55 protein-coding genes, 1 pseudogene and 1 riboswitch (1 of these 57 cut by a window edge) are annotated in these 55727 nt (G+C 68.5%); of the genes and pseudogenes, 28 read left to right on the forward strand and 28 right to left on the reverse strand.

Annotated features, from left to right (window positions below):
* On the reverse strand, positions 1-1483 hold the 5' portion of the coding sequence (locus tag ACIBL3_RS06435) for a PLP-dependent aminotransferase family protein (RefSeq protein WP_396352157.1). 23 nt of this gene lie to the left of the window's left edge; only the first 1483 of its 1506 coding nucleotides appear in the window; it begins with the start codon at positions 1481-1483; its stop codon lies beyond the left edge, outside the window.
* Between the two features lie 28 nt (positions 1484-1511).
* On the opposite strand from ACIBL3_RS06435, the gene ACIBL3_RS06440 reads away from it, so the two are divergent.
* From ACIBL3_RS06440 to ACIBL3_RS06450, 3 genes are read left to right on the forward strand one after another with little or no spacing between them, the layout of a single operon-like run.
* Positions 1512-2312, forward strand: a complete 801-nt coding sequence (locus tag ACIBL3_RS06440; RefSeq protein WP_396352158.1) for a class I SAM-dependent methyltransferase — start codon at positions 1512-1514, stop codon at positions 2310-2312.
* Positions 2306-2461: a hypothetical protein gene (locus tag ACIBL3_RS06445; RefSeq protein ID WP_396352159.1), complete on the forward strand. Its 156-nt coding sequence runs from the start codon at positions 2306-2308 to the stop codon at positions 2459-2461. Before ACIBL3_RS06440 ends, ACIBL3_RS06445 begins: the two co-directional genes overlap by 7 nt.
* Before the next feature lie 31 nt (positions 2462-2492).
* On the forward strand, positions 2493-3983 hold the full coding sequence (locus ACIBL3_RS06450) for a CHAD domain-containing protein (RefSeq protein ID WP_396352160.1): 1491 nt from the start codon (positions 2493-2495) through the stop codon (positions 3981-3983).
* 165 nt (positions 3984-4148) lie between these two features.
* Here ACIBL3_RS06450 and ACIBL3_RS06455 read toward each other — a convergent pair whose 3' ends face one another.
* The 6 genes from ACIBL3_RS06455 to ACIBL3_RS06480 all read right to left on the reverse strand — a co-directional run bounded on the left by ACIBL3_RS06455 (position 4149) and on the right by ACIBL3_RS06480 (position 10210).
* Positions 4149-4955: an aminoglycoside phosphotransferase family protein gene (locus ACIBL3_RS06455; RefSeq protein WP_396352161.1), complete on the reverse strand. Its 807-nt coding sequence runs from the start codon at positions 4953-4955 to the stop codon at positions 4149-4151.
* Positions 4956-5195: 240 nt separating this feature from the next.
* Positions 5196-6818: a cation acetate symporter gene (locus tag ACIBL3_RS06460; protein WP_396352313.1), complete on the reverse strand. Its 1623-nt coding sequence runs from the start codon at positions 6816-6818 to the stop codon at positions 5196-5198.
* A 20-nt stretch (positions 6819-6838) separates the two neighbouring features.
* Positions 6839-7180: a DUF485 domain-containing protein gene (locus tag ACIBL3_RS06465; RefSeq protein WP_396352162.1), complete on the reverse strand. Its 342-nt coding sequence runs from the start codon at positions 7178-7180 to the stop codon at positions 6839-6841.
* 171 nt (positions 7181-7351) lie between these two features.
* Positions 7352-8914 (reverse strand): cation acetate symporter, encoded by a 1563-nt coding sequence (locus ACIBL3_RS06470; protein WP_396352163.1) that lies wholly within the window; start codon positions 8912-8914, stop codon positions 7352-7354.
* Between the two features lie 164 nt (positions 8915-9078).
* Positions 9079-9468 carry a hypothetical protein gene (locus tag ACIBL3_RS06475; RefSeq protein ID WP_396352165.1) on the reverse strand — a complete coding sequence of 130 codons (390 nt, stop codon included), beginning with the start codon at positions 9466-9468 and terminating at the stop codon, positions 9079-9081.
* Entirely contained in the window at positions 9461-10210 is a 750-nt protein-coding gene (locus tag ACIBL3_RS06480; RefSeq protein ID WP_396352166.1) for a LytR/AlgR family response regulator transcription factor, read from the reverse strand. Before ACIBL3_RS06480 ends, ACIBL3_RS06475 begins: the two co-directional genes overlap by 8 nt.
* 63 nt (positions 10211-10273) lie before the next feature.
* Here ACIBL3_RS06480 and ACIBL3_RS06485 point away from each other — a divergent pair, with 63 nt between their 5' ends.
* Positions 10274-11209 carry an aldo/keto reductase gene (locus ACIBL3_RS06485; RefSeq protein WP_396352167.1) on the forward strand — a complete coding sequence of 312 codons (936 nt, stop codon included), beginning with the start codon at positions 10274-10276 and terminating at the stop codon, positions 11207-11209.
* On the opposite strand, the gene ACIBL3_RS06490 is transcribed toward ACIBL3_RS06485, so the two are convergent.
* From ACIBL3_RS06490 to ACIBL3_RS06510, 5 genes are all read right to left on the reverse strand, one after another.
* A complete protein-coding gene (locus ACIBL3_RS06490) occupies positions 11201-11392 on the reverse strand; it encodes a hypothetical protein (protein ID WP_396352169.1) in 192 nt (63 codons plus the stop codon). The two genes, ACIBL3_RS06485 and ACIBL3_RS06490, sit on opposite strands and share 9 nt — an antisense overlap.
* 143 nt (positions 11393-11535) lie before the next feature.
* Complete coding sequence (fdhA, locus tag ACIBL3_RS06495) at positions 11536-12750, reverse strand: formaldehyde dehydrogenase, glutathione-independent (protein ID WP_396352171.1); 1215 nt, start codon at positions 12748-12750, stop codon at positions 11536-11538.
* A 193-nt stretch (positions 12751-12943) separates the two neighbouring features.
* Positions 12944-14077: a histidine kinase gene (locus tag ACIBL3_RS06500; protein ID WP_396352172.1), complete on the reverse strand. Its 1134-nt coding sequence runs from the start codon at positions 14075-14077 to the stop codon at positions 12944-12946.
* Between the two features lie 17 nt (positions 14078-14094).
* Entirely contained in the window at positions 14095-14832 is a 738-nt protein-coding gene (locus ACIBL3_RS06505; protein WP_396352174.1) for a metallophosphoesterase family protein, read from the reverse strand.
* A 55-nt stretch (positions 14833-14887) separates the two neighbouring features.
* Positions 14888-16078 (reverse strand): hypothetical protein, encoded by a 1191-nt coding sequence (locus ACIBL3_RS06510; protein ID WP_396352175.1) that lies wholly within the window; start codon positions 16076-16078, stop codon positions 14888-14890.
* Positions 16079-16209: 131 nt separating this feature from the next.
* On the opposite strand from ACIBL3_RS06510, the gene ACIBL3_RS06515 reads away from it, so the two are divergent.
* The 5 genes from ACIBL3_RS06515 to ACIBL3_RS06535 are packed head-to-tail and all read left to right on the forward strand — an operon-like array spanning position 16210 to position 21861.
* Positions 16210-17634, forward strand: a complete 1425-nt coding sequence (locus ACIBL3_RS06515; protein WP_396352177.1) for a serine/threonine-protein kinase — start codon at positions 16210-16212, stop codon at positions 17632-17634.
* Positions 17635-17689: 55 nt separating this feature from the next.
* Entirely contained in the window at positions 17690-19024 is a 1335-nt protein-coding gene (locus ACIBL3_RS06520; protein WP_396352178.1) for a dipeptidase, read from the forward strand.
* Between the two features lie 43 nt (positions 19025-19067).
* Positions 19068-20192: an NAD(P) transhydrogenase subunit alpha gene (locus ACIBL3_RS06525; RefSeq protein WP_396352180.1), complete on the forward strand. Its 1125-nt coding sequence runs from the start codon at positions 19068-19070 to the stop codon at positions 20190-20192.
* On the forward strand, positions 20189-20494 hold the full coding sequence (locus tag ACIBL3_RS06530; RefSeq protein ID WP_396352181.1) for an NAD(P) transhydrogenase subunit alpha: 306 nt from the start codon (positions 20189-20191) through the stop codon (positions 20492-20494). Before ACIBL3_RS06525 ends, ACIBL3_RS06530 begins: the two co-directional genes overlap by 4 nt.
* Complete coding sequence (locus ACIBL3_RS06535; RefSeq protein WP_396352183.1) at positions 20491-21861, forward strand: NAD(P)(+) transhydrogenase (Re/Si-specific) subunit beta; 1371 nt, start codon at positions 20491-20493, stop codon at positions 21859-21861. Before ACIBL3_RS06530 ends, ACIBL3_RS06535 begins: the two co-directional genes overlap by 4 nt.
* A gap of 194 nt (positions 21862-22055) precedes the next feature.
* On the opposite strand, the gene ACIBL3_RS06540 is transcribed toward ACIBL3_RS06535, so the two are convergent.
* Positions 22056-23039, reverse strand: coding sequence for a LuxR C-terminal-related transcriptional regulator (locus ACIBL3_RS06540; RefSeq protein ID WP_396352185.1), 984 nt, complete (start codon positions 23037-23039; stop codon positions 22056-22058).
* 281 nt (positions 23040-23320) lie between these two features.
* Between ACIBL3_RS06540 and purF the strand changes: the two genes are divergently transcribed.
* Together purF and purM are read left to right on the forward strand one after the other, a co-directional pair.
* A complete protein-coding gene (purF, locus tag ACIBL3_RS06545) occupies positions 23321-24883 on the forward strand; it encodes an amidophosphoribosyltransferase (protein ID WP_396352187.1) in 1563 nt (520 codons plus the stop codon).
* Between the two features lie 44 nt (positions 24884-24927).
* Complete coding sequence (gene purM / locus ACIBL3_RS06550; protein ID WP_396352188.1) at positions 24928-26010, forward strand: phosphoribosylformylglycinamidine cyclo-ligase; 1083 nt, start codon at positions 24928-24930, stop codon at positions 26008-26010.
* A 160-nt stretch (positions 26011-26170) separates the two neighbouring features.
* Here purM and ACIBL3_RS06555 read toward each other — a convergent pair whose 3' ends face one another.
* The 4 genes and pseudogenes from ACIBL3_RS06555 to ACIBL3_RS06570 form a co-directional block, all read right to left on the reverse strand.
* Entirely contained in the window at positions 26171-26356 is a 186-nt protein-coding gene (locus ACIBL3_RS06555; RefSeq protein WP_396352189.1) for a DUF3073 domain-containing protein, read from the reverse strand.
* 205 nt (positions 26357-26561) lie between these two features.
* Positions 26562-27368 (reverse strand): ABC transporter permease, encoded by an 807-nt coding sequence (locus ACIBL3_RS06560; RefSeq protein ID WP_396352314.1) that lies wholly within the window; start codon positions 27366-27368, stop codon positions 26562-26564.
* A 62-nt stretch (positions 27369-27430) separates the two neighbouring features.
* A complete protein-coding gene (locus ACIBL3_RS06565) occupies positions 27431-27847 on the reverse strand; it encodes a hypothetical protein (RefSeq protein ID WP_396352320.1) in 417 nt (138 codons plus the stop codon).
* 67 nt (positions 27848-27914) lie between these two features.
* Positions 27915-28319, reverse strand: a pseudogene (locus ACIBL3_RS06570) (ABC transporter ATP-binding protein); the annotation flags it as partial.
* 143 nt (positions 28320-28462) lie between these two features.
* On the opposite strand from ACIBL3_RS06570, the gene ACIBL3_RS06575 reads away from it, so the two are divergent.
* Positions 28463-29650 (forward strand): sensor histidine kinase, encoded by a 1188-nt coding sequence (locus ACIBL3_RS06575; RefSeq protein WP_396352190.1) that lies wholly within the window; start codon positions 28463-28465, stop codon positions 29648-29650.
* Complete coding sequence (locus ACIBL3_RS06580; protein WP_396352191.1) at positions 29647-30303, forward strand: response regulator; 657 nt, start codon at positions 29647-29649, stop codon at positions 30301-30303. Before ACIBL3_RS06575 ends, ACIBL3_RS06580 begins: the two co-directional genes overlap by 4 nt.
* Positions 30304-30423: 120 nt before the next feature.
* Here the strand turns inward: ACIBL3_RS06580 and ACIBL3_RS06585 are convergent, their stop codons facing one another.
* Positions 30424-31281: a C40 family peptidase gene (locus ACIBL3_RS06585; protein WP_396352193.1), complete on the reverse strand. Its 858-nt coding sequence runs from the start codon at positions 31279-31281 to the stop codon at positions 30424-30426.
* Positions 31281-31473, reverse strand: a riboswitch (cyclic di-AMP (ydaO/yuaA leader). It overlaps the preceding gene by 1 nt.
* Positions 31474-31747: 274 nt before the next feature.
* Positions 31748-32707: a threo-3-hydroxy-L-aspartate ammonia-lyase gene (locus ACIBL3_RS06590; RefSeq protein WP_396352194.1), complete on the reverse strand. Its 960-nt coding sequence runs from the start codon at positions 32705-32707 to the stop codon at positions 31748-31750.
* A 112-nt stretch (positions 32708-32819) separates the two neighbouring features.
* Here ACIBL3_RS06590 and ACIBL3_RS06595 point away from each other — a divergent pair, with 112 nt between their 5' ends.
* Entirely contained in the window at positions 32820-33182 is a 363-nt protein-coding gene (locus ACIBL3_RS06595) for a YciI family protein (RefSeq protein WP_396352195.1), read from the forward strand.
* Positions 33183-33230: 48 nt separating this feature from the next.
* Here the strand turns inward: ACIBL3_RS06595 and ACIBL3_RS06600 are convergent, their stop codons facing one another.
* Both ACIBL3_RS06600 and ACIBL3_RS06605 read right to left on the reverse strand, forming a co-directional pair.
* Positions 33231-33824 carry a GNAT family N-acetyltransferase gene (locus ACIBL3_RS06600; protein WP_396352197.1) on the reverse strand — a complete coding sequence of 198 codons (594 nt, stop codon included), beginning with the start codon at positions 33822-33824 and terminating at the stop codon, positions 33231-33233.
* Position 33825: 1 nt separating this feature from the next.
* Complete coding sequence (locus ACIBL3_RS06605; protein WP_396352199.1) at positions 33826-34497, reverse strand: TetR/AcrR family transcriptional regulator; 672 nt, start codon at positions 34495-34497, stop codon at positions 33826-33828.
* Between the two features lie 90 nt (positions 34498-34587).
* On the opposite strand from ACIBL3_RS06605, the gene ACIBL3_RS06610 reads away from it, so the two are divergent.
* From ACIBL3_RS06610 to ACIBL3_RS06640, 7 genes are all read left to right on the forward strand, one after another.
* Positions 34588-36012 (forward strand): MFS transporter, encoded by a 1425-nt coding sequence (locus tag ACIBL3_RS06610; protein WP_396352200.1) that lies wholly within the window; start codon positions 34588-34590, stop codon positions 36010-36012.
* 176 nt (positions 36013-36188) lie between these two features.
* A complete protein-coding gene (locus ACIBL3_RS06615; protein ID WP_396352202.1) occupies positions 36189-37259 on the forward strand; it encodes a serine hydrolase domain-containing protein in 1071 nt (356 codons plus the stop codon).
* Positions 37260-37308: 49 nt separating this feature from the next.
* Positions 37309-37809 carry an HAD domain-containing protein gene (locus ACIBL3_RS06620; protein ID WP_396352203.1) on the forward strand — a complete coding sequence of 167 codons (501 nt, stop codon included), beginning with the start codon at positions 37309-37311 and terminating at the stop codon, positions 37807-37809.
* Positions 37810-37878: 69 nt separating this feature from the next.
* Entirely contained in the window at positions 37879-38346 is a 468-nt protein-coding gene (locus ACIBL3_RS06625; RefSeq protein WP_396352204.1) for a hypothetical protein, read from the forward strand.
* A gap of 40 nt (positions 38347-38386) precedes the next feature.
* Positions 38387-38680, forward strand: coding sequence for a hypothetical protein (locus ACIBL3_RS06630; protein ID WP_396352206.1), 294 nt, complete (start codon positions 38387-38389; stop codon positions 38678-38680).
* A complete protein-coding gene (locus ACIBL3_RS06635; protein ID WP_396352207.1) occupies positions 38680-39261 on the forward strand; it encodes a carboxymuconolactone decarboxylase family protein in 582 nt (193 codons plus the stop codon). The genes ACIBL3_RS06630 and ACIBL3_RS06635 overlap by 1 nt, the downstream gene beginning before the upstream one ends.
* 15 nt (positions 39262-39276) lie before the next feature.
* Positions 39277-39633 (forward strand): hypothetical protein, encoded by a 357-nt coding sequence (locus ACIBL3_RS06640; protein WP_396352209.1) that lies wholly within the window; start codon positions 39277-39279, stop codon positions 39631-39633.
* 45 nt (positions 39634-39678) lie between these two features.
* On the opposite strand, the gene ACIBL3_RS06645 is transcribed toward ACIBL3_RS06640, so the two are convergent.
* Positions 39679-40254, reverse strand: a complete 576-nt coding sequence (locus ACIBL3_RS06645; RefSeq protein WP_396352210.1) for a hypothetical protein — start codon at positions 40252-40254, stop codon at positions 39679-39681.
* A 197-nt stretch (positions 40255-40451) separates the two neighbouring features.
* Between ACIBL3_RS06645 and ACIBL3_RS06650 the strand changes: the two genes are divergently transcribed.
* From ACIBL3_RS06650 to ACIBL3_RS06665, 4 genes are all read left to right on the forward strand, one after another.
* Positions 40452-40712, forward strand: coding sequence for a hypothetical protein (locus ACIBL3_RS06650; RefSeq protein WP_396352212.1), 261 nt, complete (start codon positions 40452-40454; stop codon positions 40710-40712).
* A gap of 109 nt (positions 40713-40821) precedes the next feature.
* Complete coding sequence (locus ACIBL3_RS06655) at positions 40822-41085, forward strand: hypothetical protein (RefSeq protein ID WP_396352214.1); 264 nt, start codon at positions 40822-40824, stop codon at positions 41083-41085.
* A 491-nt stretch (positions 41086-41576) separates the two neighbouring features.
* On the forward strand, positions 41577-42389 hold the full coding sequence (locus ACIBL3_RS06660; RefSeq protein ID WP_396352215.1) for an SAM-dependent methyltransferase: 813 nt from the start codon (positions 41577-41579) through the stop codon (positions 42387-42389).
* Positions 42390-42735: 346 nt separating this feature from the next.
* A complete protein-coding gene (locus tag ACIBL3_RS06665; RefSeq protein WP_396352216.1) occupies positions 42736-43164 on the forward strand; it encodes a hypothetical protein in 429 nt (142 codons plus the stop codon).
* A gap of 349 nt (positions 43165-43513) precedes the next feature.
* On the opposite strand, the gene ACIBL3_RS06670 is transcribed toward ACIBL3_RS06665, so the two are convergent.
* Entirely contained in the window at positions 43514-43825 is a 312-nt protein-coding gene (locus tag ACIBL3_RS06670; RefSeq protein ID WP_396352217.1) for a CARDB domain-containing protein, read from the reverse strand.
* 387 nt (positions 43826-44212) lie between these two features.
* On the opposite strand from ACIBL3_RS06670, the gene ACIBL3_RS06675 reads away from it, so the two are divergent.
* Positions 44213-44953, forward strand: a complete 741-nt coding sequence (locus tag ACIBL3_RS06675) for a PP2C family protein-serine/threonine phosphatase (protein WP_396352219.1) — start codon at positions 44213-44215, stop codon at positions 44951-44953.
* A gap of 134 nt (positions 44954-45087) precedes the next feature.
* Here the strand turns inward: ACIBL3_RS06675 and ACIBL3_RS06680 are convergent, their stop codons facing one another.
* The 4 genes from ACIBL3_RS06680 to ACIBL3_RS06695 all read right to left on the reverse strand — a co-directional run bounded on the left by ACIBL3_RS06680 (position 45088) and on the right by ACIBL3_RS06695 (position 52547).
* On the reverse strand, positions 45088-47403 hold the full coding sequence (locus ACIBL3_RS06680; RefSeq protein ID WP_396352221.1) for a LuxR C-terminal-related transcriptional regulator: 2316 nt from the start codon (positions 47401-47403) through the stop codon (positions 45088-45090).
* Positions 47404-47654: 251 nt separating this feature from the next.
* Positions 47655-48485 carry a S1 family peptidase gene (locus ACIBL3_RS06685; protein ID WP_396352222.1) on the reverse strand — a complete coding sequence of 277 codons (831 nt, stop codon included), beginning with the start codon at positions 48483-48485 and terminating at the stop codon, positions 47655-47657.
* A 777-nt stretch (positions 48486-49262) separates the two neighbouring features.
* Complete coding sequence (locus ACIBL3_RS06690; protein WP_396352224.1) at positions 49263-49805, reverse strand: thioredoxin family protein; 543 nt, start codon at positions 49803-49805, stop codon at positions 49263-49265.
* A 582-nt stretch (positions 49806-50387) separates the two neighbouring features.
* A complete protein-coding gene (locus ACIBL3_RS06695; protein ID WP_396352226.1) occupies positions 50388-52547 on the reverse strand; it encodes an MMPL family transporter in 2160 nt (719 codons plus the stop codon).
* Positions 52548-52702: 155 nt separating this feature from the next.
* Here ACIBL3_RS06695 and ACIBL3_RS06700 point away from each other — a divergent pair, with 155 nt between their 5' ends.
* Together ACIBL3_RS06700 and ACIBL3_RS06705 are read left to right on the forward strand one after the other, a co-directional pair.
* Entirely contained in the window at positions 52703-53842 is a 1140-nt protein-coding gene (locus ACIBL3_RS06700) for a sensor histidine kinase (RefSeq protein ID WP_396352227.1), read from the forward strand.
* The gene (locus ACIBL3_RS06705) at positions 53839-54495 is read left to right on the forward strand and encodes a response regulator (protein WP_396352228.1); all 657 of its coding nucleotides are present in this window, start codon (positions 53839-53841) and stop codon (positions 54493-54495) included. The genes ACIBL3_RS06700 and ACIBL3_RS06705 overlap by 4 nt, the downstream gene beginning before the upstream one ends.
* A gap of 376 nt (positions 54496-54871) precedes the next feature.
* Here the strand turns inward: ACIBL3_RS06705 and ACIBL3_RS06710 are convergent, their stop codons facing one another.
* A complete protein-coding gene (locus tag ACIBL3_RS06710; RefSeq protein WP_396352230.1) occupies positions 54872-55648 on the reverse strand; it encodes a hypothetical protein in 777 nt (258 codons plus the stop codon).
* Between the last annotated feature and the right edge of the window lie 79 nt (positions 55649-55727).

The raw sequence follows: 55727 nt of genomic DNA on the forward strand, positions 1-55727 counted from the left end.
CGATGGCCTCGGTGATCTCAGTCGGTGTGCGGGCGGCGTACCCGAGGACGAGACCGGGAGCGTGCGGGAGTTGGCAGTGCCAGGACAGCGGGTGCGTCTTCACGCCCTTCTGCAAGGCGGCTGCGGCGAGCTCGACGTCGTTCACCGGGGACTCGAAGGTGATGGTCAGGTGCAGGCCGGCCGCGGCGCCGTGGACGGTTGCGGTAGGCAAGTATTTTGCGACGGCCCGCACCATGGCGTCCCGGCGGGTGCGATGGCGGCGACGGAGGAAACGGAGCTGGCGCTCTAGCTCGCCGGACTCCATCAGGTGCGCGAGGGTGAGCTGGGGCAGCGCGGCGTTGCCGAGGTCGGCCAGGCGCTTCATTCCGATCAGGTCGTCCTTGTACGGCGCCGGCGGCAGCATCCACCCGATCCGCAGGGACGGCGCGAGCAGCTTGGACACGCTGCCTGCGTAGATGACCTGGTCGGCCAGCATTGCGCGGAGAGCCGGAACGGGCGGCCGGTCGTACCGGTGTTCGGCGTCGTAGTCGTCCTCCATGATCAGCCCGCCGTCCGCTGCCCACTGGATCAGCTCACGCCGCCGTTCACCATCCAGTACGACGCCAGTCGGAAAATGGTGCGCCGGTGTCGCCATCACCACGCGGGCGCCGGACTCGCGCAGGACGTCGACCCGGAGGCCGCCGTCGTCGACCGGAATGGGTGGGGTGTCGAGACCCCAGTTCTGCAGGTGCTGGCGGGAGCCGAGTGAGCCGGGATCCTCGACCGCCATCTCCGTGATGCCGCGGGTCTTGAGGACCTGGGCGACCAGGCCGATCGCCTGGGAGACGCCGGCCACGATGATCAGGTCGTCGGGATGCGCCGTCACGCCTCGGTTGCGGGCCAGCCAGTTGGCCACCGCCCGTCGAAGCGCCGGCGTGCCCGCGGGGTCGCCGTACCCGAACTCAGCCGACTCCAGGTCGCCGAGCACAGCCCGCTCCGCCCGAAGCCAAGCCGTCCGCGGGAAAGCCGCCAGATCCGGCACCCCAGGAGTCAGGTCGATCCGAGCCGGCGCCGCCCGCAGGCTGTCGAAGACGTCGAGCCCAGGCTGGCTCATCGCCGGCTTCGCCGGGCCAGTGCTGCTGCCTCGCGGCGTGCTGCCGCGGGAGGTGGTGGCAGCCGGCGGTGTGGCGGCGGGGTCGGGAGTGGTGACAGGGGCGGCGACTACGACTGTGCCGGAGCGGCCTTGGCCTTGGACGTGGCCGTCTTCGGTCAGGCGTTGGTAGGCCTCGGTGACGACGCCGCGGGAGACCTGGAGTTCGGTGGCGAGGACTCGGGTAGCGGGGAGGCGGCTGCCGATCGGGAGGCGGCCGTCGGAGATGGCGGCTCGGAGGCGCTCGGTGAGCCAGTCCGACAGGCCGCCCGGCGGTGCGTCCGCCGGGTCCAGCTGGAGGAAGTCGGCACCGGGTTTGGACCGGCCAATTTCGCCCTGATTGGACCTGTTCACTGGACCATTGTGACGGCACTTTGGAGGTATGGGAACTGACTACGTGCACGGCTACACCCCCGCTGAGACCCGCCGGCTGACCGACCAGGCGCAGACTCTCGCCGACCTCCTGCACGCCGGGACCAACTACCCGGCCGGCAGCCGGGTGCTCGAAGCGGGCTGCGGAGTCGGCGCCCAGACAGTCCAACTGGTGACCCGCAGCCCAGGCATCGACCTGGTCTCGGTCGACATCTCCGAGGAGTCACTCGCCCAGGCCAAGGCGCGGGTCAGCGCCGTCGCGCCCCACGCCCGCGTCGACTGGCGGCTCGCGGATCTGCACGAGCTCACCGGCGAGTTCGACCACGTCTTCCTGTGCTTCGTCCTCGAGCACCTGGCCGAACCGCACGCCGCGCTGATCCGGCTAGGGCGCCTCCTCAAGCCGGGCGGCACGATCACCGTGATCGAAGGCGACCACGAGTCCGCGTTCTTCCACCCACGGAGTACGGCGGCGCAAGCGGTCATCGACTGTCTCGTCGACCTCCAGGCCGAAGCCGGCGGCGACTCACTGATCGGTCGCCGGATTCAGCCCCTGCTCAAGGACGCCGGGTACGACGACGTACGGGCCTGGCCGTGCACTGTCTACGCCGACGAGACGCTGCCCCACCTCGTCGACGGCTTCACCCGCAAGACGTTCATCGCGATGGTCGAGTCGGTCCGGGACCGCGCGATCGCCGCCGGGATGCGCACGCCCGCCGAATGGGCCCAAGGCATCCATGACCTGTCGAAAGCCGCCGAGTCCGGCGGCACCTTCCACTACACCTTCTTCAAATCGGTAGGCCGAAAATGCTGATCCTGCTGCTGTTCCTCGTCCTGATCGCCTGGGCTCTGCAACTCAACCACGACCGCCAGGACTGGCCGTCCACCCCCGGTACGGCGCGCAACGCCGTACCCGATCGTGATCTGGAACGGTTGGTGGCAGACCTGCGGGCGCTTCGCTGACCAGTTCATGAACACCTGGTAAACAAGAAGGATGGCGACCCAAGAGCAGCTCGAGATCGAGACCAAGTACGACGTCGACGAAAGCGCGAGCCTGCCCGCGCTGCACGAGTTGCCAGGGGTCGCGAGTGTCGCGCAACCGGTCGAGCTGGAGCTGGCGGCCGTGTACTACGACACCGACGAGCTGGACCTGGCCGCCAACAAGGTGACGTTGCGGCGGCGTACCGGGGGCGACGACGACGGCTGGCACGTGAAGTTCCCGGTCTCGTCAGGGGAGCGGCTGGAGGTCCGGCACCCACTCGGCCGGTCGACCCGCGTCGTGCCGATCGCGGTGCTGCGTACGGTCCGGGTGCACGTCCGCGACCGCAAGGTCGTCCCGGTGGTCACGCTGAACACCAAGCGCGTCGTACACCGGCTGCTCGATGCGAACGGCAAGGTGCTGGCCGAGCTCGCCGACGACCGGGTCACCGCGACGGTCGCAGACGCCGAACCGGACTGCTGGCGGGAGTGGGAGGTCGAGCTCGTCGGCGGTGACCGCTCACTGCTCGAGGACGCCGGCAAGCTGCTGCAGTCCGCGGGTGCCCAGCCGGCGTCTGGGCCGAGCAAGCTGGCCCGGGCGCTAGGCGATCGGGTGCCGGCCCCCACCACCTGGGAGCTGCCGTCGAAACCGCGCACCTCGGACCTGTTCCGTGCGTACGCCGGCGCGCAGGTGCAGGCGATCCGCGAGCGGGACCCGGAGGTACGGCGTGACATCCCGGACTCGGTCCACAAGTTCCGGGTCGCGACACGGCGGCTCCGGTCGGCGCTGGCGACGTACCGGCCGGTGCTGGACCGCGAGGCGGGGGACCAGATCCGGACCGAGCTGAAGTGGCTGGCCGGTGAGTTGGGGGTCGCGCGGGACACCGAGGTGCAGCGCGAGCACTTCGCCGCGACGGTCGCGGAGCAGCCCGCCGAGCTCGTGATGGGGCGGGTCGCCGGGCGGATCGACGACTACCTTCGGGGTGTGTACAAGGAGGGCCGGGCGGGGGCGCTGGCCGCGCTGGAGAGCGAGCGGTACTTCCGGCTGCTGGACGCGCTCGACGAGCTGATCGCGAACCCGCCGCTGGCCGGTGACGACCGGAAGGCGAAGAAGCAGATCGGCGACCTGCTCGACCACGACTGGAAGCGGATGCGGAAGTCCGTGCGCCGGTCCAAGGCCGCCGAGACGTCCGCCGAGCGGGACCACGAGTTGCATGAGGTCCGCAAGGCCGCCAAGCGACTCCGGTACGCCGCGGAGTCCGCCGTACCTGTCCTCGGCGACGACGCCACCGACCTCGCTGGCCGCGCCGAGGACGTCCAGGAGGTCCTCGGCGCGTTCCAGGACTCGGTCGTCTCCCGCGACCTCCTCCGCCAACTCGCCGTCCAGGTCCACCTCGAAGGCGGCAACGCCTTCACCTTCGGCCGCCTCCACGCCGCCGAAGAACTCCGCGGCGCCCAATCCCGAGACGCCTTCTACACCCTCTGGCCCAACCTCAAACTCAACTGACTCCTCCCCACGCAGCCCTCCGCGTGCGTCGACCGAACCGTGGCGGCGCCGCCCCCGCAGCCGCCGAGCCAACCGCGGCGGTGGATCAGTCGGGTGAACAGGAGCAGCCATCATCCAAGGTCAATCACGGGACCGAAGGTTGCGGACTGCTGCGCGATTCGGTGGCTATGCCGTGAGGCGGTCTGCCTCGGCCAGTAGGAGGTCGCCGAAGGGCTGGAAGCCGATGCTGCAGGCGTAGACGCCGCTGACGACTCGGTGGATGGTTCCCCATTCCCAGATGGCGGTGGCATCCACGCCCGTGCGAGAAGCCAGCTGCTCAGTCCGCGCCCAGAGGTCATCGCCGAGGTCGGGGTTGCAACGCACGATGGTGCCGAGATCGCACGCCGGCTCGGCCCGCAGCCCGGCTGGATCGATGAGCTTGTAGCTGCCGTCAGTCGCCTGCAGGGCGTTCAGCTCGTGGATATCACCGTGGACCAGAACCGCGGACCGATCGTCGTGGGCAAGGCGACGACGATCCATGCAGTTCAGCGCGTCCGCCACAGTGGCCGGCGAACACGGTCGCCCCGCCTGCTCCCAGAGTTTCGGCAGCCGATCGGCGTACTGCTCAGCCAGTTTCGCGCCGGTTGGAAGGTCAATGTCGGGACCGATCGGACGCCACAGACGGACCGCCACTTCGCACAGCAAGTTGTGGCGGCTTGCAGGGTCAGCCACGACGTCGTACATCGGAGCCCCAAGGCGCTCCAGCAGAAGGGCTTGTCGACCCACGTCCTCGCTCAACAGCTTGGCGCATCCGCTTCCGTTCGCCAGGCGCAGCACCATGGCCTCCTGCCCGACGTCCCGACCTGGCACACCGATCTTGAGGACCGCCGGAGTTCCGTCAACCTGCGTCACCTCGACGACCAAGGCGGCGTGACCGCCCGCGAAGCTGGGCCCGATCATCAGCGACCACTCCTGGGCCAGCGAGTCGACCACGCCTGGCAGCTCGTCCAGCCAGGATTCGTTCCCGTCGGCCATGACCGTCTTGCGGACCTGGTCAGGAATGTCGAGGCTCACTCCGCCAACCTAATACTCGAGCCGTAGTTCGTTCATTGTTGTTTCTTCGGGTAACAGAAGACGGACCCGGCGGGAGGGTGCCGGGTCCGTCTTTTGGGGCGGGGGTGGGGCTGTCAGGCAGGTTCGCGTGTGGTCAGCAGGGCCTGCCTGACAGGTCTTTCAGTGTTGTACGGCCTTTTCGGCGCCTGCTCCGGTGAGCGAGCGGACCTCCATCTCGGCGTACTTGTCGACGTCCGTCTGCTCCTTGCTGGTGACCGTGCCGAGCCAGCCGAGCAGGAACGCCAGCGGGATCGAGACGATGCCGGGATTGTCCAGCGGGAACCAGTGGAAGTCGATCGCGGGGTCGGTGATCATCGACAGGCTGGCGCCGGTCTTGGCGTCCACCTTGCCGGAGACGACCGGGCTGAACGCGATCAGGATGATCGCCGAGCCCAGGCCGCCGTAGATGCTCCAGAGCGCGCCGCGGGTGTTGAACCGCCGCCAGAACAGCGAGTACAGGATGGTCGGCAGGTTCGCGCTGGCCGCGACCGCGAACGCCAGCGCCACCAGGAAGGCGATGTTCTGCCCGTTGGCGAAGATGCCGCCGATGATCGCGACCGCACCGATCACCAGCGCGGTGATCCGGGCGACCCGGACCTCGCCGTCCGCGTTGACCTGGCCCTTCTTGATCACCTGGCCGTAGACGTCGTGGGCGAACGACGTACTCGCGGTGATCGTCAGGCCGGCCACCACCGCCAGGATGGTGGCGAAGGCGACCGCGGAGATGACGCCCAGCAGCAGCTCACCGCCGAGCTCGAACGCCAGCAGGGGTGCGGCCGAGTTCGCCTTGCCCGGGGCGGCCCGGATCGCGTCCGGGCCGACGAGTGCGGCGGCGCCGTACCCGAGGACCAGGGTGAACAGGTAGAAGATGCCGATGATCCAGATCGCCCAGCTGACGCTGCGGCGGGCTTCCTTCGAGTTCGGCACCGTGTAGAAGCGCATCAGGACGTGCGGCAGACCCGCCGTACCGAGGACCAGGGCGAGGGCCAGCGAGATGAAGTCCAGCTTGCTGATGCCGGTCGCGCCGTACTGCAGGCCCGGGTTGAGCAGCTTCTCACCGGCGGTCGGGCTGCGGTCCACCGCGGCGCCGAGCAGGCCGGACAGGTTGAACGCGTACTTCGCCAGCACCCACAGCGTCATCAGGCCGGCGCCGAGCACCAGCAGGACGGCCTTGATGATCTGCACCCAGGTGGTGCCCTTCATGCCGCCGACCAGGACGTAGGTGATCATGATGATGCCGACCACGGCGATCACCAGGCTCTGCCCGGTCCGGCCGTCGATACCGAGCAGCAGGGCGACCAGACCCCCGGCGCCTGCCATCTGCGCCAGCAGGTAGAAGAAGCAGACGCCGAGGGTCGAGATCGCGGCCGCCATCCGGACCGGCCGCTGCTTGAGCCGGAACGACAGTACGTCGGCCATCGTGAAGCGGCCGGTGTTCCGGAGCAGCTCGGCGACCAGCAGCAGGGCCACCAGCCATGCCACCAGGAAGCCGATCGAGTAGAGGAAGCCGTCGTACCCGTTCAGGGCGATCGCGCCGGCGATGCCGAGGAAGGACGCGGCGGACAGGTAGTCACCGGCGATCGCGATGCCGTTCTGCGGGCCGGTGAAGGACCGGCCGCCGGCGTAGAAGTCGGCCGCGGTCCGGTTGTTCCGGGACGCCTTGATCACGATCGCCAGGGTCGCGATCACGAACAGCGCGAAGATCGCGATGTTGACGGTCGGGTTGCCGATGTCGGTTGCCATCGGCAACAGCAGGGGTGCGCTCACTGGTCGGCTCCCTCGATCTGGTGGCGGAGCTTCTCGGCGTCCGGGTCGACCCGCTTGTCGGCCCAGCGGACGTAGGCCATCGTGATCGCGAACGTGGAGACGAACTGCCCGAGGCCGAACAGCAGCGCGACGTTGATGTTGCCGCCGATCTTGCTGGACATGAAGCCGGGGGCGTAGGCGGCGAGCAGCACGTAGAGGAAGTACCAGACCAGGAACAGGCCGGTCATCGGGAACACGAAGCGCCGGAACCGGCGACGCAAATCGGAGAAGTCAGGCGACACCTGAACCTCTCGGTACGTCGTCAGTCCAGGGTCACCCGTGGGTCGCGTATCACTCATGCGCGGACCTCCAGACGATGTCAGGCCGGGCGGAGTGACCGGCAGAGGGGTTGCTGGTCCGTACTGTGTCCCCGGTCACGCGCCCCGAGACAGCATCCACACGCATCGAGCGCTCAGCGGACCACACCAGTCGTTCGGTGGATCACTGTCCTGCGACGAGCGGTCGAATCCTCACGACGAGCGGTACGGCGACAGCGGTAGACCCCGGTCCACGTCGACGGCTTCGGGGGTGTGGAGGCGGACCATGCTGCGGGCGGTGCCAGCCGGGATCTTGTCGGGGGTCAGCTTGGACACCACGATCACGGTGAGGAAGGCGAGCGGCATCGTCCAGGCGGCGGGCTGCCCGACGAGGGCCTGCGGCCAGCCGCTCTCCGGGCCACCGATCACGTTGACGAGCGCGGCGGCACTCGCCGCGACCCCACCGACGACGAGGCCGGCGGCGGCCCCGGTCGTGGACATCCGCCGCCACCAGATCCCCAACACCAGCAGGGGACAGAAGGTCGACGCGGCCACCGCGAACGCAAGCCCGACCGTGTCCGCAAGGCTCAGCGCCCCGGTGAACTGGAACGCGAGATACGGCACGCACATCGACAGCAGCGCCGCGATCCGGAAGCTGTTCACCGCGACGTAGTCACCGCCGGTCCATCGGTGCAACCGGCTCCGCAACAGGTCCTGGTCGATCACTCCGGCGATCGCGACGGTCAGCCCCGACGACGTCGACAGGAACGCCGCGAAGGCCCCGGCCGCGACCAGCGCCCCGAGCAGATCCCCTGCTGTACCAGGGAAAACCCGCCCAGGCAGCTCCAGTACGACGGTATCCGCGCCACTCCCGACCAGGTCCGGCGCGAACGTCCGCCCGAGCACGGCGTACATCGGCGGGAACAGGTAGAAGGTCCCCAGCAGCGCCAGTACGACGACCGTCGTACGACGGGCCGCCCGTCCGTCCGGGTTCGTGTAGAACCGGACCAGCACGTGCGGCAGCCCCATCGTCCCGAAACAAAGGGCCAAGAGCAACGAATACGTCGCGTACAGCGGATGGTCGCGGCCACCCGCGGTCGACAGCGGCTCGGCCCACTCCGCACCCGCACCCTGCAGCGATGACAGGACGCCGACCGAATGGTCGAGGGACCGCCAGCCGATCAGGATGACGAAGATCGGCGCGGCGAGCGCGGTGAGTTTCAGCCAGTACTGGAACGCCTGGACGAAGGTGATCGAGCGCATGCCGCCGGCGGCGACGTTGATCACGACGATCACCGCGACGACCGCGGCGCCGACGCCGGGCGGCGCACCGGTGACCGTCTGCAGGGTGAGGCCGGCGCCGTGGAGTTGGGGCAGCAGATACAACGTGCCGATGCCGACCACGAGACCCGAACAGATCCGCCGTACGACGGCCGACTCGAAACGGGTCTCGGCGAAGTCGGGCAAGGTGTACGCACCGGATCGGCGCAGCGGTGCGGCGACGAGCACGAGCAGCATCAGATAGCCGACCGTGTAGCCGACGGAGAACCAGAGCATGTCGGCACCGTTGACCAGCACCAGCCCGGCGACGCCGAGGAACGACGCCGCCGAGAGGTACTCGCCGCTGATCGCGGATGCGTTCCACCGCGGCGTCACCATCCGGCTGGCGACGTAGAAGTCGCTGGTCGTCCGCGAGATCCGCAACCCGAACAGGCCGATCCCGATCGTCGCCACGATCACCAGCGCGATCCCGGTGAGGCTTGTTGCCGGTGACATTTAGTGCCTCCCGGTGGGGATGGTTCGGCGCTTGCGGCGCCCAGGCACGCACCTCGCGGCACTTGAGGACCATCCACGATGCTCCGCATCGAGGACGCCCCTCAAGCACCCCGATGCACGCACCTGGACACCGCAATCACTCGAACCCTCCCCACCGGCAGGCACTACTGCCGCCCGACGAACTCGGTGAACTCGGCCTCGATCCGCTCGGCGTGGCGGACGTAGATCCGGGCGGCGACGTACACGACCGGGTAGACCACGATGCCGAGGATCAGCCAGGGCAGCGGCAGGCCGAAGACGTCGAAGGTGCGGGTGGCGGGGACCAGCGCGAACAGCAGCGGGATGCCGCCGAGGACGATGGCCGCACCGCCGATGACGGCGAGCGCGAGGCGGAGCTGGGACTGGATCAGCGAGGACATGTACACCTCGCCGAGCCGGGTCTGCTCGTCGATCTCGCGGGTGCCGGTCGGGATGATCGGGCGCCGGGCCGCGCTGGTCCGGGGGCTGGTGACCCGGACGCGTCGCGGTCCTTCCGGCGTACTCACGTCAGCCACGCAGTGACGTCGAGCGAACCAGCAGGTCGCGGAGCTCGCGGGTGTGACGACGGCTGACCGGCAGCCAGTCGCCGCCGACGCGGACCGCGCACCGGCCGCCGTCGACGCGCATCTCGTCCACGTGCGCGAGGGCGACCAGGGTACTGCGGTGGATCCGCGTGAAGCCCGCCTCGCGCCAGCGTTCCTCCAGTGTGCTGAGCGGGATCCGGACCAGGTGCGAGTTCTGCCCGGTGTGCAGGCGGGCGTAGTCGCCCTGGGCCTCGACGTACCGGACCGTCGAGCGCTGGACGAACCTGGTGACGCCGGCCAGCTCGACCGGGATCACCTCGTCCTCGGTCTCCTCCGGCGACTGCAGGGCGGCCGGCGCGCCGGCGGTCAGGACCCGGCGGACCGCCTCCGCCAGCCGCTCGGCCCGGACCGGCTTCATCACGTAGTCGGTCGCCTGTAGCTCGAACGCGGCCACCGCGTGCTCGTCGTACGCGGTCACGAACACGATCTGCGGGCGTGGCTGGCGGAACTTGGACAGCACACTGGCCAGGTCGATCCCGTCCAGCCCGGGCATCTTGATGTCGCAGAACACCACGTCCAGGTCGGCCGCCTGCAGGATCTTCAGGGCGTCCGGACCGTTCGACGCGGTCCGGATCTCGCCGATCCGGTCGTCCCGCGACAGCAGGTACACCAGCTCGGCCAGGGCGGGCTCCTCGTCGTCCGCGACCAGCGCGCGCAGGGGAGTGTCGGCCATGCCCACACACTAATGCCAGCCAATCGCGATTTGGAGCTAGTGTTGAACCGCTGAGGTGACCGGATGAACACGCTGTCGACCACACTGGGGCAGACGGACATTCGCGTGTCCCGGCTCGGCGTCGGCGCGATGGTGTGGGGTGACATGTCGACCGCGCCCCGGTTCAACCCGGCCCGCAACGCCTACGGGCCGACCAGCACGGCTGAGGAGCAGGCAGCGGCGCTGGACGTGAGCCTGAAGGCGGGACTGAACTTCATCGACACCGCCGCGATGTACGGAAAGGGTGCGTCCGAGCGCCGGGTCGGGGAGCTGACTGACGGCCGCGACGTGGTCCTGGCGACCAAGTTTCCGTTCGGCTTCTTCTCCCGGGCGAGCAGCCTGCCGGTCACGCTGGACGGGAGCCTCAGTCGGCTTCGGCGTACGACGATCGACCTGTACCAGGTGCACTTCCCGAGCCGGTGGATGTCGATCCCGACCTTGATGGACCTGATGGCCGACGCCGTCGAGGCCGGGAAGATCCGGGCAGTGGGCGTGAGCAACTACAGCGCTGAACAGATGCGCACCGCGCACTCGCAGCTCGCCCGCCACGGACTGGCGCTGGCCTCCAACCAGGTGCAGTACTCGCTGCTGCACCGCAACCCGGAGACCGACGGCGTGCTCGAGACCTGCCGGGAGCTGGGCGCCACGCTGATCGCCTACATGCCATTGGCGTCAGGGGCGCTGACTGGCAAGTACTCGGCTACCAACCGACCAGCAGGCTGGCGGCGCTACAACAGGACCTTCCGCAGCGACCAGTTGGCCCGTCTGGTCGAGCTGCTGCGGGAGATCGGGGACAGCCACGATCGGAGTCCCAGTCAGGTCGCTCTGCGGTGGCTGATCCAGCAGGACGCCGTACTGCCGATTGCAGGGGCCAAGAATGCGAGCCAAGCCTCGCAGAACGCCGGAGCGCTCACGTTCAGCTTGGACGACGCGGAGGTCGAGGCGCTCAGGTCAGGTTGAGGAACCCGGAGCGTGGTCGGGCTGCGGCTCCCAGCGGAGGCGGTTCGAGCCGAAGCCCGCGGCGTGGGCGCCGTCGTGGCCGAGCGGGCGCCGACAGTAGTAGTACGGCGAGTACAGGTCCCGACAGGAGTCCTGGTACGTCGTGTACGCGAACTCGAGGTCGAGCCGGTTGTCATTGCTCATGCTGCACTGCTCCGGGGAGGGGGTTGCTCTTCCATGCAGTATGGGCAGGGAGTTGTTACCGGCACGTTTCGCCGCGGTCACGACTGTGAGAGCACAGCACGACGGGAGCCGGGCGGTGGCCCAGCTCCCGTCGGTCTGCGCGGCTACTTGATCAGTCCGTGTGGGTCGAGCACGTACTTGCGCGCCGCGCCCTGGTCGAACTGGCTGTAGCCCTGCGGTGCCTCATCCAGCGGGATTACCGTCGCGTTCACGTTCTTCGCGATCTGCGTCCGGTCGTGCAGGATCGCCTGCATCAACTGGCGGTTGTACCGCATCACCGGGCACTGCCCGGTCGTGAACGACAGCGACTTGGCCCAGCCGAGGCCCAGCCGGATCGACAGCGAGCCGGTCTTCGCGGCCTCGTCGCTCGCACCGGGATCACCGGTGACGTAGAGGCCGGGGATGCCGACCGCGCCGCCGGCGCTGGTGACGTCCATGACCGTGTTCAGCACGGTCGCGGGACGCTCGGTCTGGGCGTCGGTGCCGTGGCCGTGCGCCTCGAACCCGACCGCGTCGATCGCGCTGTCGACCTCCGGAACCCCGAGGATCCGTTCGATCTGGTCCTTCGGATCACCCTCGGACACGTCGATCGTCTCGCAGCCGAAACTGCGTGCCTGCTCCAGCCGGTCCTTCTGCAGGTCGGCCACGATGACCACGGCCGCGCCGAGCAGGAACGCCGAGGTGGCCGCGGCCAGGCCGACCGGTCCCGCACCCGCGACGTACACGGTCGAACCGGTGCCGACACCGGCCGTGACGGCGCCGTGGTACCCGGTCGGGAAGATGTCCGACAACATCGCCAGGTCGCGGATCTTCGCCAGCGCCTGGTCCTTGTCGGGGAACTTCAGCAGGTTCCAGTCGGCGTACGGCACCAGCGCGTACTCCGCCTGGCCGCCGACCCAGCCGCCCATGTCGACGTACCCGTACGCCGACCCCGGCCGGTCCGGGTTCACGTTCAGGCAGACGCCGGTCTTGCCCTCCTTGCAGTTGACGCACCGCCCGCAGGCGATGTTGAACGGGACCGACACCAGGTCGCCGACCTTGATGAACTCGACGTCCCGGCCGACCTCGGCCACCTCACCGGTGATCTCGTGACCGAGCGCGAGCCCCGACGGCGCCGTCGTCCGGCCGCGGACCATGTGCTGGTCGCTGCCGCAGATGTTGCTGGCCACCACCTTGAGGATCGCCCCGTGCGGAATCTGCCGGCCCACGTTCGCCGGGTTGACCCCCGGTCCGTCCTTGAGCTCCAGGCTCGGGTAGTCGATCGTCTCGACCGCCACGTCGCCTGGACCCTTGTAGATCACTGCCTTGTTGCCTGGCACGCGCAATGCTCCTCTCCAGGAGGCTCCACCGCAGAACGCAGTGGAGCGTGCGAAACCGCTGTCACCGGCCGCGATCGCCCCGAGAAGGCGATGCAGTCATCGCCTGCCCCGCCCAGGTGGATCCCGTCCCGACGGCGATGTCGTGACGCCATCGAGGGATCGCTGTCGACGCTAGTTCGCGCCGCCAGCACGGTCAACGCGAGACAGCGTGTACACCGGAGGAGTACTTGGGGATCCGGAAGGTCACCTTGGTGCCGGCGTCGACGGCGGTCTCGACGACCAGGCCGTACGCGTCGCCGTACACCTGCCGGAGCCGGGCGTCCACGTTGCCGAGGCCGACCGAGTCGCTGCCGGATTCACCCGCCAGCGCGGCCCGGATCACCTCGGGGTCGCTGCCGGCGCCGTCGTCCTCGACGCTGATCTCGGCCTCGTTGATCCGGTCCCGAGCCCGGATGGTGATCCGTCCGACTCCGGTGGTGCCTTCCAGGCCGTGCCGTACGGCGTTCTCCACCAGCGGCTGCACGACCAGGAACGGGATTACCACCGGCAGCACCTCGGGCGCGATCAGCAACGACACCTTCAGCCGATCGCCGAACCGGGCCTGCTCGAGCACCAGGTACCGCTCGACGTTGCGCAGCTCGTCGGCCAGCGTGGTGAACTCGCCACCGCGCCGGAGCGCGTACCGGGAGAAGTCGGCGAACTCCAGCACCAGCTCACGCGCCCGCTCCGGATCGGTCCGCACGAACGAGGCGATCGCGGCCAGCGCGTTGTAGATGAAGTGCGGGCTGATCTGCGCCCGCAGCGCCCGCAGCTCCGCCTCCATCGCGCGGGTGCGCTCCTTGTTCAGCTCCGCCAGCTCCACCTGACCGGACACCCAGCGGGCGACCTCCTCCGTCGCTCGGACCAGTGCGGCCGACGAGCGGATGCTGTATGCGACCAGTACGGCGACCACTCGCTCCTCGGTGACGATCGGAGCGACGACCGCCGTACGGATCGGACACTGCGGATCGCCACAGGCCACGTCGTGGGCGCCGAGCACCGCCGTACGCCCGGTACGGAGCGTAGGCGCGGCGAGCGCCTTGGCATCACCGCGGTGGTTGCTCTCGTAGGGTCCGCCGACCCCGTCCCACGCCAGTACGCCGGACGAGTCGCAGATGGCGATGGCCGCCGTACCCAGGAGGTCCCGGAGATGACGGCTCGCCTTGCCCGCCGCGGCGGGGGTCAGGCCCTCGCGCAGGTGGGGAGTGGCCAGCGAGGCGGTATGCAGAGTCGCATACGTCGCCTTGTCAGCCGGAGTCCCAAAATGCTTCCGCCGTCGCGCGAACACGAGACGACGGTAACCGCTCAGCCCTCCGCGCGGGGTCTGAAGGCGTCGAGGGCCTCTGTGTCGGAGTAGTTCGACAGGAGGTACTCGGCTACCCAGGCCTCTCGATCGGGGTACGACGACTCGGCGACGATCCGGTCGGCGGCCTTCCTCCTGTCCATCGGTGCCCTTCGCAGTTGTACGCCGTCCGGAGTGAGCAGGGCCCAGCTCGGGCCGGGAGCGCCGTACGGCATGCCGACGCTGCCGGCGTTGACCACCAGGCGCCGGTCGACCTGCCGCGCGAACGGCATGTGCGTGTGCCCGCACACCACCGTGCGGACCTCGTCAGGCAGCCCGCTGAAGACCTGCGCCCAGCGTGCGATCGGGCTGTCCACCAACACCATCTCTTCGTCGTCCCGCGGCGTCGCATGGCAGAACAGCGCGTCGCCGATCGTCACGGTGGTAGGCAGTCCCGCCAGCAGCTCAACCTGGTCGGCTCGAAGCTCCCCGGCTGCCCAAGGACTCACGCCGTCCGGCGCCTCGCCCTCGAACGTCCCGCGGGCCATCGCCACCAGCTCCCGGTCCGCGTTCCCGCGTACCCAGACCACCCGCTCGCCGAGAGACACCAGCAAGTCCAACGTCTCCACCGGCTGCGGCCCGCTGGCGATGTCTCCCGCCAGCACGATGACGTCGGCGTCCCGCACGTCCGCCTCGGCTAGCACCGCCTCGAGAGCAGGCAACACCCCGTGCACGTCCGCGAGCACCGCAACAGTCGTCATGTCGCCAGTCTGCTGCGAAACCCCAACGACAGCGGGGATATCTGCTACCGGCAGATCAGGTGCCGATCTCCAGCGTCTGGTCGTTGACGATCTTGGTCGCGCGCTCGCAGGCGGCGGTCGTGAGGTTGCAGCGGACGATCGCCCGGTCGACGTTCTCGGTCTCGCCCTGACCGTCGCCCACCGCGACGATCAGGACGTGCTCGTCGTCCTCGGCGGCGATCCGCAGGAAGCAGCCGTTCCACTCGCGGACCAGCTTGCCGGTCCGGGTGTCCAGCGCGGCTTGGACCAGGTTGCAGTAGCCGTCGCCGTACGCCGGTCCGCCGACGGCCGTCCTGGCGTCCGGGGTGAAGCCGGTGATCCAGTAGTCGCAGGTACGCGAGAACTGCTTGCCGGAGCTGACCTCGACCATCGAGGAGCAGCTGCCGCCGTCGTTGATCAGGTTCACCGAGGAGGCCACGCTGCCGTCCCTGGACACGGCCGACGCCGACGTGACCGTCTTGACCTCGACGGGCTTCGCCGCACCGGGCACCCAGCTGTACAGCTTCCACGCGCCGGTGTCGTCGCTGTCCGCGCGGTAGTAGACCTTGTCGCCCACGTACGCGAGCACCTGCAGGTTCCAGGCGTCGGGCAGCTTGAGCGACTTCAGGAACCCGTCCTCGCCCGGGTCCTCGGCGTAGACGATGCCGCCCTTCTCCTGCGCCCCGAGCCAGCCGGGCCGGGCCGCCGCGTACGCCGCCGCGGACTGGTCGGCCTTCGTGACGAGGGAGGACACGTCCGGGGTACGGCGTACCTCGCCGGTCCCGCTCACCTTGATCAGCTCGCTCCCCGAGTCGCCGTTCGTGACGGCAGCCAGCGCGTCGGTCTCCAGCCGGCCGATCGCGATGATGCCGCCGGTGCCGGGGATCTTCAGCGCGCTGCCGGCGCCGCCGCGGACCTCGCGGCCGACCAGGTACGGGATCGCCGGCTCGCGGCCCTGGGAGAGCTTGTTGATGTCCACTTTGACCTTGGTCGGCCCCGTGGACGTCGGCGGCGCACTGGTCGGAGTCACGGTCGGCGTCGGCTTGGCGGTCGACGGCGTCGGCTTCGGCGTCGGGCTCGGGGCCGGCGAAGGGGAGCCGGTCAGCGGGGCTGCGTCGGCTTGGGCTGACTCGGGACCTTGGCGGTACGCGATGGCCGCGCCGATCGCCACGGCGGCTACGGCTACTGATGCGACCAGGATGACCAAGCGCCTGTTGTTGCTCCGCATCACCGGACTCCTCCCCTTGATGCCCGTTTGGACGCTCCGGAACACGGTTTTGTTGGCCCTTGGCCGGCTCCGAAACGCCGTACCCACTGCTCGGCGATCGGGTCGCAGGAGGCATCGAGCATAATTGCGCCATGGACCAGCCACCCCGGATCGGCCGGTACTCCCTGGTCCGCCGGGTGGGTGCCGGAGGTTTCGCGACCGTTTGGCTGGCCCGGGACGAGCAACTCGACGCCGAGGTCGCGGTCAAGATCCTCTCCGACAACTGGATCGAGGACGAGGACGTCCGGCGCCGGTTCCTGGCCGAGGGCCGGTTCCTGCGCAAGGTCGACTCGCTGTACGTCGTCGGCGTCCACGACATCGGTGAGGCCGAGGACGGCCGCCCGTTCATGGTGCTCACCTACGCCGACGGCGGCACGCTCGCGGAACGGATCAAGGCCGGCCCGCTGGAGATCGCCGAGGTGGTCCGGGTGATCAACCAGGTCGGCCGTGGCCTGAAGCACCTGCACAGCCGTGGCGTCCTGCACCGCGACGTGAAACCGGCGAACGTGCTGTTCCGCACCGACCCGGCCGGCGACCGCGCGATGCTGTCCGACCTCGGGCTCGGCAAGTCGCTGGCCGAGGTCTCGCGGATCACGATGCCCGGCGGCACCCCGGCGTACGTGGCGCCCGAGCAGGTCCGCGGCGAGCGCCTGGACCACCGGGCCGACCTCTACTCCCTGGGCGCGGTCGCGTACGCCGCCTTCACCGGACAGGCGCCGTACGGCGTGGCGAGCCTGAGCGCCGTGATGCAGATCGACACCCCGCCGCCGTCGATGGCGACCCTGCGCGAGGACATCCCGGACGCGATCGACGTCGTCGTACGGCGTGCCCTCGAGCCGGACCGCGACAAGCGCTGGCCCGACCTGGACAGTTTCCTCACCGCACTCCGCGACGCGCACACCACCGGTGAGGTCCCGCCCGGCCTGGTGCCGGCCGCGGAGATGCCGACCCCGACGGCACCGCCCGCCGACGTCGACCAGGCAACCGCCCTGGCCACCGCCAACCGCTCGACGGTCGCGACCAAACCCAAGCGCTCGGTCCGCGGCCGAGTGATCGCCGGTCTGGTAGCAGTGGTGCTGGCCGCCGCCGGCGCGTACGGCGGCTACGAGTTGGTGCTGACCCGTCCCGTGAAGGTCGAGTATCAGAACCTGTCGGTGGAGGTCCCGCGGGACTGGTCGCAGAAGTCGGAGAACGCCGACGGCCCGTCCCTGCTGGTGAGCAAGAACACCTCCGAGTGGCAGAACAACAACGCAACCGAGGGCGTGTTCCTGGGCATCAGCAACGGAACGACGTTGCCGAGGACCACCACGCCCCCGGCCGGCTGCCAGCCCGCCACCCCCGACCCGCCGAACCTCGAGGGCCAGAGCCTGGTCACCTTCCGGTACAGCTGCAGCGAAGCATCCGTGGACGAGCAGTTCCGGCTGCTGGACGGGAACAAGGTGCTCCGGGTCCAGGTCCGGGACGACAACCCGGAGCGCCGGGCGGCGGTGCTGGCTTCAGCTGAGTACACGCCCTAACGCGCGAGGGTGTAGCGGGCGTCGCCTTCTCGAACGGACGCCGTACGGTAGGCGCATGACCGATCTGTCCGCGGCGATCGACCGCGTTCTGCCCAGCGTCCGTGCCGACCTCGAGGACCTCATCCGGATCCCGTCGGTCAGCTACGAACCGGCCCGCGCGGCCGATGTCCAGCGCTCCGCCGAGGCGACCGCCTCGCTGTTCGAGGCCGAAGGGTTCGCGACGAAGATCGTCCGCGCCGGCGAGGGTGCGCCGGCGGTGATCGCGAAGAAGCCGGCGCCCGCTGGGAAGCCGACGGTCCTGCTGTACGCGCACCACGACGTCCAGCCGACCGGACCGGCCGACCAGTGGACCTCCGACCCGTTCGAGCCGGTCGAGCGCGGTGACCGGCTCTACGGACGGGGCGCGGCCGATGACAAGGCCGGGATCGCCGCGCACCTGGCCGCCGTACGGGCCTTCGGCAACGACCTGCCGGTGGGCGTGACGGTGTTCGTCGAGGGTGAGGAGGAGATCGGCTCGCCGACCCTGCTGCAGCTGCTGGACGAGTACTCCGCGGAGCTGGCCGCCGACGCGATCGTGATCGCCGACTCCGGCAACTGGGACATCGGCCAGCCGGCGCTGACCGTGTCGCTGCGCGGCCTGGTCGAGGCGTACGTCGAGGTGCGCACGCTCGAGCACGCCGTACATTCCGGTCTTTTCGGTGGCCCGATCCCGGACGCGCTGTCGGCGTTGTGCCGGCTGCTCGCCACCCTGCACGACGACAAGGGCGACGTTGCCGTGGACGGGCTGCACGCCTCGCGGGCGGCGGATGTGGACTACCCGGAGGAGCGGCTGCGGGCCGAGTCGAGCGTGCTGGACTCCGTCAGGCTGACCGGTTCGGGCTCGCTCGTCGACCGCCTGTGGACTCGGCCGTCGATCGCCGTACTGGGGATCGACGCGCCGTCGGTGGCGGAAGCGAGCAACACGCTCGTGCCGGTCGCGCGGGCCAAGATCGGCCTGCGGGTCGCGCCGGGCGACGACGCGATCAAGGCGATGGCGGCGCTGAAGGAACATCTCGAGAACAACGCGTCCTGGGGAGCCCAGGTGACTGTGACCGAAGGCCAGACCGGTCAGCCGTGCAGCGTGCATGCGCGCGGCGCCGGGTACGAAGCGGCCCGTTCGGCGTTCAAGACCGCGTGGGGCGTCGAGCCGATCGACATGGGCATGGGTGGGTCGATCCCGTTCATCGCCGAGTTCCAGCAGACCTTCCCGCAGGCCTCGATCCTGGTCACCGGCGTGGAGGATCCGGACACCCGCGCCCACGGAATCGACGAGGGCCTGCACCTCGCGGAGTTCCGCAAGGTCTGCCTCGCCGAGGCCCTCCTGCTCCAGAACCTGGCCGACCAAGCCTGACCGGGCTTTCCGGCGACCCAGTGTTTGGCATAGGTTTCGGCGAGTGAAGATCGCAGTCGTACGGGAGACCAGACCGGCCGAGCGCCGGGTTGCGCTGGTGCCGGAACAAGTCGCGAAACTCATCGAGCTCGGTTACGAGGTGGCGGTCGAGCCGGCCGCCGGCGAACGGGCGCTGTACTCCGACGAGCAGTACCGCGCCGCCGGTGCCGACGTGGCGTGGGGCGCCGACCACGCGGCCACCATCGTGGCGTCGGTGCAGCCCTTGGAGCGCGAGCGTCTGCAGCGGCTGCACGCCGGTACGGCGCTGATGTCGTTCCTGCCGACGAATCCGCCGGATGTGGTCCGGACCGCCACCCGCGCCAAGCTGACCGTGTTCGCGATGGAGCTGATCCCGCGGATCTCCCGGGCCCAGTCGATGGACGCGCTGTCCTCGCAGGCCCTGGTGGCCGGGTACCGCGCCGCGATCGTCGCGGCCGAACGGCTGCCTCGCTTCTTCCCGCTGAACATGACCGCGGCCGGCACGGTCCCGCCGGCCCAGGTCCTCATCCTCGGCGCCGGTGTGGCCGGCCTGCAGGCGATCGCGACCTGCAAGCGCCTCGGCGCCGTGGTGAAGGCGTACGACGTCCGTACGGCGGCCGCCGAGGAGATCGCGTCGATGGGCGCCGTACCGATCGAGCTGGAGCTGGGGACGCTGGACGGCCCAGGCGGCTACGCCCGGGAGATGACCCCGGAACGCGCCCAGCTGCAGCGCGAGCTGCTCACCCCGTACGTCGCCGCGGCGGACGCCCTGATCACGACAGCCGCCGTCCCCGGGCGGACCGCCCCGATGCTGGTGTCGCGGTCGATGGTCGAGCAGATGAAGCCCGGCTCGGTCGTCGTCGACCTGGCCTCCGAGCAGGGCGGCAACGTCGAGGGCTCGGTCGCCGGGACCGAGCTGACCATCGGCGACGCGCTGGTCTGGGGTGGCGCGAATGTGCCCAGCCAGCTGGCCGGACCGGCCAGCCGGCTCTACGGTCAGAACATCGCCAACCTGATCCGGCTGATGACCCGCAACGCGGCGTTCGATCCGGACTTCGACGACGAGATCGTCCGCGGCTGCTGCGTCACCCACGACGGCAGCGTGCTGCACGAGCCGACCCGAGAGCTCCTGGAAGGACAGGCCCCGTGACCGAGTCCATCGCGCTGCTGACGATCTTCGTGCTGGCGGCGTTCGTCGGCGTCGAGGTGATCAGCAAGGTCTCCTCGACCCTGCACACCCCGCTGATGTCCGGCGCGAACGCGATCCACGGCGTCATCCTGGTCGGCGCCATCATCGTCACCGGCCAGGCCGAGTCCGCGATCGTGGTGGCCGTCGGGCTGCTGGCCGTCGTCCTGGCGACCGTCAACATGGTCGGCGGGTTCGTGGTCACCGACCGGATGCTGCAGATGTTCAAAGGTCCGGGGGCGCGCAAGAAGGAGCTGCACAAGTGATCCCCACCTGGGCCCAGATCGGCTATCTGGTCGCCGCGGTCTGTTTCATCGTCGCGCTGAAGGCGCTGTCGTCGCCGAAGTCCGCCCGGGCCGGTAACGCGCTCGGCGCGGCCGGCGCGGTGCTCGCGGTGGTGATCACGTTCGTCGCCTACAAGCCGGACCACCTGGCGCCGATCCTGATCGCGCTGGCCGTCGGCACCGTCGGCGGTGTGGTCGGGTCCCGCCGGGTGCAGATGACCCACATGCCGCAGCTCGTTGCCCTGTTCAACGGCGTCGGCGGCGGCGCGGCCGCCCTGGTCGCGCTGATGGAGCTCGGCGAGGTGCACGCCGGCGAGACCGTCGCCGCGATCGCGACCGCGTTCACCATCCTGGTCGGCGCGATCAGCTTCTCCGGCTCGATCGTCACCTTCGCCAAGCTGCAGGAGCTGATGACGACCCGGCCGGTGACGTTCCCCGGCCTGCCGGTGCTCTTCATCGCCGCGATCATCGGCGGTATCGCGCTGGCCGGCTGGCTGGTCTCCGACCCGCGGGTGTGGGTCGGCGTGCTGCTCTGCCTGGTCGGTCTCGCGGTCGGTGTGATGCTGGTGCTGCCGGTGGGCGGCGCCGACGTGCCGATCGTGATCTCGCTGCTGAACGCGTTCACCGGCCTGACCGTCGCGGCCGGTGGGTACGTGCTCGGCAACACGCTGCTGCTGGTGGCCGGCACGCTGGTCGGCGCGGCCGGTACGTTGCTGACCAAGCTGATGGCCGACGCGATGGGCCGCTCGCTCTACAACATCCTGTTCGGCGCGATCCGCGGCGGCTCGACCCTCGGCGCCGGTACGGCGTCCGAGCGGCCGGTCATCTCCGGCGGCGCGGAGGACATCGCGATCCTGCTCGGGTACGCGAACAAGGTCATCATCGTGCCCGGGTACGGTCTCGCGGTCGCCCAGGCCCAGCACACCCTGCGCGACCTGGTCGACGAGTTGCAGAGCCGCGGCGTGAAGGTCGACTACGCGATCCACCCGGTCGCGGGCCGGATGCCCGGCCACATGAACGTGCTGCTCGCCGAGGCGCAGGTGCCGTACGACCAGCTCCGTGAGATGGACGAGATCAACGGCGACTTCAAGTCCACCGACGTCGTCCTGGTGGTCGGCGCCAACGACGTGGTCAACCCGGCCGCTCGCACCACCCCGAGCGCCCCGATCTACGGGATGCCGATCCTGAACGCCGACGAGGCCCAGCGGGTCATCTTCCTCAAGCGTTCGATGCGCCCCGGTTTCGCCGGTATCGAGAACGAACTCCTCTACGACCCGCGAACCACGCTGCTGTTCGGCGACGCCCGCGACTCGCTCACCAAACTCCTGGCCGCGCTCAAGTCGGTCTGATCCGGATTACGTTGTCAACGCCGAAAGTCGCGGACTAGACCACGCCAATCCGGGAGAATCAAGCGTTTGGCATCTTCCTGCCGGGACCGCCGGCCAGCGGTCCAGACCGGATGCGCCGGACGGGAACCCGTGCGGAGGCAGGCGTCCCGGCGCGGGCGCCGTACCCGGTGGATTCGATCGGGAATACCGGCTGCTCAGACCCAGCCGCGTTTGGCGGCGGCCACGCCCAATTCGAATCGGCTGGCCGCGTCGAGCCGCTCGGAAAGATTCGCGGTAATTCGCCGGGCGGTACGCAGCGAAATACCCAGCAAACGCGCCACCTGTTCGTCTTTCGCGCCACCGGCGAGCAAACGCAGAACTTCCGCTTCGTGCGGCGTCAGCGGGGTATTGTCGTCGCGGTCTTCCGGTGCGAACAACTCGGTCGCCCGGGACCAGTAGGAGTCGAACAGCGCGAGGGCCACCGAGACGACGGCCGGGGAGCGGTGGATGACCGCCCCGGCGGTCGGATTCTCCGGGTCCATCGGCATGATCGCGATCTCCTGGTCGAAGATCAGCAGCCGCATCGGCAGCGTCGGCGTCGCCCTGACCTCACCGCCGAGCCGGTGCATCGCCGATGCGTAGTCCAGCGCCTGCTTCGACGCGGTCATGCTCTGCAGGTAGACGGTCCGCATCTTCAGCCCGCGCTCGAGCAGCGGCAGGTCAGGCGACCGGTCCATCGGCTGGATGGTGTCGTCGATATGTGCCGGCACCAGGCCCCAGAACGTGTCCCGGGCCTTCAGGCCGAGCTCCTCGATCCGGCGCGACGCGTTCGCCCGGCCCTTGAGCACCTCGACGTCGCCGCTGCTCCGGGCGGTCAGGAGCTCGTTGTACTGCTCGGCGACGATCTCGGCCGAGGCCTCGGCCTCCCGGAGCTCACCGAGCGCCATGTTCAGCTCGGTCCGCCGCCGCTCGGCGAGGCCGGTCAGCCCCACCCGCGGGTGTACGGCGTGCTCACTGTCCGGGTCCGTCCAGGTCGGCACCAGCAGGCCGAGATCGCGCAGAGTGTCCATCCGCTGGTGAACTTCCGGCAGCGGGCGTTTTACCAGCGCGGCAATCTGCTCCGGCGTACTGTCCGGGTGGCTGAGGAGGGCGTGATAGACCGCGAAAGTGGCTTCGTCCACCCCCAGCGGCTCGAACACGTTTCTTCTCCTCAGGACTTGGTGGAACCGACCATATACACAGTGCTTCGACAGTGAGACTGGGCAGTTGGTTCCGGAATTATTTCGAAGGGACAAGATGTGATCAAGAAGTTGCTGATAGTAGTCGCCCCGGCGCTTCTTCTCGCGGCCATCGCCGCACAGCCCACCGCCGTCGTCGCTCGGGGTGCACAACCGGGCTGCACGGTCCACATGACCTGCTGGTAAGTCCATCGTCGTCGGCGGTGGCCGGAGCGCCGGCCGGCGTCCCGTAGACTGCTGGCGTGGCTCGTGGCGATGGTCGGCTCACTCATGACCTGGACCCGCAGGACCTTGGCCCGCAGGACGCGTGTGGCGTCTTCGGGGTCTGGGCGCCGGGGGAAGAGGTCGCCAAACTCACTTATTTCGGGCTCTACGCTCTGCAGCACCGCGGGCAGGAGTCGGCTGGCATAGCAGTCAGCAACGGCAACCAGATCCTCGTCTACAAGGACATGGGGCTGGTCAGCCAGGCGTTCGACGAGGCGACCCTGGCGTCACTGCGGGGGCACATCGCGATCGGCCATTGCCGGTACTCGACCACCGGGTCGAGCGTGTGGGCGAACGCACAGCCGACGTTCCGGTCCACCGCGACCGGGTCGATCGCCCTCGGGCACAACGGCAACCTCACCAACACCGGTGAGCTGGCCGCCAGCCTGAACGGCGGCGGTGACCTGGATCTCGGGCTGGACGCCGAGGTCGAGCACGCGAAGGCGAACGCCAAGCACAGTGCCTCTTCGGACACCGACATCCTGACCTCGATGCTGGCCGGGTACCCGGACCTCACCATCGAGCAGGCGGCGGCGAAGATCCTGCCGAAGGTGAAAGGCGCCTACAGCCTGGTCTTCATGGACGAGAACACCCTGTACGGCGCCCGCGACCCGCAGGGCATCCGCCCGCTGGTGCTGGGCCGGCTGGAGCGCGGCTGGGTGGTCGCCAGCGAGACCGCCGCCCTGGACATCGTCGGCGCCTCCTTCATCCGGGAGATCGAGCCCGGCGAGATCGTCGCGATCGACGCCGAGGGCCTGCGCTCGACCCGGTTCGCCGAGGCCGACCCCAAGGGCTGCCTGTTCGAGTTCGTCTACCTGGCCCGCCCGGACACCCAGATCTCCGGGCAGCGGATCCACTCCACCCGGGTCGAGATCGGCCGCCGGCTGGCCCGCGAGCACCCGGCCGAGGCCGACCTGGTGATCGCCACCCCGGAGTCCGGCGTCCCAGGCGCGATCGGCTATGCCGAGGAGTCCGGCATCCCGTACGGCTCCGGCCTGGTCAAGAACGCGTACGTCGGCCGCACCTTCATCCAGCCCAGTCAGACCATCCGGCAGCTCGGGATCCGGCTCAAGCTGAACCCGCTGCGCGAGGTGATCGAGGGCAAGCGGCTGGTCGTGGTCGACGACACCATCGTCCGCGGCAACACCCAGCGGGCGGTGATCCGGATGCTGCGCGAGGCCGGCGCCAAGGAGATCCACGTCCGGATCACGGCGCCGCCGGTGAAGTGGCCGTGCTTCTACGGCATCGACTTCGCCAGCCGCGCCGAGCTGATCGCGAACGGCCTGAACACCGAGGAGATCTGCCGCTCACTCGGCGCCGACTCGCTCGGCTACATCAGCCTGGACGCCCTGGTCGAGTCCACCACGGTGCCGAAGGAGCGGCTCTGCCGCGCCTGCTTCGACGGGGTCTACCCGGTCGAGCTGCCGGACCCGGAGCACCTCGGCAAGCACCTGCTGGAGCTGCCGGTGGCCACCGACATCGACGGCCTGGCCACCGTGTCCGGTGGCGCCGGCGCCGCCGACGCACTCAGCCGTCCGTGATGGGCCGTCCGTAAACGGCGTACGTCGTACCGAGGAGAAGAACTGTGAGTGAAGGGGCGAGCTACGCCGCCGCCGGAGTCGACATCGAGGCCGGAGACCGGGCCGTCGAGCTGATGAAGGAATGGGTGGCGAAGGCGACCCGCCCCGAGGTGGTCGGCGGGCTCGGCGGGTTCGCCGGGCTGTTCGACGCCACCGCGCTGACGTCGTACCGGCGGCCGCTGCTGGCCACCTCGACCGACGGGATCGGGACCAAGGTCGCGATCGCGCAGCAGTTGGACAAGCACGACACGATCGGGTTCGACCTGGTCGGGATGGTCGTCGACGACCTGGTCGTGTGCGGCGCCGAGCCGCTGTTCATGACCGACTACATCTGCACCGGCAAGGTGGTCCCGGAGACGATCGCGCAGATCGTGAAGGGCATCGCCGAGGCCTGTGTCGAGGCCGGTACGGCGCTCGTCGGCGGTGAGACCGCGGAGCACCCGGGCCTGCTGAAGCCGGACGAGTACGACGTCGCCGGCGCATCCACCGGTGTCGTCGAGGCCGACGAGGTGCTCGGCGCGGAGCGGGTGCGCGCGGGTGACGTGGTCGTGGCGATGGGGTCCTCGGGCCTGCACTCGAACGGGTACTCCCTGGTCCGGCACGTGTTCTTCCAGCGGGCGCGGTGGACGCTGGACCGCGAGGTGCCGGAGTTGGGGACCACGCTGGGTGAGGTGCTGCTGACCCCGACCCGGGTCTACGCCAAGCACTGCCTGGAGCTGATCCAGGAGCTGAACGGCGAGTTCGAGGGCGACGCGAAGCCGTTGCACGCGATGTCGCACATCACCGGCGGCGGGTTCGCGGCCAACCTGGCGCGTGTCATCCCGGACGACCTGTCGGTCCGGATCGACCGGTCGACGTGGACGCCGGCGCCGATCTTCGGGCTGGTCGGGCTGCTGGGCGACGTGACGCTGCCCGAGCTGGAGAAGACGCTCAACATGGGCGCAGGGATGGTCGCCGTACTGGATCCGTCGGTGGCGGACCAGGCGATCGCGGCGCTCACGGCACGGGACATCCCGGCGTGGGTGTGCGGCGAGGTCGGCCCGACTCCCGGCGGAACCGTCACGCTGGAAGGCGTGTACGCCAAGTAGGCCGGCCGCTGCGCGGCTGACCCGGGCACCGAGGAGGTCCCGCCGGCTTTCGGGCAGGCGGGACCGCTACGGCTACTGCTGGTGTGGTGGAGCTCGTCGGACGCGCGACTAACTGCTCAGTCACCCGCAAGGGCACTGAGCAGGTCAGTCGAGCTGTTGCTTACCGACGGGGGTGGTAGTCGTCGGCGTCGTAGTCGTCGCCGTCGTTCTCGCCGTTGGCAGTACGGTCGCTCGCCTGGTCACCGGACAGCTCTCGCTTGAGCTGGTCCAAGTCGGTGTCCCAGGTGCGGTACTTCAGGTCGCGTGCGACCTTCGTCTGCTTGGCCTTTGCACGGCCGCGCCCCATAGCGTCGACCCCCTCGCACAAGTCAACCGGGTACGCAGCGTGGCGCCCACGGATCAGTCGTCAGTAATCGTGTTCCTAGGATACCCGGAGCACGGGATCGACACACGCACCGGCCCCCTGGCTGGACCCCGAGAGGTCCGATCACGCGGTCGGCGGGGTGGGCCGGTCCCCTCGAACCGGCCCACCCCGCCGCGTCGATCCCCTGTTACTTGACCTCACGACGTGAGCTTGCCCACAGTCCCACGATGGTCGGCACCACGATCCAGATCCCGATCGCGGTGAGCGTCTCGGGCAGCATCCCGTGCAGGTCGCGCTCGATGATCCGGCCGAAGGCGCCGAACACGTCCAGCCAGTTCGCGTTGTCCTTGAACAGCGCCGGGCCGGCCAGCGACCAGGCGGTCGGTGCGATGAAGAACACCAGGATGGCGACCGCGGTCTGCGCGATCACCGCGCCGAAGGCGGCTCCCATCACCACGTTGAGCGCGACGGTCAGGTAGGCCCCGGCCAGCTGCCCGCCCAGATCGGCGTACGACGTCGCGTGGTCGGTGACCGCTCCCGCCAGCGCCGTACCGGCGAGGGCAAGACCGACGACGCCGGTCATCACGACGACGCTCAGCACGATCGCGGAGACGAACTTGGCCAACTGGACCCGGACCCGGCGCGGCGACAGCGTGAACGTGGTCAGCGCGGTCCGCTGGGTCCACTCGCTCGTCATCGCCATCACGCCTATGACCGGCAGGATCAGCATCACGCTGGTGGACGCGGCGCCGAGGAAGCCGTCGAACCCGGCGGGTCCCTGCGGCAGGTGGGTGAGCTGCCAGCCGATCGCGACGACGGCGAGCAGCAGGACGGCGGCGATCAGGACCCGGCCGCTGCGGGTGTTCAGGGACTTGCGCAGTTCGATGCTGACGAGCTTGAGGAAGGACTGGCCGCGCGCGGGCGGCAGCGCGGTCGCCACCTCGGCCCGGTGCTTGGCCGGGGCCGGCGGAGCGGCTTCGGTCAGAGTGGTCATGGCTATGAGCTCCAAGATCTGTGCTTGATGCTGAACTCGCGTTGCTCGTTCAGGTGTAGTGGTCAGGCGGCTTCGGCGACGGGCGTGGTCAGCTGGAAGAACAGGTCCTCCAGGCCGGCGCCGTCGCTCTGGCGCAGTTCGAGCAGGATCTGGCCCGCGGCCGCAGCCGCCCGGCCGACCTGCTCGGCGGTGGCGTCGACGCGGAGCGCGCCGTCGGTCAGCGGCTCGAGGTGCAGCCCGGCAGCGGTCAGGGCCTGGTTCAGGCCGATCGGGTCGAGACCGCGGACCAGCGTGCCGCTCCCGGCCAGCAGTTCCTCCAGCGAGCCGTCGGCGACGATCCGGCCGCCGCCGATCACGACCAGCCGGTCGACGGTCGCCTGGACCTCGCCCAGCAGGTGGCTGGACAGGATCACCGTGCCGCCGCGGGACGCGAAGTCCTGCAGCAGCCCGCGCATCCACCGGATGCCCTCCGGGTCCATGCCGTTTGGCCGGCTCGTCCAGGATCAGTACGGCGGGGTCGCCGAGCAGCGCGCTGGCGATACCCAGCCGCTGCCGCATCCCCAGCGAGTACTGCCCGACCCGGCGCTTGGCGGCGTGGCTGAGGCCGACGGCCGCGAGCATCTCGTCCACCCGGGCCTTCGGGACACCGAGCAGGCTGGCGTTGAGCAGGAGCGTCTCCCGTCCGGTCCTGCCCGGGTGCTGCGCGGCGGCATCGAGCATGACCCCGACGACCCGGCCAGGGTTGGGCAGGTCGACGTACCGCTTGCCGGTGATGGTCGCGGTGCCGGAGGTCGGCGGGGTGAGCCCGGTGAGCATCCGGAGCGTGGTGGACTTGCCGGCGCCGTTCGGGCCGAGGAAGCCGGTGATACTGCCCGGCTGGACGGTGAAGGAGACGTCGTGGACGGCCGTGGTGCTGCCGTACCGCTTGGTCAGGTTCTCGACGGTGATCATGGCAACGAGTCAACCGTCCGGGACCCCGGTCGCACATCGGACGAGCGGCTGCGATCACCCCCTACGAAAGTCGTCGGGGCCGACCCCCGAACCCACCCGATCGGGGGACGAGAACACCCCTAGGGCACAACTACGCTGACAGAATGCGACGGTTGCGCCGGTGGTACGCCTGGTGGGTCAGGCATGCCGCGCGCCTGCGCGACATCCTGTACGTCGGCTTCAGCCTGCTCACCGTGGTCGCCCAGGCCGCGTCCGGCGGAAGCGGCTGGGGAGTAAAGGACTGGTACGTCCTCGGCGCCGGCGTGATCGCCTCCGGCGTCCTGTTCTGGCGGCGGCGCTTCCCGGCGACCGTCACCGCGATCACGATCCTGGCAATGCTCACCACGTCCATCTTCGTCCCGATGGGGCTTGCGCTGCTGACGCTGGCGATCCGCCGCCGCGACGTCGTCCTCGCGCTGCTGAGCCTGGCCGCGTACGCCGCCTACGTCGTGAACACCGTAGCTACGGGAGACCAGCTGTGGGTGGCGGTGTTCACGGGGCCGTTCCTGGTCGGGACCTGGATCGCGATCGGCGCGTACGTCGGTGCGCGCCGGGACCTGATGGTCTCGCTGCGGGACCGCGCCGAGCGGGCCGAAGCCGAGCGCGAGCTGCGCGGCGAGCAGGCCCGGCTGGGTGAACGCGCCCGGATCGCCCAGGAGATGCACGACGTACTCGCGCACAAGGTGTCGCTGATCGCGCTGCACGCCGGCGGGCTCGAGGTGAACCCAGCGGTCGGCCCGGAGAAGGTGGAGGACTCGGCCCGCCTGATCCGCGAGACCGCGCGGCAGGCGATGGAGGACCTGCGCGAGGTTCTCGGCGTACTGCGGTCCGACCTGAGCGTCGACGGGGCCGACCTGGCTCCGGTGCCGCAGGCGTCGGACCTGGAGCGGCTGGTCGAGGCGTCCCGGAGTGCCGGGGTGAGTGTGACGGGCGAGTTCCTGCTGCCGGACGACGTACCGACCTCGGTGGGGCGGACGGTCTACCGCGTGGTGCAGGAGTCGCTGACCAATGTGCACAAGCACGCCCGCGGAGCCTCGACCGAAGTGGTCGTCCACGGCAGCAGGGGAGACGGCGTGACGGTGCGGGTGAAGAACGTGCGGCCGGTGGCTGCTGGTTCACTGCTCCCAGGCTCCGGGGCGGGGCTCGTCGGCCTCCGTGAGCGAGTGCAACTGGTCGGTGGGCGGATGTCGACCGGGCCGACGCGGGACGGCGGTTGGCAGGTGGAGGCGTGGCTGCCCTGGCCGGACGGCCGGGACTACGTCGAGTCGGGTGTGGACGAAGGGGAACAATGACGCGGCTGCTGATCGTGGACGACGAGGCGCTGGTTCGGGCGGGGCTGAAGATGATCCTCGAGTCGGACGAGGCCCTCGAGGTGGTCGCCGAGGCCGACGACGGCGCCGACGCGGCGGCGATGGTGGTGAAGCACCGGCCGGACGTCGTCTTGATGGACATCCGGATGCCACGACTGGACGGGCTGGCGGCGACCCGGGAGGTGCAGGCGCTGCCGGATCCGCCGAAGGTCGTCGTACTGACGACGTTCGACCTGGACGACTACGTGTTCCGTGCGCTGCAGGCCGGGGCGAGCGGGTTCCTGCTGAAGGACACCCCGCCGCGGGAACTGGTGCAGGCGGTGAAGGTGGTCGCGGCCGGGGACGCGATGTTGTCGCCGGCGGTGACGCGGCGGCTGATCGGGCACTTCGCGGCGGACTCGCGCTCGGACCGGCAACGACAGGCGCGGGAGCGGATCGGCGTACTCACCGACCGGGAGCGCGAGGTGCTCGCCGCGGTCGGGCGCGGGCTGTCGAACGCCGACATCGGCAAGACGCTGTACATGAGCGAGGCGACGGTGAAGGCACACGTCTCCCGTGTGCTGGTGAAACTGGACGCCACCAACCGCGTCCAGGTCGCGATCCTCGCGCACGACGCGGGCCTGCTGGACGTCTAGCGCCCTAAAAGGGAAACCGGTCGGGGCCGCCGGAGGGGTGGGGGCGACGGCCCGCGACCGGTTTCAGGTCAGCGATCCTGGGGGGAGAGAAACGCTGACGGGATTGGCTGAGACTCTTGCTCAGACGCGGCCGAAGGCCACGCTCTTGGTCCAGATCTTGGCCTTCCGGACCGGGACACCCGGCTTCGAGGAGTGCCACAGCATGTTGCCGCCGGCATAGATGCCGACGTGGTACACGCCGCCGCCACCGCTCTTGAAGAACACCAGGTCACCCGGCTTGGCCGTGGACCGGCTGATGTGCTTGGTCGCGCTGTACTGCGCACGCGACGTACGGGGCAGCCTCTTGCCGGCCTTCTTGTACACGTAGCCGGTGTAGCCGGAGCAGTCGAAGCCGCGCGGTGTCGTGCCGCCGTAGCGGTACGGCGTGCCCTTCAGCTTCGCCGCCTCGCGCAACACCTTGGCGCGGAAGGTGGTGCTGCCGCTGCTCTTGCCGTAGGGACCGTAGAGCAGCCCGCGCTTGGCGGTCCAGGTCAGCCGGCTCCAGGTCGCCCGGGTCGTCGTACCAGTGGCCTTGAGGCCCCAGGATGCCTGGTACTTCTTCAGGACCCGGATGGTGCTGGCGCCGTAGTAGCCGTCCGGACCCAGGTGCAGAGCGCGCTGCACGTACTTCACGGTCGGGCCCTTGTCGCGGAACCGGAGCAGCGGCCGACTGGGGATGCTCCAGTACCCACGCGGCGTGGCGGTGGCAGTGGCGGAGGTGGTGGCCGCGGAAGCGGTAGCCGGAGGGGCGGCCAGAGTGATAGCGGCTCCACCGCCGACCGTGAGGCCCACCGTGAGGACGGCGGCTGCGGCCCGCGGGGTGGCGGGCTTGGTCGGCTTGCGGTGCTTCGCGAGGGTCCGGCCGGTGGACCGGGTACTCAGCTCGCTGGTCTGACTGACGGCGCGCGAAAGCGACGTCCGTCGGGCAGTGACGGGCATGGTTGTCTCCCGACGCCTGCGGAGTTAGCTGTCGGGTTCGGGCTGGGATTCATCGCCCGGTCCGCTCCCGCGGACTTCACCCCAGGGTTCCGACCACTCACGGTCGAGACCCAACCTCCTGGGTCCCCCACCCCTGCCTTTGGTTGTTCGAGGGGAGCAACTGCGCCTGGCAGGGCTCGGCGCTGACACAGTTGCGGTTCGTGTTGTTTACCGAACCGCCGACGACTGTATAACAGAATGATCACGACGCAAACCCTCCGATCCACAGGGAGGCTCCAGAAAGGCCCTGAGAGGCTCTCTGACGGATCAGGGATCGGGGGTGAACATCAGGTGTCCTGAGCGTGTCTGAGCGGGACTCAGGAGGCAAATGAGCGCTCTCATGTGACCTCGGTCACAGTCGACAGTCGCTTTCTGTGACAACGGGCACAGTGAGTACTCAGGCACCCTCGGCTGCTTGCGAATTCAGCTACTTCCCGAGCAGCTCCACGAACCGGTCCAGGCCGACGTTCCCGCCGGACAGCACCACTCCGACGCGCTCCGGCAGCGGCTGGATCCGCCCGGCCAGCAACGCCGCCAGCGCACTCGCGCCGCTCGGCTCGAGCACGATCTTCAGCCGCTCGAACGCGAACGCCATCGCGGCCACGATCTCGTTGTCGGAGACGAGCGCGACGCTGTCCACCAGTCGCCGGTTCACCGCGAACGTCAGCTCACCCGGCGTCGAGATCGCCTGCCCGTCCGCGATCGTCCGCGGTACGTCGATCTCCACCCGCTCGCCCGCCGCCAGCGATCGGGCGTGGTCGTCCCCGGCCGCCGGCTCGACCCCGATCATCCGGATCCCGGGCGCCAGCGCGGTCGCGGCTGTCGCGCAGCCGGCCATCAACCCGCCACCCCCAACCGGCACGAGCAGCGCGTCCAGCGGCCCGGTCTCCTCGATGAGCTCCAGCGCAACCGTCCCCTGACCCGCCATCACGTCGTAGTGGTCGTACGGCGGAATGAGTGTGAGCCCCCGCTCGGACGCCAGTTCCTTCGCCAACCCGGCCCGGTCCTGCGCATACCGGTCGTACGTGACGACCTCGGCGCCGTACCCACGGGTGGCCGCGACCTTCGTCGTCGGTGCGTCCGCCGGCATCAGGATGACCGCCTTCGTCCCGGCGATCCGCGCCGCCAGTGCCACGGCCTGGGCGTGATTTCCGGACGAGTACGCCGCGACGCCGTACCGGAGCTGCTCGGGCGTGAGGCGGCTGACCGCGTTGTACGCGCCGCGGAACTTGAAGGCGCCGATGCGCTGCAGGTTCTCCGCCTTCAGGAACACCCGCGCGCCGACCCGTTCGTCCAGGGTCCGCGAGGTCAGGACCGGCGTACGGTGGGCGACCCCGGCGATCCGGTCGGCGGCGGACCGGACGTCTGTGAGACTCAACTCGGCCATGCGGCCGACGCTATCTGCTCTGGTCGCGCAACCGATGTCAAGATGGCGCAACCGGCTCCGTACTGATGGGCGAGAGGCTCCCCACCCGGGGGCCGCGGATGAAGGAGACACCGTGAAGTATCTGCTGGTGCTGAACATCAACGCCGAGGTGCTGGCCGCGCTGACCGATGAGGAGCAGGCCGCGATCGGCGCCGGGCACGAGAAGTTCATGGCGACCATCAAGGACTCGGGCGAGTTCCACAGCACGGTCGCGCTCACCGAGCCGGCCAAGTCCGCCGTGGTCAAGGTCCGCGACGGCGTCCCGGCGGTGACGGATGGGCCGTTCGTCGAGGCGAAGGAGTTCCTCGGCGGTTACTACATGGTCGACGTGGCCTCGGCCGAACGCGCGTACGAGCTGGCCGCGATGATCCCGGACGCCGCGATCGAGGGCCTCGGCGTCGAGGTCCGGGGCGTGGTGTTCGAGTCCGGTCTCTGAGCTCAAAGGGGTCTCGCCACCTGGTGGCGAGACCCCTTTGTCGTCCCGTCAGCCTGCCGGGACCTCGCGCACCACGCCGGGTGGGCCGGACCAGCCGGGCCAGGGGCCGGGCGGCGGGCCGTCCGCGTCGGGGCGCTCCTCCTCGACCGTCTGGTAGGGCTTGAGGCCGCGGGCCTGGTAGTTCACCAGCGCGGCCGGTCCGTCGAGGGTGTTCGTGTTCACCCACACCCGGGTGATCGGCTCGACGCCTTCGTGGCGCTCGTGCAGCGTCCACGCCCGCTGCAGGCCGACGGTCAGCAGGTGGCCGCCGATGCCTCGGCCGATGAAGCTCCTCAGCAGCCCGAAGTTCTCGATCTCGACCTCACTGCCGACGCCGCGGAGGGCGACGTACCCGGCCGGTACGCCGTCGACCCACGGCACGTACGTCTCGAATCCGGGCCGGCTCAGCCAGTCGGTCCACTGGTCCCAGTTCCAGCCGAGCTTGCCGATCCAGTGCCAGTGACCACCGACCGCCGTGTAGAGGTAGCGGGCGAACTCCGGCGAGACCCCCTCGACCGGCCTGATCTCGATCGGCTGCTCCTTCGCCGGCACGATCTCGTCCGGGCTGTGCTGCTCCAGGTAGGTCAGGACGCTGAGTGCCAAGCTACTTCTCCTCTTTCAGTACGCCGCGAATGCCCGCGACGACCAGGTCGATGCCGAGCTCGTAGTACCGGTCCGTCGAGGTCGGGCACACCAGCGTGTCCGCGGCGGACGTGACGAGCGGGTAGTTGCGGGGCGGGAGCGCGGCCAGTGACGCACGCTTGCGCCGCAACGAATCCTCGCGGGTGATCGGGTCGCTCGCCTCCCGCGCGATCGGGTCGTTGGTGACGAGGGTGATCAGTGAGCAGATCGACTGCCGCCCGACCTCGGCCGCGTCGTCGACCGAGAATCCGCCCGCGGTGAGCAACTCCATCGTCCGCTCGGCCATCGCCAGGCCGGGCGCGGCCACCAGGATGCGGGTCAGGGTCAGATCCGCCAGCCGCGGGTGCCCCCTGAGTGCGGCGACGAACGCCGTCAGCACGGCGTGCAGCTGCTTGTCCCAAGGCTCGTCGGACGGCTCCGGCAGTACGACGTCGGCCAGCAGCCGGTCGCCGAGCGCGGCGAGCAGGTCGTCCTTGTCCTTGAAGTGCCGGTACAGCGCCATCGGCGTGACCTCGTGCTGACCGGCCAGCCGGCGGAGGGTGACGGCGGCCGGACCCTCGTCGTCCGCGATCGCGAGCGCGCTGTCGACGACCTTGTCCGGATCCAGCCTGCGGGCGGGTTCTTTGCTGATCACGTTGACAAGTTTACACCGTAGACCTAGCGTGTACTACGTACGCATACAGCGTATACATACAACGTAGACTGAGTTTCGAGTGAGGTAGTCATGCGACGCAGTCCCTGGGCCACCCTGGCGGTGCTGGCCCTCGCGCAGTTCATCGTGGTGCTGGACGTGACGATCGTGAACGTCGCGCTGCCGCACATCCAGGCGGACCTGAACTTCTCCGCCGACTCCCTGCAATGGGTGATCAACGCCTACACGCTGCTCTTCGGCGGCTTCCTGCTGCTCGGCGGCCGGATGTCCGACCTGCTCGGACCGCGCCGGGTGTTCGTGGCCGGGCTGCTCCTGTTCGGCGCCACCTCGCTGGTCGCGGGGTTGTCGAACTCACCCGAGTTCCTGATCGGCGCCCGCGCCGTACAGGGTCTCGGTGGGGCGCTGCTGTCGCCGGCTGCGCTGGCGATTCTCACCGTGACGTTCGCGCACGGGCGCGAGCGCAACATCGCAATGGGCGTCTGGGGTGGCCTTGCGGGTCTGGGCGGCACGCTCGGCGTTGTGGCCGGCGGCGTACTGGTCGACTCACTCAGCTGGCAGTGGATCTTCTTCGTCAACGTGCCGATCGTGATTGCGCTGGTCGCGGTGATCCCGGTGTTTGTGCGCGACGTGCGGCACGCGGTTGGTCGCCGTACCTTCGACACCTTGGGTGCTGTGCTTGCGACGACGGGCCTGCTGGCAATCGTGTACGGCGTGGTGCGGTCGGAGCCCTCCGGGTGGGGTTCCTTCGAGGTGGTCGGCGTACTGACTGCTGGAGTGGTGTTGCTGCTGGCGTTCGTACTGGTGGAGCGCCGGTCTGCTGCTCCGCTCGTGCCACTGCGGTTGTTCCGGTCGCGCGCGCTGAGTGTGTCGGGCGGATCACTTGCACTGAACGGGGCTGCGTTCCTGTCCATGTTCTTCCTGACTGCTATCTACTTGCAGCAGGTGCGTGGGGACAGTGCGCTCGAGGCTGGCGTGCACTTCCTGCCCATGGGCGGTGCGGCGATCTTCGGCGCTGTACTGGCGTCGCAGTTGGTGCAGCGCGTCGGCACTCGCACCGTGCAACTTACTGGCGCTGTGTTGAGCGTGACCGGGTTGCTGTTGCTCTCACAAGCGGATGCGACTGGCAGCTATGCCTCAGAACTCCTGCCTGGGTTGGTGATTTTCGGCTTCGGCATCCTCGGTGTCGGCGTACCTGGTCAGATCACCGCAGTCTCCGAAGTCCGGCCGGCCGAGGCCGGTGCGGCGTCCGGTGTGGTCAACGCGATGTACCAGGTGGGCGGCGCGCTCGGCCTGGCGATCGTCACCACGCTCTCCATCACCCACACCACGCAGGAACTCACGCACGGTGCCACGCAGCAGCAAGCCCTCGTATCAGGGTACGAACGAGGCTTGCTTGCAGCTGCGGTGTTTGCCGTCGTCAACGTCCTTCTGACACTGGCCTCTCCGCAACTGCAACCAACCTCCGAAGAACTGACCGAGGCCGCCGCCGCGGCGTAGCCGCGCATCGGCCGTTGGTGACGCGGGCCGCCGGATCCAAGCCTGACGACTTGTTGCCGTTCTCCCCCATATCGGTATGGGGGAGAACGGAGGGCGTTCCCGGATCTGTTGCGGTCCCGATTTCGTAAAGCTGGCCCTGTACGTCATTGCTGACAGGGAGGGCTGGTATGCGGCGAATGCTGCAAGTATTGGTGGCTGCGACGACGGTGTCGGCGGTAATGGCGGCTCCAGTGGCTGCCGTTGCCGCGCCACCGGATCTGCAGGAACAGTTGGATACGGTCGTGGCCGCCAGCGGAGTAGGGGCGCTGGCGGAGGTGCGGGACGGACATCGCGTCTGGCGCGGGACCAGTGGAGTCGCCGAGGTCGGTACGACGCGAAAGGTCCCGATCCGCGGGCAGTTCCGGGCCGGCAGTATCACGAAGACGTTTGTGGCAACCGTCGTACTGCAGCTTGTGGACGAAGACGAGCTGCGGTTGGACGACCCTGTGGAGAAGTACCTGCCCGGAGTCGTCCCGAACGGCGAGAACATCAAGCTGCGTCACCTGCTCAACCACACCAGCGGGCTGTTCGACTTCAAGGACACCCTGACGATGCAGGAGATCCTCGACAGCCGGTGGAAGACCTGGAGAGCCGCGGAGATGGTGGAGCGGGCGCTGGCGAAGCCTCCCACGTCGAAGGAGCCGGGGAAGGTCTTCGACTACTCGAACACCAACTACACCTTGCTCGGTATGATCATCGAGAAGGTGACGGGAGCGTCGTACGCCGACGAGATCAAGAGTCGCGTGATCCTTCCGCTCGGACTGCGCGGCACCGAGTTGCCGGGGACGTCGCCGTACATCCGGCGCCCGCACCCGCACGGCTACGTGCCGACCCCGCAGGGCCTCCTCGACTTCACCGAGCTGAATCCGTCGATCTTCGGCGCCAGTGGCGAGCTGATCTCCACGACCACCGATCTCAACCACTTCTTCGCGGTCCTGCTCGACGGTGACCTGCTTCCGCCGTACCTCCTCGCCGAGATGAAGACCCCAGCCGTCCCCGGCCGAAACTACGGCCTCGGCCTCGCCTGGCGCGACACCTCCTGCGGAACCCGCGTCTACGGCAACGACGGCGACTCTCTCACCTACCAGTCCTGGTCCTTCTCCACCGAAAACGCCCACCACCAAGCCACGGTCGCAGTAACCCCCAACTTCACCGGCAACCCCGACGACCCCATCAACACCTTCCTCAACACCGCCTTCTGCACCTGATCCTGTGAGGCCCCACCATCCGCTGGTGGGGCCTCGCTATCGTGCACACGTGCCCGAACTGCTGCTGTTCCTCGACGTCGACGGCCCGCTGATTCCCTTCGGTGCGAAGAGCTACCCGACCTATCGGCCGGCGAGTACGGCGGTGCGCTCTGGATCCAATCCTCTGGTGGAACGGATCAACCCGGCATGCGGCCCCCAGCTGCTGGCCCTGGGCTGCGAGCTGATCTGGGCCACCACCTGGATGACCGACGCAAACGACTGCATCTCGCCGTGGCTCGGCCTTCCAGAGTTGCCTGTCATGACCTGGCCTGAGCCGTCCGATCAGGACGAGCAGGACGAGCGCGCAGGGCTCCACTGGAAGACTCGCGCGCTGGTCGACCGGGCGGGCGGTCGCACGTTCATCTGGATCGACGACGAGATCACCGCCGCAGACCGGGCCTGGGTGCGCGCTCACCACCCTGGCCGAGCCCTGCTGCACAGGGTCGATCCTCAGCTCGGCCTCGGCGAAGCGGACTTCAGCACGGTCCGCGCGTTCGTGGCGAACTGCTGAGTCCCAGACGCGGTATTTATTCTCCGGTTCGTGCATCTTGTCGGCATGGAAAGTGGCAGGAGGAGGACCATGGCCGAGAATCCTGACGTCCGCGCGGAGTTGCGGGCGCAGATCGAAACTCGGCGGGCCGGCATCGCGGCCTTTCTGCGCGAGGTCCGGCCCCGCCGCAACCGGCTGACCAACATCAGCATCGTCAGCAGCGCCCTGGCCGCCGCCTTCGTGGCCGGGCCGGCGCTGATGGGCGTGACGTTCACCAAGCGCGTCCAAGGAGGGCTGTCCCTCGACAACCCCGCGGACGTCTGGCAGCCGCTGTGTCTGGCGGCCTTGATCGTCTCGCTGATATCGGTCATCTCGAGCAACCTGAGCAAGTCCCAGGACCTCTCCGCACGGGTCACCGCCGCCGAGGTCTGCAACACCGAGCTCGAGGGCGTGCTGACCTCGCTCCAGTTCGGCCACCTCTCGGTAGAGGACGCGGTCGAGCAGTACCAGGAGAGCGTCAGCAAGATCCCCTTCGTCGAGGAGTCGCTGCGAAAGTGATGTCACGTTTCACCTGGTCCCGTACGTCATAGTGACTGTGATGGACGAGAAGCGAGCTGCGCATCAAGCCCTGGTGGACCAGATCCTGAACGGCCCCGGTACGGCGCCCGCCGACCAGCGAGCCCGCGCGTTCGACAACGCCGAACCCTCGCACCCGTTGATCGACAAGGTCGCCACCAGACCCACCCAGATCACCGACGAAGACTTCGCCGCAACCGGCCTCACCGAAGACCAGTTGTTCGAGCTCGTCATCGCCGCCGCCGTCGGCCAGTCCACCCGCATGTACGACGCCGGCCTGGCAGCCCTCGCCGAAGCCACGGGGGAGGCCGGCTGATGCGCCTCGCCATCCTCAACCACGGCTACCGCCGCCGTACCAAGCTTCTCTTCGCGGTCATCCGCCTGTTCTCCGGCCATCCAGTCCCCGACGCCGCCAAACTCGTCTTCTACCGCCCCGACTTCTACGGCGCCAAAGCCAAACTCTTCACCCACGAAGCCATGCGCGGCCCCTCCACCTGGTCAGTAGCCGACCGAGAACTCATGGCCGCCTACATCTCCACCCTCAACCACTCCACCTTCTGCATCCGCGCCCACACCGCAACCGCCACCCAGGCATACAAGGACCCGGATCTGGTCCAAGCAGTCCTCACCGACCCCGACTCCGCCCCCATCACCCCTCAACTCCGAGCAACCCTCGCCATGCTCGCCCACCTGACCCAACACGCGACCATCACCCCCGCCCACATCCACCAAGTCCTCGCCGCCGGCGCCTCTCCCCAACAAATCAAGGACGCCCTGGCCGTCTGCGCCGCCTTCAACACCACCACCCGCCTAGCCGACGCCTTCGCCTTCGAAGTACTCACCCCCGAATCCTTCGAAGCTGGCGCCACCTACCTCCTCAAACACCGCCACCGCTAGCGGGATCATTGGCGAATGGACCTCATGCGGATGAGTGAGCGCGACTACTGGGCAGAAGTGGCCAAGCGGCCGGCGATGTTCCTTGGCCGAACGACGCTGACCGGCCTCGAGGGCTACCTGTTCGGGTACGACGCACATGCGCACCGCCATGGTGGACTGGGCCTGGATGGCTGGACCGATTGGTTGGTAGCCAGAATGGGCCGCGAGTGCAATCACGGGTGGAACGGCAAGGTCCGCCACCTCGCACTCGGCGACAAATGGGAGAGCTGGGAACTCCCCGCAGACCAGGAACAGCAGGTCATCAAGGTTCTCTTCGATCTCCTCGACGAGTTCCTCGCAGAACGCGAGATGAAGGGCACCAGGACGCGATAGCTCAGCGGTGCCCGTCCCCAGTTCTGCTCGAGCGGCCCGCCGCGCCTACTGATCGCTGCTGTCTGGGGTGTTCTGGGCTTGGCCGTCAGCTGGAGCGGAGTCGCCGGAAGGTGCTGCCTTGCGGGAGCGGAATCTCGAGCGGAACTTCGAGTCGTACTCCAGTTGCGTGTAGCCGGAGGAGTGCACGCCCAGTGCGACGATTCCCATGGCCAGGAAGACGATGCCGGCGACCATGGAGATGTGCCAGAAGGCGGCCGCGACGCCGACGAACGCCGAGCCTTGGGCCAGCGACTTCGCCACCTCGACGAGCCCGGACTTGCTCACCCGACGCCGGAACTCCTCCTGCCAGTTCAACACCAGCAGCGCGGCAAGCAACGGCAACGAGATCGCGAACGCAATCACGCACACCAACGCCGACGGATCCAGCGACTCCACCGTCAAGAACGGCTGCACCACGACGAGCCCAGCCGCCCCCAACCCGCCATAGATCAGGTTCGACTGCCGAATCCACTCCCGCTGCGCCGCCGGCTCCTCCGCAGCCGCCCGAGCCTCCTCCCGCGCCCGCGCAGCCTCCACTTCCATAGCCCGAGCCTCAGCCAGAAAGTCCTTCTCCTCGTCCACGCCCCACATCCTCCCGCACCCACCGGCCACCGCAACGTCCACGCCCTCGCTCAGTCGTAGGCGTCACCGAGGCTCACAAAGCTCGGCTCCAGCCAGTACCTAACCCGCCCCGAACCGTCGGGAGAGCCCACTCTCCCGACGGTTCCGAGCAGCACGGTCGTGTCCCTCGCTCCCGCAGAGCTGGCTACGGTGACTGCGTGTACGACCAACCGGTGACCATTCAGCTCACACACGACCAGGCCTTGGTGCTCTCGGACTGGCTCTACGAGGTGACGATGGAGTCAGATCAGTTGAGTGCCATCGTGACCGACCGAGCGGTCTGGTCGCCGCTGCACACGATCTCGGGCACCCTCGACAAGACGCTGGCCGAGATCTTCATGCCGGACTACGTCGACCGCCTGGACGCCGCGCGGCGGCGCCTGCGTGAAGCAATGGGTGGTGACGATGAGCCGACCTAGCCAGAACCTGAACCGTAGTCGCCGAGGTCATCCCGTGCCGGCGCGATTGGTTGGGGCTCGAGCTCGTCGGTGGCAGCCCGGCGTCGGAGTTCGGGCTTAGGGTCGTGCCGTGTCGCTGACGTCCGTCGTTCTCTCGTCCGGCTGTTCGATCGATCTCGCCGAGTTGCGGCTGTCCTCGACGTACGGCGGGATGCTCGTGCATCGGGCATTCCACTCGACGGCACTCGGCCCCGAGCACGACCCAGTTCTGTACCGTTCCGCCCTCACCGTCATCTGGTTCCAACCGGCTCCGGACGTCCCGTCGGGCGCTAGTGCTGACCCGGCGCTCCGGGAAGTCCGCTGGGAGGAGTTGGCGCAAGACCACGAACTGTAGGTCGCTCGATCCATGCGGTCGCCCGCGACCACGACCATCCCCATGTGACGGAGAGGGTGGTGGTCGGGGGCGGTCTCGACCTTCCGCTTTTCAGATCGCCGGACTGGCACGGCGCGGCCATCCGACACTGTGCCGGGTAGATGCTGTGCGGTCCCCGTAGTCGACTCATAACGGTAAGTGTTGCCGAGCCCGACCGCGCCGACGAGCTGATCCGGCCCGACGAGGAGCTGCGCGATGCGCACTTGTCTCATGCGGGGTTCGTCTACGAGAGGTCATACAGCGCCCGGCGTCGTGGTCTGCAGTGACGAAGTGCCCTACGTCTGCTGGTGTTCCAACCTTCGACAGGCCCAGACTCCCCCTACAGGCAAGGCCGCTGCATCAACCTGCGGTGCCGCGCTAACCACCAACCCACCATCGCCAAGCCAGGACTAGAGTGTCCGGGAGCGTTTACCTTCCCCAATCTAGCTATATCCGATGTATGAGGAGTCATGGTGACGGAAACCTCTCCCACCGCCGACGACCCGCTGGCCAAGCTCGATCTAGGCGTGCCGCACTCAGCGAGGCTGTGGAACTACCTGCTCGGTGGCAAGGACAACTTCGCCGCCGATCGTGAGGCTGCCGCGCAGGTCCTTGAGTACATGCCTGAGTTGGTGCAGTCAGCCCGGTTCAACCGAGAGTTCCTGGGCCGCGCGGTACGGCACCTCGCCGGCCCGGCGCACATCCGGCAGTTCCTTGACATCGGCACCGGCCTGCCGACCGCTGACAACACCCATGAGGTCGCACAGGCCACTGCTGCCGACTCGCGCATCGTGTACGTCGACAATGACCCTATGGTGCTGACGCACGCTCGGGCGTTGCTGACCAGCACTCGAGCAGGAGCTACCGACTACATCGACGCCGATGTGCGGGATCCGGACCGGATCCTCACCGAAGCGCGCCGGACTCTGGATTTCGATCAGCCGGTAGCGATCATGCTGCTCGGGATTTTGAACTTTGTCGTCGATGACGACCAGGCCCATGGGATCGTGCGGCTGTTGCTCGACGCGGTTCCGCCCGGTAGTTACCTGGTGATCTCCCACCCGACCAGAGAGGTCAACGCGGAAGCCGTCGACAGAGCCGTGGAGATGTGGAACGCGGGCGGCTCCGCCCCGATGACCGTGCGATCGCCGCAAGACATTGCGCGGTTCTTCGACGGCGTCGACCTGATTGAGCCCGGTCTGGTCACCTGTTCTCAGTGGCGGCCCGACGGCAACGACACCACTCCGGCCTCCGAATACTGTGCAGTCGGACGGAAGAACGGCTAGCAAGGTCCACCCGCCCCGTGCGCGTGATGGCGGACGGAGCATGAGATCGCCTGCGCGATCGGGCCGTCACGGTCGCGCAGTGCCTGTCGCCAGTCGCTCGGTCGGTCGATGTGCATCCGTGGTCGATCAACTGCTTGAACCTGAGCTGCCCGGGATTGCGCGGCCGCCTGTCGTGTACGACCAAACCGGCGTACTTTGCAGCGGGTCTGGGAGTGAGTTGGCCGCGCCTTGCTGGCTGATGCAGAGGGGTGTGTGTCGATCACCCTACGGTGATCGCCGTGATCTCGCCTTGGAACTACCGTGGGAGAGTGAGTCCGCGCGGCGAGGCGCGGACGGGGGAGGAACCATGAAGCGGATGATTGCCGTCGCTGCGCTGGGTGTCGCGTCGGTCTGGCCGATGGCGGGCATCGCTAATGCTGATCCGATCGGGTCGTCGCGGACCTTGCTGGTGGAACTGCACTGCGACAACGGCTCGACCTACGACGTGGTAGTAGCCGGGAACGGCCTCTTCACGCCTGCGCACGATCTGGCGAGTAGCTCGATCCTCGTGCCGACGTCGTTCGGCGAGTTCCATGGCGTGATCACCGATGCCGAGGGCAACGTTGTCGAGGAGTTCACCGACCCGGCCGTGTTCAAGGGGAGCGCCACGAAGGACCGCGCCACCTCGGTCACGTGCACGTTCGAAGTCGAGCAGACGTTCGAGATTCCCGAACTCGGGGTCGTGACGCTCACCGGGGACGGCAGCGTCACCGGCTTCGTCACGCCCGCGGGCTGACGGCCGGCGGTCCTGTTGTGACCCGCTGACGATCAAACGGGAGGAATAGCACTGGGACGGCCTTGATTCGACCCACGAGACTGTCGAGGAAGCGCGGCAGTTGCCGGTGCCGGCGCTTCGCGACGCAGGAGGGCTTCACGGCGGACGGAACCGCGTCGCCCGCTCCGGTACGCCGTGCCGGCCGTGCAGCCCACCCAGGTGCGCCAGGGCCGCGTTCCCGCCCGCGGAATCGGGTTGTTGCGGACGCGATCAAGGGTCGGACCGATCGAGTCTGTCGTCGGAGGACCGGCGCCGGGCTCGGGAGTCGTAGGACCTCGTACCCGCGCGCGATGTTGACGTCGGTTGGCAGTCATGCCGGCCGAACACGCGTGCCCCGCACGCTGACGCGGAGGACTCCTGTGTTGTTGTCCTTACGTGCCTCCTCGAGCTGCGAAAACGCGTCGGCGGACACAGTGATGGTGTAGGAACCCGGCCCGTCCCGCAGGTCCCAGAGCGCGGTCACCTCGATCTCGTCGCCGGGCAAGACCTCGGGAGTGTTGACCACCCGAAGCTCCCGGTTGACACCGGTGCCCTGCAACCAGAATCGTGTCAACGTCTCGTCAGCGACCGCATCCCCGACGTTCGCGATGGTGGCCGTCAACTCGACCACCTGCGGAAGCATGCCGGCACCTTCCTCCGCGGGGCGGTCCATGGCGTCTCGCGTACGGATCAGCCTCACGACCAGGTCCGGTATCACAGCATGCCCCGGGGGCCTCTCCCAGCTGCGTGTGTCGCGGAGTGGCGTCTCACGGCCCACACCTTAGTTGCTTCGCGAGTTGCACAGCAGCGCCCGAGCCGCCGGGGGCCCTACCGGTTGACCGTTCCGTCCAGTGGGTAACCCCGTTGCTCGACCAGCGAACGAGTTCATTCGACAGGAAACAACAGGTCAGAAGGGTGGTCAGGGGCGGTCTCGAACCGCCGATCTTCCCTCGGCCAAATTCGCACCGGCCGGGCAGCGCCTTCGCGGTATGGTCAAGGCAGGACCGGATCGACCGTATCTGGAGCACCGGTGAGGTTTGCTGCCGTCTCCGCGCTCGGCCACGACGGGTTGCTCCGTGACCACAACGAGGACAGTCTCGTCGTCGGCGCGTGGACTATCTGCGCGTCCGTGACGCTCGTCCCGGAGACACTCATGTTCCCGATCGGGCGGCCGCTGGTGGTCGCCGTCGCCGACGGGCTCGGCGCCCATCCGGCCGGAGCGCTGGCCAGCACGTTGGTTGTCCAGCAACTGGCACGGGCCGGGCCGGGCCTGGCCGACGAGCAGTCCCTGCGTTCGGCGATCGACGAATGCAACAAGCGGATCTACGAGGCGGCCGACCGCGATCCGCGCCGCATCACCATGGGAACGACCGTCGCCGGTGTCGTTCTGACCGCGGACTCGGTATTCGTCTTCAACGTGGGGGACAGCCGCGTGTACGCCTGGAACGGGTTCGAGCTCTCGCGCCTCAGCATCGACGACAGTCCGCCCTTGCAGCCCGGACAGACACACACGACGATCGTCACGCAGACGCTCGGCGGATATCCGTCGTACAAGGAGATCGACACGCATGTCAGCGTCCGCCCGCTGAACGACGCCGAACGATACCTGGTCTGCTCCGACGGGCTCAGCGACGTCGTCGACGACAAGATGATCAGTCGACTCCTGAGCGATCACCGGGGAGGCAAAGCAGCGTTCGAGTTGTGGAAGGCGGCGATCGCCGCCGGTGGCCCGGACAACATCACGCTGGCCTTGGTCGAGGTCGAACGCTAGCAAGTACGGCGCCTTTGGGGCTAGTCGCGATGCGTGACCTGGTCGAGTTCCGCTTCATCCCAACATCTCGGTAGGTATCGTTTCCGCGTGACGAATGGTGGAGACACCGGACCTCCCGGGGAAGCCGCCGAGCTCTAGGGCTGGGCGGTCACCCAGGCGGCGATCTGGGAACGGGACGTGAAGCCCAGCTTGGACAGGATCTTCTCCACGTGCGTTTCGGCGGTGCGTGGCGAGATGACCAGCCGAGCGGCGATCTCCTTGTTCGTCAGGCCTTTGCAGACGAGATCGGCGACTTCACGTTCGCGACGGGTCAGGGGCGTCACGTCGCTGCGGGCTGCCGGTTGCACGTCGGCCGCCGTTGCCTCCTCGAGGGCGTACGCGCGTGCCGCCTCGTAGGACAGGTTGCAGCCGGCAACGAACGCAGCCTCGAAGGCGGCCTCGCCCAGGGCAGCCTTCGCGTCTTCTATGCAATGGTCATGGAAGACGATGAGGTGCGGGAGCGAGGTCAGCGGAGTTCCGAAGTGGGTGAAGAGCGCGTCCGCGGCGCCGAGCAAGGTGGCCGCGCGGCCGTACCGTCGCTGCTCTGCGCTCAACCAGGCAAGCGATTCCAGTGCGTTCGCGGTACCGAAACGGTTCTCGAAACCCGATGCGTCGCGGAGCCGAAGGCAGGTCCGGAGGTCGGTGATGGCTTCGTCGACCGTACCTTGTCGCCAGGCCAGGAACGCCCGGAGCCACGTCGCACCGGAGCGCCAGAAGACAGCGTTATGGGATTCCGCGATCGCCATCACCTCCTCGAGGCAGACGACAGCCCGGTCGTGGTCACCGACGAGTTCGGCGCAGGTACCCAGCGTCAACAGCAGCCGGGCCCGCATCTCCACGTCGTACTGCGGCGCTCTCTCCAGAATCGCGACGCCCCGCTCCAGCATCTCCACGGCACCGGGCACGTTGCCGGAGAGGAGCCGGGCTATCGTCCGGCCGTATGCAGCCTGGACGAGCGCGTCTGGAGCGTCCAGTTGCAGGGCGAGCTCCTCGCCCTCTTCCAACAAGAGTCTCCCGCGCTCGAAATCGCCCATGTAGAACGCTACTTTGCTCGCCAGCAGCAGTGCCTGAGTGCGCAGGGCGGTGGGAGCCGGCGCTTGGGTCAGCGCAACGTCCAGCCACCGTCGACCCTCGCCGAACAGACCACGGTCGTACCAGTAGACCCAGGGCACCGCAACCAGGATGTCGAGCGCCGCTTCTGCCTCACGGGGCTCCGCCAGGCAGTACTCCACGGCGGCCCGAACGTTGGCATGCTCCCGGCGGAGCAGATTGAGCCAGGTTCCCTCACGTGCGTTGACCCATGCGGCACCGGCCCGGTGCACCAGTTGCTGGTACGAGTCCCGGTGCCGGCGGCGCAGAGCGTCGTACTCGCCAGAGTCGAAGAGCTTCTGGCGACCGTAGTCACGGAGGGTGTCCAACATTCGGTAGCGGGTCGTCGTACCGCTGTTCTCGCGGATCAGGATGGACCTGTCGACCAGTCCGGCCACGACCTCCAGCAGCTCGGCTGCGGGCAGTCGCTCGTCGCTGCAGACGCTTTCGATGGCGTCGAGCTCGCAGCCGCCGACGAACACCGACATTCGCGCCCAGAGCAGCCGTTCAGGTTTGCTGCACAGGTCGTGAGACCAGTCGATGCAGGCGCTCAGGGTCTGCTGTCGGCCTGGTGCCGAACGAGCTCCGCGACGCAGCAGCCTGAACCGGTCCGTCAACCGGTCGAGGATCTGCTGCGGAGCGAGAACCGGCAGCCAGGACGCGGCCAGTTCCAGGCCCAACGGCAGCCCTTCCACCCGTCGGCAGATCCCGGCCACCGCAGCCTGGTTGTCCGCGGTCAGCTGGAAGTCGTGCAGTACGGCCTGGCCGCGCGCGACGAACAGCGCCACGGATTCATAGCCGGCCAGCTCGGCCAGCTCCGCGCCAGGCGCGGGCACCGGCAGCGGCGGTACGGGGAACAGCGCCTCGCCGGCAACGTCCAGCGGTTCCCGGGTCGTCGCCAGCATCCGCAGCTCCGGGCACGATCGCAGCAATGCGTCCGCCAGCACCGCACAGGCTGGGAGCAAATGCTCGCAGTTGTCCAGCACCACCAGCATCGAACGCGAGGCCAGGTAGTCGGTCAGCAGCTCCAGCGGCGACCGTGTCGGTTGCTCCCGTAGCCCCAGATCCATCGCCACCAAGTGCGCCAGGATCTCCGGTTCCTGCACCTCCTGCGCCAGCAACGCCGGATCATTCACCGCCGTGAGGTCCACGAACCGTACGCCGTCCGCGTACAACCGCCTGGCTTGCGACGCCACTTGCTGAGCTAGTCGCGTCTTCCCGACACCTCCGGTGCCGGTCAACGTCACCAACCGCGACTCACCCAGCAGCCGCTTGACCCCACCCAGTTCCCGCCGCCGCCCGACAAAACTGGTCAACTCCACCGGCAACCCACGCCGACCCCGCGCACCAGCCGCCGATCCGCGATTCCGACGTACGCCCGAAAAAGACTCCCGGTCGGCCACGAACCCGCCCCCAAACCGCGGGCGAAACCATCAAAATCCCGCAACCCCACCCTACGTCCCCCGTCCCCGGCATCGGTCAAGCTCAACCGCGCAGAACCTCCGCGGGAAAGGCAAAGACAGACTGTCAGACCCGACGGCAACGACGGGTCTGACAGTGGGTCCAGCGAGTCCTACAGGTTGGCGTCCAGGAACGACTGCGCTGGCGCGGAGTCGACGCGGTACTCCAAGTTCGGTCCGTCGCAGCGGTAGCTGAACGTCCACGTGTTGAGCGCGACGACCGTGCCCTCATGGAACAACGGTCCGCCCGAGTCGCCGAAGCAGACGCTCTTCGTGATCTTCACGAACCGGTCGGGGAAGAGATCCTGCTTCGTGATCACCGTGACGTCCTTGTAGCTGCGCGCCCCGTCGTACACCGTGATCGCCTTCGGCGACGCGGCGCTGCCGGTGATGTACGCGTCGGTGCCGTAACCGACCACCGTGAAGGTCTCGGCGGTCAGGTCCAGACCGTCCAGGTAGCCGGCGTCCGCCACCGGCGCCGGCGTCACATTGGCGACATCCTCGGTGAGGAAGACCAGCGCGATGTCCTCCAGTCCGGGCTTGAGGAAGGACCTCTTCGAGTTGCCGCCGCCCGGTCCGACCTCAGTGGCCAGCCAGTCCGGGTGAACGACGAAGTGGTCGGCCCCGTAGTACGTCGAGTTCTCGTCCGGGTCGGCCTCGAACGAGACTCGCCAGTCGTCCGGCCCGAGCGCATCCGGGTCACCGACGTCGCCGGTGAAGAAGTCGGTGCAGTGCGCGGCCGTGAGTACGACGTCAGGCGCGACCAGCGTGCCTGTGCAGAAGTCGAACCATTCGCCGTCGAACTGCAGTTGCAGTCCTCCCACATTCGGGAAGCGGTTGGTGGTGTCGGTGGTCCCGTCGATGATGGCCGATGCTGGGACCGTCGTTGTCAGCAGCAGCATCGCCGTTGCGGCGACTGCGGCCGCGACCCTGGATTTGTGCATGTCGGACTTCCTCTCCCCTGGCGCCCGCTGCCCCCTGGGCGCTCGTCCTCCGATACCTGACGGTAGGCCCGTCTGGTAGTGACGGCAACAGTCGGGGCACCGCTCTTCGGCGTCGTACAGTGAGGACATGGGCGGGGAGCCTTGAGATCGTGCTGCCGAGCAGAAGGCAACAGCGCTGGGAGGCAGCCGCGTCACGGTGCACGAGCAATTCGCAGGGTTCTCGCTATCACCCGGCCGGCGGGCCACATTGCCCGCACGGAGCCGCCTACGGCTGCAGGTCGGAGCCGAGCGCGTGCTCCATGTGTCCATCGATGCCCGGTTCCACAATGCCGCCCCACCTCGTGTCGACATCGCCGGAGTCCTTGCCTGGATCAACGGTTTCTTGGACCAGCCCCGCACAGCAGCGAGGATTCTCGGGCGGTCGGCGATGGTGAGGTGTACAAGCTGGATCGAAAGGGGTTCCGACGATGCCGGTCGAACTGAACCACACCATCGTCCACGCTCGAGACAAATATCGGACGGCGCGCCACTACGTGGATCTACTGGGCTTGCCGGAGCCGACGGAGTTCGGGCCATTCGTCGTCGTCCAGTTGGAGAACGGCGTCAGCCTCGACATCGCGGACGATCACAGCGCTCCGCATCCGCAGCACTACGCATTCTTGGTGAGCGAGGACGTTGGAGATCATCACCCGCCCCTACGGCAGCGCCAACACTTAGGCTCACGCTGCTAGAGCCGGGGAGGACCAAGGATGTCCGAGGACCGGGAGCGGGATTTGGTCACGTCCGCCACTTGATCGAGCAGCCCATGCTCGGCCGATGCGGCTCGGGCACCGGCTCGCCGGCGAAGGTGCGCCGGATTGCGTCGGCGAGCAGTTCCCCGGTGACGGGCAGCCCATTGCCTGGGGTGGAGTCGTCGAACGCGCCGCGGTAGGCCAGCTTGCCGGCCGCGTCGTACAGGAAGAAGTCCGGAGTGCACGCGGCTGCGAACTCACGCCCGACCTGCTGACTGGAGTCGACCAGGTAGGGAAACGTCCATCCGGCGCGCGTGGACTGCTCGGCCAGCCGGTCGGGCGCGTCCTCGGGATAGGCAGTGATGTCGTTGGTGCAGATGCCGACCGTGTTCAGCCCAGGGAAAGAAGCGACCACCTCGCCGAGCCGGGTCTCGATGTGTCGGACGTAGGGGCAGTGGTTGCACAGGAACACGACGAGCGCCGGCGACCCGGACAGCTCGGTGCTGGAAAAGGGCGCGCCATCGACGTCGAGGAGCGCGAACGTCGGGCGTGAGGTGCCCAGCGGCACCATGGTCGACTTGACAGCCATGTCTCCAGCCTATTCGCCGGCGGCGAGGTCGACAGCGGCGAGACGCTCGGGGTCGACGGCGAGTGACTCAGGCAGTGAATGGTCGGCCACGGAGTCGGCCAGCCAGAGTCAGTCGTCACGCGCCGTCGCCATCGCCGAGGCGTAGCGTCGTAGTCCGTCAAGGTCGGTCACCACGATCTGGCGCCGGTGGGTTGCGCCCACCGGCGGCCCAGCGACGGGTCAACCTCGGCGCGCACACGTCGCTGGAGGACAAGCGCGAAGCGCTCCGGAAGCTTCAGGAACACCTCGACTGAGACAGCCCCGAGGTAGAGGGTCCGGTAACCGTGCGGGACCCTCTACCTCATGAACGACGGCTAGCAGGCCCTTCGCGCGACATTCGATGCGATCGCGACGAAGATGCGAGCAGACTTCCAGGCTCAGAAGGAGAAGGTAAAGGGGTGGTCAGGGGCGGTCTCGAACCGCCGACCTTCCGCTTTTCAGTTCGGCTGATCTCCCCGGCCGGGCCTGCAGCGCCGATGGTGCACGTTGCTCGCTGATAGGCCGGCGTACACCGGCCGGCCGGGGAAGCCCTGGAGTAGGACGTCAGGGGCGGTCTCGGAGCGCCGATGGTTCGCCTGCCAGTTCGACAGCGGTTCCGGCATTGGCAGTACGCGCATTTGTCCAGGGCAACCGCCGGTTGAACCAAGCCGGCGTCCACCAGTTCGCGTCGCCCAGCAGCTTCATCAGGGCCGGCACGAGAATCAGCCGGACGACCGTTGCGTCGACCAGGACCGCGGTGGCCAGGCCCAGGCCGAACATCTTGGCCGTTGGATCGTCGGCAAGGGAAAAGCTGACGAAGACCGCGATCATGATCAGCGCTGCCGACGTGATCACGCGGCCGGTCGTGGTGATGCCGTGGATGGTCGAGGCGGTGTTGTCCTGGGTACGCACGTACTCCTCGCGGATCCGGGTGAGCAGGAAGACCTCGTAGTCCATCGAGAGCCCGAACACCACGGCGAACATGAACATCGGGATGAACGGAAGGATCGGAATGGTCGAGTCCAGCCCGATCAGGTCCGCGGCCCAGCCCCACTGGAAGATCATCACGATGACGCCGAAGGACGCGCCGATGCTGAGCAGGTTCATCAGCGCGGCCTTCAGCGGTACGACGACCGACCGGAAGACCACGGTGAGCAGCAGGACGGACAACAGGACCACGGCACCGATGAACCACGGCAGCCGATCGTTGACCCGCGCCCCCACATCCGCGAGGGTCGCCGTCTGACCACCGACGTGAGCCTTCGCCGGACTGTGCCGCAGTACCGAAGGAAAGACCTCCGCGCGCAGCCGCTTGACGGTCGTCATCGTGGCGTCGTCCTGCGGTCCGGTCGTCGGTACGGCGATCAGCGTCGCGACGCCGGCCGCGGTGTTCACCGCAGGTGGTGCGACCGACGCGATGCCCTGATCGGCGCGGACGGCGTCGAACAGCGGCTGTACGACGCCCGGATCGCGCGAGATGTCGACGGCGACCACCAGCGGACCGTTGCTACCGGCACCGAATCCCGCGGCGACCAGGTCGTATGCCCGGCGTTCGGTGCGTTGCACGGGAAGTGCGCCGTCATCGGGTGTACCGACGCGGAGTGCGAGCACGGGTGCGGCCAGCGCCAGCAGCAGCACGGTGGCGCTGACGGCGTACGCGGCGGCGTGCTTGGACACGTGCCCCGCCCACCGCTGCCAACCCGAACCAGGCGACGGCCGCACCCGCCGTACCCGAAGGCGGTTGATCCAGTGGCCGGCCAGACCCAGGAACGCGGGCAGCAAGGTGATCGAAGCGAGCACCATGGTCAGCACGATCAGCGAGACCGCAATCCCACCCGCGGTGATGAACGGTACGCCGGCCACCACCAGCCCGAGAATCGCGATCACGACCGTGCCGCCGGCGAAGAGCACAGCCTGTCCAGCAGTCGCGACCGCAGTCCCGACCGACTCCGCGACCGACATCCCCCGGGCCAGGTACTCCCGGTGCCGCGTGACGATGATCAGCGCGTAGTCGATGCCCACGCCGAGCCCGATCATGCTGCCGAGCACGGGCGCCCAACTGGGCAGGTCGATGAGATACGTGACCAGGGACAGTGAACTGATCGCGAGCGCGAGCCCGAACACCGCCATCCCGATCGGCAGGCCCATCGCGATGATCGATCCGAACGCGAGCAGCAGGATGACCATCGCGGCGATCAACCCGACCGCCTCACCGAGACCGGCCTGGCCTTGCTCGAAGGCATAGAAGAGATCCCCGCCCAGCTCGATCCGTAGCGGCGAGTCAACCGCCGCCAGGGTCTTGAGCTGCTCGAGGTCGCTCGGCTCCAGCTTCTCGAGCACCGGGTACTGCAGCCGGATGAGCCCGACGCGACCGTCCGGCGAAATGACGGGATCGCCGGCGCTCAGCACGTGCGGCAACGACGCCGCAGCCGATTGAATCCGGGTCAGAGCGGTCCGCAGGTCAGGCGAGTCGAGCGTCGACGTCGAGTCGCGCGGAGTCATGACCACCTGCGCCGTGAGCCCGGCCTGATCCGCTCCCGCGGCCGACAGCAGGTCGGTGGCGAACTGCGAATCCACGCCGGGCGCCCCGAACGACTCCTCGAGTTTCTTGCCGAAGGCGCCGGATGCCGCGATCACGAGCGCGGCGACAACCAGCCACGCCCCGATCACCACCCAAGGGCGACGTGCGGCGTACCGGCCCAGTCTGTACAGATTCGACCTCATCATGGATCCCTTCGGCGAGAGTTGGGTTCAGCGTGCGGCCGAACAGGCGGCCCCCACCTCGGGCGATGAGCCGGACTTCAGTCGGCCGAACAGCCAGGTCGCGTCCCGTACTTTGAGCCGATCCGCTCGGCGCCTGGAGTCCCTACGCTGTGGGCATGCTGAGAAACGCCGTCCGCTCGCTGCTGGCCGAGCCGCGAGCGCCCGAGCCACCCAGGCGGGTGTGGCGCGACTGGGCGCTCGTCGGCGGCCTGCTGCTGGCGGTGGTTCTCGAAGGCGTATTCCGCGAGGACGTCGTGTGGAGACCTGCCGCGATCGTGATCGCCGTCGCCATCGCGTGCGCTCTGCTGTGGCGTCGTACCCGCCCGTTGATGGTGGTGGCCGCTGTGTTCGGCGCCCTGATCGTGATCAACCTCGTCACCCTGGTCACCGGGAACGCGACCTTCGGGCTCTACTCGATGATCTGCGTTGTGCTGCTGCCGTACTCACTCGCTCGCTGGGGATCCGGCCGCGAGATCCTCATCGGGCTGGCGTTCATCCTGGTGGCGCTGGTGCTGGGAATCGCCAGCGACTTCACCGGATACGCCGAAGCGGCGTTCGGCAGCATGTTCCTGCTCTTCCCCGCAACCGTTGGCGTCGCGGTCCGCTATCAGTGGACCGCCCGGCGCCGCGAGCTGGACAAGGTGCGACTCCGGGAGCGCGAGCAGTTGGCCCGGGAACTGCACGACACAGTCGCTCATCATGTCTCGGCCATCGTCATCCGCGCCCAGGCCGGCCGAGCCGTCGCCGCCACTCGTCCGGAAGCCGCGGTCGATGCGCTCGCCGTCATCGAGGCGGAGGGCACGCGTACGCTGGCCGAGATGCGGGCGATGGTCGGCGTACTGCGTGCTGACGGGACGGCGGCGCTCGTCCCACAGCCGGGCGTGGCTGACCTGGAGCGGCTCGCCCGGCGCGTCGAGCGGCCGCGGGTCGAGGTCGAGGTGTCGGGCGACCTCGGCGACCTCGGGCCGGCGGTCGGCGCAGCGATCTATCGCATCGCGCAGGAGGCGGTCACGAACGCCGTACGGCATGCCCGGCACGCAACGCGCATCGACGTCCGGCTGACGTCGTACGACGGCTCCGTCCGGCTGACCGTCCGCGACAACGGGGAAGCGACCTCGAGGAACCCGGGAGGTTACGGCCTGGTGGGGATGACCGAGCGCGCGACGCTGCTCGGCGGCACGCTCGCCGCGGGCCCTGATCCGGACCGGGGCTGGTCCGTCGACGTGGTGCTGCCCCGAAAGGCGGGCGGCCGATGACGATCCGGGTACTCGTCGCCGACGACCAGGATCTCGTCCGGACCGGACTTGCGATGATCCTCGATGCCCAGCCCGGTATCGAGGTGGTCGGTCAGGCGGCCGACGGTTCGGAAGCAGTGCAGTTCGCTCGCCGGCTGCGACCCGACGTGTGTCTGCTCGACATCAGGATGCCCGGGCTGGACGGGATCGCGGCAACCCGCCAACTGGCCGGACCCGGCGTCGCTGACCCGCTGCCGATCGTGGTGATCACCACGTTCGATCTCGACGAGTACGTGTACGGCGCTCTGAAGGCCGGAGCGCGTGGATTCCTGCTCAAAGACGCCGGGCCGGACCTTCTGGTCCAGGCGATCCACGCCGCCGCCAACGGTGACGCACTGATCGCGCCGAGCATCACCGCACGGCTGCTGGCCGCGTTCTCCGAGCCACCGACCGGCCGTTCGGCAGTCCAACCGGTCGAGCCACTGACCGCCCGCGAGGAGCAGGTCCTGATCGCCGCGGCCACCGGCCGCACCAACGCCGAGATCGCAGCCGACCTGCACATCAGCCTCAGCACCGTGAAGACCCACCTGACCGCAGTGATGGGCAAGATCAACGCCCGAAACCGAGTCGAAATCGCCATCTGGGCCTACGAAACCGGCCGCATCAAGCCCTGAGCCCCAATGCCGGGCCGCGTGGGCCGAAAAGAAGATCCCTCCCCGACGCACGGAGAGGGTGGTGGTGGTCAGGGGCGGTCTCGAACCGCCGACCTTCCGCTTTTCAGTTCGACAGTGGCTCTCGGGCTCCATGGAACCGGTGTCGCAGAGCAAGGCTCATCGGTCGGCTCGGATGATTGCTGTCGCCACCTGTTGCGGTCCCGGTTGCGGTCATCAGATCCGAGCCCTGGTCTACGGCGGCCCGGTCGCCGAACCCGCCGACGCCGAGTGCGTCCTCCGCAAACCACCGGCGTCCACGGCTTCCACGGCGCCTCCTCCCTGGACGCCTCCCCGTCGAACGAGCCCTTCACCGACCAAGCCCGAGCCTTCACCTCCGTCACTTTCTGAGGTACGGGTACGGCGCGAGGCGTATGCCGGTGTCTGCGGTGATGACGGCCCGGTTGCCGAGCGGCTTGCCGAGGGTGACGACCGCGGTCGATGTCTTCCCGACGTCCGCACCGCCCGGGAGCAATGGACCGTGGCTGCCGCCGATGACCACCAGATCGTCGTACTCGACGACGTGGGCCCGGAGGTCGGTCTCATAGAGTCCGTGGCTGACCTCGAAACTGAGGGTCTTGCCGTCGACCCAGTCGAGAACGCCGACGCGGAGCAGACCCTGCTCGAGCCGGGCGAGACCGGGTAGCGGGTCGGGCCACTGCAGCGACTTGAGCGCGCCCGCGGGGACTGCGACAGCGACAACAGGTCTCGACAGGCCTTGCACCGTGAAGGACCAAGCCGGGACGGTCGCCCGGCCATGGCTGGTCTCCGCGTCGGTCGTCGTCAACGAGCCGCCGGTGATCGTGAGCGTTTCGCAGCTCGGCATCCTCTCGCAGATGTCGTTCCGCGGCCCGATCGCCTCGGTCAGAGCTTGCTGAGCTTCGAGCACCTGCATTGTCTCGTTCGACCCATCCGCGAAGTCGACCCGCGTCGTACCAGCCTCCGCGAACTGGACCCCGTCCGCGAAGGCAACCCGCCCGGACGACCACGAGTTCTTCTGCTGCCAGGTGTCGAACCCGAGCCCCGGCGTCCGCGTTGAGTACAAGAAGACCCCGGTCACCGGCGCCGGAATCCCCGCCGCCCGCACGGCCCGCGCCACCACTCCCGCGCGCTCCACAAACGCTTGTGTGGGCTGAGCTTGCGGCACCAGATCACCGTCCGGTGTCTTCCACGCCGGCCGAGGGGCCGACGTCGAA

Origin of the sequence: Kribbella sp. NPDC050124, assembly GCF_044460355.1 — a bacterium.
Taxonomy (GTDB): Bacteria; Actinomycetota; Actinomycetes; order Propionibacteriales; family Kribbellaceae; genus Kribbella.

Excerpts from the sequence above, each read along its gene's own strand:
- ACIBL3_RS06635 (WP_396352207.1), top strand. The coding sequence starts at position 38,680 with ATGCGCCTCGCCATCCTCAACCACGGCTACCGCCGCCGTACCAAGCTT.
- ACIBL3_RS06490 (WP_396352169.1), bottom strand. The coding sequence starts at position 11,392 with ATGAGCAATGACAACCGGCTCGACCTCGAGTTCGCGTACACGACGTAC.
- ACIBL3_RS06640 (WP_396352209.1), top strand. The coding sequence starts at position 39,277 with ATGGACCTCATGCGGATGAGTGAGCGCGACTACTGGGCAGAAGTGGCC.
- ACIBL3_RS06670 (WP_396352217.1), bottom strand. The coding sequence starts at position 43,825 with ATGCTTCCGCAGGTGGTCGAGTTGACGGCCACCATCGCGAACGTCGGG.
- ACIBL3_RS06560 (WP_396352314.1), bottom strand. The coding sequence starts at position 27,368 with ATGACCACTCTGACCGAAGCCGCTCCGCCGGCCCCGGCCAAGCACCGG.
- ACIBL3_RS06615 (WP_396352202.1), top strand. The coding sequence starts at position 36,189 with ATGCTGCAAGTATTGGTGGCTGCGACGACGGTGTCGGCGGTAATGGCG.
- ACIBL3_RS06590 (WP_396352194.1), bottom strand. The coding sequence starts at position 32,707 with ATGGCCGAGTTGAGTCTCACAGACGTCCGGTCCGCCGCCGACCGGATC.
- ACIBL3_RS06520 (WP_396352178.1), top strand. The coding sequence starts at position 17,690 with ATGACCGATCTGTCCGCGGCGATCGACCGCGTTCTGCCCAGCGTCCGT.
- ACIBL3_RS06580 (WP_396352191.1), top strand. The coding sequence starts at position 29,647 with ATGACGCGGCTGCTGATCGTGGACGACGAGGCGCTGGTTCGGGCGGGG.
- ACIBL3_RS06485 (WP_396352167.1), top strand. The coding sequence starts at position 10,274 with ATGAACACGCTGTCGACCACACTGGGGCAGACGGACATTCGCGTGTCC.
- ACIBL3_RS06510 (WP_396352175.1), bottom strand. The coding sequence starts at position 16,078 with ATGCGGAGCAACAACAGGCGCTTGGTCATCCTGGTCGCATCAGTAGCC.
- ACIBL3_RS06665 (WP_396352216.1), top strand. The coding sequence starts at position 42,736 with ATGAAGCGGATGATTGCCGTCGCTGCGCTGGGTGTCGCGTCGGTCTGG.
- ACIBL3_RS06685 (WP_396352222.1), bottom strand. The coding sequence starts at position 48,485 with ATGCACAAATCCAGGGTCGCGGCCGCAGTCGCCGCAACGGCGATGCTG.
- ACIBL3_RS06700 (WP_396352227.1), top strand. The coding sequence starts at position 52,703 with ATGCTGAGAAACGCCGTCCGCTCGCTGCTGGCCGAGCCGCGAGCGCCC.
- ACIBL3_RS06575 (WP_396352190.1), top strand. The coding sequence starts at position 28,463 with ATGCGACGGTTGCGCCGGTGGTACGCCTGGTGGGTCAGGCATGCCGCG.
- ACIBL3_RS06480 (WP_396352166.1), bottom strand. The coding sequence starts at position 10,210 with ATGGCCGACACTCCCCTGCGCGCGCTGGTCGCGGACGACGAGGAGCCC.
- ACIBL3_RS06690 (WP_396352224.1), bottom strand. The coding sequence starts at position 49,805 with ATGGCTGTCAAGTCGACCATGGTGCCGCTGGGCACCTCACGCCCGACG.
- ACIBL3_RS06630 (WP_396352206.1), top strand. The coding sequence starts at position 38,387 with ATGGACGAGAAGCGAGCTGCGCATCAAGCCCTGGTGGACCAGATCCTG.
- ACIBL3_RS06505 (WP_396352174.1), bottom strand. The coding sequence starts at position 14,832 with ATGACGACTGTTGCGGTGCTCGCGGACGTGCACGGGGTGTTGCCTGCT.
- ACIBL3_RS06465 (WP_396352162.1), bottom strand. The coding sequence starts at position 7,180 with ATGAGTGATACGCGACCCACGGGTGACCCTGGACTGACGACGTACCGA.
- ACIBL3_RS06625 (WP_396352204.1), top strand. The coding sequence starts at position 37,879 with ATGGCCGAGAATCCTGACGTCCGCGCGGAGTTGCGGGCGCAGATCGAA.
- ACIBL3_RS06470 (WP_396352163.1), bottom strand. The coding sequence starts at position 8,914 with ATGTCACCGGCAACAAGCCTCACCGGGATCGCGCTGGTGATCGTGGCG.
- ACIBL3_RS06610 (WP_396352200.1), top strand. The coding sequence starts at position 34,588 with ATGCGACGCAGTCCCTGGGCCACCCTGGCGGTGCTGGCCCTCGCGCAG.
- ACIBL3_RS06440 (WP_396352158.1), top strand. The coding sequence starts at position 1,512 with ATGGGAACTGACTACGTGCACGGCTACACCCCCGCTGAGACCCGCCGG.
- ACIBL3_RS06705 (WP_396352228.1), top strand. The coding sequence starts at position 53,839 with ATGACGATCCGGGTACTCGTCGCCGACGACCAGGATCTCGTCCGGACC.
- ACIBL3_RS06450 (WP_396352160.1), top strand. The coding sequence starts at position 2,493 with ATGGCGACCCAAGAGCAGCTCGAGATCGAGACCAAGTACGACGTCGAC.
- ACIBL3_RS06585 (WP_396352193.1), bottom strand. The coding sequence starts at position 31,281 with ATGCCCGTCACTGCCCGACGGACGTCGCTTTCGCGCGCCGTCAGTCAG.
- ACIBL3_RS06695 (WP_396352226.1), bottom strand. The coding sequence starts at position 52,547 with ATGAGGTCGAATCTGTACAGACTGGGCCGGTACGCCGCACGTCGCCCT.
- ACIBL3_RS06565 (WP_396352320.1), bottom strand. The coding sequence starts at position 27,847 with ATGGACCCGGAGGGCATCCGGTGGATGCGCGGGCTGCTGCAGGACTTC.
- ACIBL3_RS06555 (WP_396352189.1), bottom strand. The coding sequence starts at position 26,356 with ATGGGGCGCGGCCGTGCAAAGGCCAAGCAGACGAAGGTCGCACGCGAC.
- ACIBL3_RS06460 (WP_396352313.1), bottom strand. The coding sequence starts at position 6,818 with ATGGCAACCGACATCGGCAACCCGACCGTCAACATCGCGATCTTCGCG.
- ACIBL3_RS06515 (WP_396352177.1), top strand. The coding sequence starts at position 16,210 with ATGGACCAGCCACCCCGGATCGGCCGGTACTCCCTGGTCCGCCGGGTG.
- ACIBL3_RS06445 (WP_396352159.1), top strand. The coding sequence starts at position 2,306 with ATGCTGATCCTGCTGCTGTTCCTCGTCCTGATCGCCTGGGCTCTGCAA.